We start from the raw sequence: 57671 nt of genomic DNA, 5'->3' as shown, positions 1-57671 counted from the left end.
CTTCCATGAAAAAAAGACCCTTCGATGAGGGCCCTGCAAAAATCTTGCTTTTGACACACGGACGGGACTAACGATTCGACCTGTATTGCTCAAGCAGCAGCTGCTTGATTTCCTGTACGTCTTTCTTCAGCTCCATATTTTCTTTCAACAGCTGATCCAGCCGCTCGTCCCGACTCTCTTCCTCTTCCTGTCCCAAGTAACTTAGAATAACAGCAACTACGAGGTTTAAGATGACAAGCGCCCCAACAATAATAAACGTTATAAAATAAATCCAAGCCCATGGCATTTCCGCGATGACCGGCCTGGCCACTTGGCTCGCCCACGACTCAAAGGTGACCACCTGCATCAATGTGAATAGAGAATTATGGAAGCTGCCAAAAAATTCGTACGGAAGCACATCCTTAAAAAATGTAGTGCCAATAATCGCATAAATCGTAAAAATAAGCAGCGTCAATCCGAGCACCCCGGTTAAAGCCGGCATCGACCGGATTAACGAGTCGATAATTTTGCGCAGTGCCGGAATCGCAGGGATCATTCGGAATAGGCGCAGAACCCGGACCAGACGCAGCGAGCTTACGAACGGTGTGGTCAGGAAGATCAGGCTGCAGGCAACGATCAAGAAATCAAACCAGTTCCACCCGCTCGAGAAATATCGCTTAAATCCGAGACCGGTAATCTTCAAAAGAATCTCCAATACAAAAATCCCGAGGATAATTTTGTCAAGGTAGACCAGAAACTGACTCGTGCTGTACGTTTCGGCGACAATGATCACGCCGTTCAAAAAGATGATTCCAATAATAATAGGTTGAAAATAACGGTGCTCCACCAATCGCTTGAACGATTCTCTCATGACTGTACCCCACTTCTCTTTGCATGACTATATTTCACAAAAAAAATACGCACGTGCCGTGCCTTCGGTTTCAACATATAGTTCCATTATGAATTTGTTTCACCATTTCGTCCATACTCCAATAAAGGTTTCATGCATATAACAGGGCTGTCCCCAAAGTAAGTCTGCTTACTTAATGAGACGGTTCAATTGATAAAAAAGACAGCAAAAAATAAAGAAATGGCGGTGCCAGGGAGGTCAACCCTGTACCGTCATTTCTTTATATCAGAATGTCATCGGCGCCAATATTGGCATGATGGTTCCCTCTCTGCCAACTGAAAGAAGAGAGCAATGGGCCTTAAATCCGGATCAGGACAGGATCTATAATGGCTTGGAAGTGGCGACGCTCTCCCTGGTCCAGAATGGACCGGCGCTTCTCGAGCTAAGAAACAAAGCTTACATCCCTTTTATTACCGGTGATCGACCGTTAGAGCAGTTCGTCGATTTGTGAAGGAATTTATGGAAGTTGGTACCTAACTGAGCTGCTAGATTTCTTTAAGGATCGGCAGTGTAAATTAGCGTCAATGACTGGTCCTCGCCAATTTCAATCTCTTCCGTGTTCCCTTCGTCAATTACGTTGTTAATAGAAAGCACCCAATGTTTGTTTTCGTCATTCACGATACCATCAACGCTTAATATTTGCCCTTCCTGGTCTTTTTCTATCAGCACCCCCTGTTCATCGTCGTCTGAAATGGCTTGCATGACCTTCCCCACGGTAGGATGGTCATCCATAATCTTAACTGTCTGCACAAACAAAGCCTCATCTTCATTGAAGATTGCTACATCAACTTCTGTTTCGAGCGTCCCTTCACCTGTGTACTTTACTCCGTTATATTCTGGATAAAAACCCTCCTCGCTGTTTTTACTGCACGCTGTTAAAAACAGTACAATGAAGAACAATACAGTAAAACTACGCCAACAATGGTTCCTGAACACTCCTCTATACCCATGCATATTAAGACACCTCCTTCATGAAGTAAGTCGATTTCCTCGTTTGTTCATATACTAAACCGAATTCGTTCGATCAGGCTTTCCTTTCTAAAGCGTCGATGCATATAGTAGGTCGTAAACAACTGAACCGCAATGTAGGCACCTATTATTATCAACATAGCACCAATCGGAAATTGATATTGGGCATAGGTGGCTTCGCGCTTAAAAATATCAACGATAATATATCCTGTGGGTATGCCCACAATAAAAGTCAACAACAGACTAACCAATATAACTACTAATCCTTCGCTACCAAGTTGTATTGCTAATTGGTTTTGTGACAACCCAATTGCCTCAATCACGCTGATCTCCCTTTTTCTAGCTATCATGCTTGTCAGATTTGAATTGACCAGATTACATATGCTAATGACGAGCAGCGTTGCAATAAAACCATAGGCGGATAACTCGATCAACCGTTTCGCCTCATGAAATTCCTGATAAATCTCTTGGAATGAAGTAAACCCAATTCTATGATCGGCCGCAGCAATTTCTTTTAAGCGTTGTTCTACATGCTCGAATTCCTTTTTAGGCACGGTCACACTGACTTGCTTGACACGCTGATCCAGCCCTAGGCGCTTAAACATATCCTGATGGACAATGAAAGTCCCTCCATAAGCAGAGTCTCCTTTATAAGTAATATAACTAGGAAGAACGCCGACGATTGTGAATTCAAGCTCTGCCCGCTGTTCTCCAAGCGGGGTCATTCTGATCTTATCACCGACCTTATAGGTCCCATCCTCGGCGATGGCAATAAGCACGTTCCCATTCTTCATCTCCTCTAATGCGTGTCTGTTATTCCCTAGTGCATGTAGTGTCTTTTGCATTAGAGCATCGTCATAGCCATAGATTTCTGAAGTAATCGCAGGATTTCGGATATCCTCTATGTTTTTAAGATGAACTGCCGCATCCTGCTTGTTATAGAGGAACTCATCATACATTTCCGTATACAAAGACTGAATCCCATTCATATCATGTATCTGCTTCACGATTCCTTCGTTCAACAAATCGAGATGCTCATCCACTCCTCGGTAAGAGTTAACACTCAGCTTGTAATCGCCTGGCACCATACTCGCGGCTACATTGCCCATATTCATACTGTTCAGGATACTGCTTGTAACGATAAAGATCAGCCCTGTCAAAGTGATTGAAGTGATAGTAATCCAAGTACGTTTGCGATGACGTATAACTTGCGCAGATACCAAGGTGAAGCTGCTAAGGGAATTGTTCAATTGATTTCTGGTTGTTTTTCTCTTCCTCCATGCGTCAGCAACCGGATTATAGCGGGTCGCTGCAATCTCCGAGATTCTCCCTACTCTTCTGGCTGGAAATTGGATTGAAAGAATGACGAAAAGCAGACCTGATAAGAATGCTACGCCAACATGAAATGGAGATATCTCTACATACAGAGAAAGATCGGTAGAGCCCGCATTTCCGAGAAACGGAATGAATGCCAAGCTGCAACCTATTCCCAGTAGAATTCCAACAATACTGCCGATGAAAGAAATAATCAGTCCCTCTATTAGAATCATGCGTCGTAATTGTCTTGGAGTCATGCCAATCGCTTTCATCATGCCAAACAAACGTATTTGTTGTGAAATGTAAATGTTGAAAATATTATAAATAACCATTCCAGAGCTTAAAACGATAACCAACACAGCTAATGCAGACTGCAGAATAGTTGTCGGATTCTGTTCATAAGCGCCTGTATAGCGTTCATTTATTTTAATTTGCTTATCTGACAAGCCTGCTTGTTTACCTATATCCTCCGCGACCGAGGCAGCGTTTAAGTTGGATTTCAGTAGTGCAAAAACCGTTACTTCCGGATCCGGACTATACTGCTCCGAGAAGCTTTTTGATACAAACATCAATCCGGCTCTTGCAGCCTTTCGAATAGCAATGTCTTCAGTAATACCTACCAGTTCAAGGGTTTTCGTTATTTCTTTAGTCTGATCATCACTTATAACCTGCAAATCTAACGCGATTCTTTGTCCTAACTCAGAAGAATAACCTAATTCATGAAGGAGCCATTCATCCAATACAATTTCATGATCAGCCTCTGGCGCACGGCCTCGCCTCAGTTCAATCAGTCCGTTATTTATTCCCTCCATGTAACCAATAGCCATATGGATATTCAGTTTCTCAAATGTAGTGGAGCTAATATTTCTGCTGTTATACGAAAGATAATACTCCTTGATCTTAGGGTTACTCACGATCTGCTGTTGTTGCTTCAATGACAATTCCTCATATTGCACATGAAAGGCACCAATTTCATTCATAGCTGCCCTCTTATTGCGGTTATCTTCAGAGTGAAAGTACGTGAACACGACAAATACTAAGGCAACGGATAGGGCTGTTGTAAATATAGTTAACAGGGTTCTGCCTTTGTAGTGGCTTATATTTTTCCATGCTATGTCTCGTACGGATACAGTATCTTTCATTGCGATGCCTCCACAACGATCGAACCATCAACTACCCGAACCGTTCGGTCGGACAATGATGCGATATCCTCATTATGCGTAACGATAATTAATGTCTGGTTATACCTCTGTATCGACAATCTCAGGAGATTCAGGACGTCTCTACTGGAACGACTGTCCAGATTCCCAGTAGGTTCATCGGCAAGGATGATCGACGGTTTAGCAGCAATCGCACGGGCGATGGCAACGCGCTGCTGCTGTCCCCCTGACAACGCCGTTGGTAGACTAGTTCGTTTCTCATAAATATCCAGCGTGTTTAAAATATCTTTGATGTATTCAACGTCAGCCTTTTTTCCGTCAAGTCCAATGGGTAATATGATATTTTCCCATACGTTAAGTGATGGCACGAGATTAAATGATTGGAAGACAAAACCGATTTCACGACGGCGGAACACGGCTAGTTGATTTGCCGGTAGTGTATAAATAGAAGTTCCATTCATGATGACTTCGCCGCTTGTCGGTGCATCCAAACCACCAATGATGTGCATTAAAGTACTTTTACCCGCACCTGACTGCCCGACAATGGAGATAAACTCTCCTTTCTCCACAGTGAAATCAATTTCATGTATGGCCTTTACTTGGCTTTCTCCTGTGCCATAATACTTGCACAATTTCTTTCCTTCCAGAATCAAATCCAACGCCCCCTCCGGGTAAACTCAAAGAATCCATTTCAGGAATGCTCCACTTAAAGCAAAAAAACATCCTTCCCTTAGCTGTCTGCTGAGAAAAGGATATCTAATAATTATCTATTTTTTATCAACGAATATCGATGTTAGGTGTATTGGTACTTTTACATTGGAACATGACAGTTACTCTCGCTCCGCATGTCTCATTGTTAGCTATTCTAAGTCCTCCACCATGCTTTTCAGATAAAATCTTGCATATATGTAGTCCCAAACCAAAACCGCCACTCCCGTTTATTGCTTTACGTTTGTAGAACGGTTTAGTCGCTTGTTCGAGATCCTCCTCCGAGAAACCTTCGCCATCATCACTAACTGTAATGCACAGCATGCCATTCATGGATTCCAAACCTATGGATATTGTCTTGTCAGCATAACGAATTGCATTGCTAAGCATATTTTCGAATATCCGTATAACCGTGTCAGCATCAAAGTGCAGTTCTGTTTGGGCAATATGGTTTTCAAATGTCATTTTAAGATGACGTCCCTCTACTAACACCTCGGCAATACTGTTAAGCTGTTTGATAAAATGATCTATATTTACGTTTGTTGTGTAAATGCTGCTGTCTTCCAATCTTTGAATCTCGCTCATCAATTGAACATAGTTCTCCAGCCGTAAAATATGTGCGGACATTGCAGATACGGTAGACATCACTTTGTCTGCACTGATCTTACCTTGGGGCAGATAGTTCACCAAGAAATCCGTAGATCCCCTAAGTACCGTGAGCGGTGTGCGCAGGTCATGGGAAAAAACAGCATTCAATTGTTTGCGCTCCTCCATAGAACGCCACATTTGCCGAGTGTTGTCATCCAATGCAGCTCGCATTTTCTCGAAGGAATCGCAGAGCTTCCCCATCTCGTCCTTGCTCTCATAATGGATATGAAAATTCAAGTCATGATTCGCTATTTTTTCAGAAGCCATGCCTAATAGTGCAATAGGTTTTTTCAGTTTATGGCGATAAAATACAAACGAGGACAACATGCTGCACAGTCCAAGAAATATCGGAATAGACCATGCTTCAACAATATCGCAAATTTGAAGAATAATTTCATCATTCGGCGTATAATGATTATTTATAGGCTCAGAACTATTCTTGTTCGGAGCGTTATATTTATGATAGAGATCGTTTCTAACTCCATTTGAAGCTCCAATTGCAACAGAGCTAAGCAGAGCCGCCATCATTAGAAATATGAACATATATAGCATAAAGCTCTTTCTAATCGAAAGGTTGCGGATTCCTGCTATTATCCTACCCATCTGTATCCCACACCCCATATGGTTGCAATATACGTATGACTGTTCACCGAAGCTAATTTGGCTCGAATTCTTCGAATATGCTCAACGACAACGGCGCTGTCTCCCTCGCTGTCATACCCCCATACTCGTTCATAAATCCGCTCTTTATCAAAAATCTGACCCTTGTTCATGGATAGCAATTCAATAATATCAAATTCTTTTTTGGCAAATGAAATTGGTCCGTTTTGATAATAAACAGCACGTGCAGAATAATCAACGACTAAATCATCAATGAATTTCGATTGGGTCTTATAACGCTGCCTCTGCTCGCGACGCAAGTGTGCAGATACTCTAGCCCCTACCTCCTCAATGCTGAATGGCTTGACAATATAGTCGTCCCCACCGACACGGAATCCATTGAGCTTATCGGCCTCTTCTACCTTTGCCGTTAAAAACAGAATAGGACAGGACACAAAATTGCGTATCCGTGTACAAACCTCAATGCCATCCAGATCTGGCATATGAATATCCAGTAAAATAAGATCTGGATCAAACTCAACTTGCTGCAATACTTCGGTCCCACTCCTTGCTGTGATAACCCGATAACCATTGATTTCGAAATAATTTTGGAGTAGATTCACGATATCTATTTCATCATCAGCAATCAAGATTAGATTTGACATACCTCATTCCTCTTTCGCAACAGCTCAGGATCGGATATATCTAAAAGTATATCTTGCTCACGATCCATTTTTGACATCAAGTAATCGTCGTGTGTTATAATTATACATAAGTTGTTTTTTAGCTTATTCAAGAGCTGTACAAATTTTTCTTTTTTTGTATATCTAAGTTCGAAGTCGGCTCATCAAAAATAAATAAACTCGGTCGTCTCAAAACTGCTCTTGAGAGTGCAATCTCTTGCATTTGACCACCTGATAAGTTCTTTCCTGACTCACCAATATGATGATAACTTTCATCTTTCAAAACACTTGATAATCCATACTCCTCCAAAACACGATAAACTTCCTCGTCTGTGATTCCCCCATCCCATTGTTTAATATTATCCATGATACTACCAGAAAATAAGTATATTTTCTGAGAAACAATTCCTATTTTTCTTCTCAAATCATTAATATTTATGTCCTTGAGATTGTATCCATTCACTAAAATTTCTCCGCCATAATTAGTATAAAACCCCAGTAATAATTTTACAATTGTTGACTTCCCGCTTCCATTAGGCCCATACACAAACAAATTTTTTCCTTCACTTAGTTCTATATTTATATCACGTAAGACTTCTCGCTCGTTGTCAGGGTAGGAGAAGTAAACCTTTTTGAACTGAATAGTATTAATATTGTTAATTAATACTGTCCCTTTGCTTCCTTCTTCAATTTCGTTGTCCATAAAAAAGCTCATTCTGGATAAGACTGCAATGGCAGGTTGAATGGAGAGACTAATGGATGAGAACATCTGTACAGGAGTAAACAAATTGGATATATACGATAACAATGAAAAGTATGATCCAACCGTCAGCTCCCCATTAATAATGTAATAGCTTATTAAAATGATAAACATCGACCTTGATATAAGGGCAAATAAGGAATTCGCCTCATTGCCAACAACTGTAAAAACATTCCTTCTCATTAACTTTTTCGCAATCACACTAAAATACTTCTTAATTTCAGATTCTTTATGTTCTTCAAGATTGAAATTTTTCATTTCAGATAAACCTGCAATATCTTCATGAATTTCACCTTGAACTTCTGCAGCTGATTCATTTAATTCCTTTGATGTGTTTAATACTTGTTTGGAAGTATATCTAGTGATAAAAAAGAGAACAGGTAAACAAACTAGTGCAAACAGGAGCAACTCCCAACGTATAGCCAGAATTACAAAAAATGCTCCGATAAATGAAATAACACTTTTTAAAAAAACCATCAAAACGGGAGAAAACAATGCATTAAGTGTATCAATTTCTTCTACTCTGGAAATGACATATCCTGTTTTATTCTTATCAAAAAACGAAACCGGAAACCTGAGCAACCTTGTAATTATGTCCTTTTTTAGATTAGTAATAACTTCTACACTTGCCTTTGCAAACATTAGATTAATGCAAGAATTCATTACGGATAACATAATATAAAGCACAATTATTAGACATGTTAATAGAACTACAAATTGAAAATCCTTATGCAATATTCCTAAATCGATAATCTTCTGAGTAAGGTATGGAATAGATAGCTCGATTATTGCGGCAATTATCGTTAAGAAAATAATCCCTATAATCTGCATCTTCAGTTTTTTTATTTGATCGATGATCATTCGCTTATGTTTGCTCATAGTTCCTCCTAAGAAAGATGAAAATAGAGCACTTTATTAATTTTGTTAGATAAATTTGAGATATAAGTAAAGTCATTAATGTTGAAATAGGTAAAAGGTATCTTTATCCCAAATTTTTTTTCTGTATCTACTAATATGTCTATACAGTCATTCATTTTTAAACCTTGAGCAAATGTTATTTTTTGTTCTTCAAACTGAGGAATATACCTTTGTGTGATTTCAAGTAGACTTCTGTAAAAATCAAAATCAGATGGGATCTCAAATTTTAATTCCTTAGTTTTAAGTTCAGCAATATTGGAACAATTTTTCTTAATTTCAGTCACAGTGCTATAGTTATTCAAGGAATTTCTCAATTTATAATCCAAAAACTTACGAATGAAATAAGGGGGAGCGAAACTATTTCGATTAATAAAAACGTACTTGCCATTTTTCCAAGGAACGATGTGCGGGATGCCTAAAGTATAAAATGTAGAATATTGATCTATATATAATTGTTCAGTATCAACGATTTGTTTACTCGATTTTATTCTTATAGTTTCATCTAATATAAAAGGTAGACTTCTTTCATTCTCATTCGTTGTCGTTATTAGAAGAATATCTTTAGTGATAGCTAGTTTGCATTTTGTTACAAATTCGCTTCTCAAAGACATGTCTTCAGTGCCCAAACTAAGATTTATAATATCCGGTTGCAAGTCAATGGCAATATCCATCGCTTTTATGAGTGTTTTTGATGAACCTCTGCAGTTATCGTCTAAAACTTTAATAATTATGAATTCTATCCTGTTGCCACAAAATTCACTTAACATACCTACCAAACCAGTACCATGTCCATGTCCATCTTCAATACTATCGTCCCCTAACAAGCTGCATGAAAATTTGATTTTAGTATTGACCTGCAAACTACTGAGTCCACTATCAATAACTGCTACCGTAATTTTCTTTTCATATAGAATTGGAGTAGTGCTATTCATTTCCATACAATCATATTGTAATAAGGCTTCATTTGATCACACATCTCACTTCTATATTTCTCATTCATAAAAATATTTCTATCATGTCCCGGACATGCTGTAGCGCAGAAATACCTCACATCACAATCTCGGCATTCGTCTATTGTATCTACAATCGGAACTATCTCAGCTTCTTTTAACTTACCGTCTAACAAATCATTGGTACTCCCTAATCTATTCTTCTCATTTTTAGTCAAAAAGCAGGGATATATGGACCCATCACAACATACGAATATTTTAGAGCTAAGATTACAGCTACATTTAAAATTTATAGCATTCTGAAGACTAGTTAGCTCTACTTCTGTAAGTTCATTCTTGTTCTTTATTTTGAATGGGGGACTCAGGGTCTCGTAATTACTATCTGCCCTACCTTCAGGAGTAAAAACTCTCATAATGGGGGTAACACCTAGAGATAAACATAATTCTCGGAACTTGTTTTGGTGTGTTATCATGTCCTTGGTCAAAACCATAGAAAGACTAATATTTTCAAGTCCCGATTGTTGCAAACTTTTTATGGTGCTCTTAACTTTGTTGAAAACCTTTGGACCACGAATCTTCAATACACTTTCTTCATCATAACCGTCAAGACTGATCGAAATGTAATCAACCAGGGCTTTAAGATCAGGAATCATCTTTTCCCTTAATAAAGTTCCATTAGTCATAATTTCAATTGAACCAGTGAAATTTGCTCTTACATAGTTTAAAATATCCCAAATGTCATGCCGAATGAATATTTCTCCACCAGTCAACGCAATACTCCGAATTTCATTTTTCTCACACCATTTAATTAATTGTTTTAACAGTTCAAAACTCATATCCTCTCGGGCAATTTCCCCACAACTTACACAACAATGGCTACATCTTAAATTACAACCAGTAGTTAACTCAAATGTTACATGTTTTATTGCTTTATTATCTGGTGTATGTTTGTCATAATAATCAATGATTTCAATACCAACCAATGTTTTGATCATATTACTTAGATATTCCTTTGTATCTACATCCATACATTCATCAAGCATATTGCTAACAGTATATTCTTTTTCAATCCAATTATTTAGAAACTCATATACATATGTTGGACATTTTATCCAAAGACCATTAAAAATGTTTCCTAAAATCATGTATTCGTTCTTTATTAATTTTCTATAGTTTTTATTAAATCTAACTCTAGGACTTGGCATCATTAATTTTCACCCCATTATAAATTAACAGATCATTGTTTCTCACTCATACTTCACTGACTGACAGGTTGAAAAATTATCAGGAATGGGCTGCTCATTAGATCTACAATACATTAAGTAAAAAGGTGCGTTGCAGTCACAACGCACCTTTTTACAAACTTACTATGAAAACCAACTATTATGAGGAGTTGGTTTCCACCCACATCCATAAGTACTTGTATCATTAGCGTAATAAACATTACAATCATTCCAACAACCAAAACCTTTAACATCTAACTTCAAATCTTCCTTTTTCTCAGGATTAATTTTCATCTTCTCACCTCCTTTCAAATCAGGCTCTATATCATATAGCTTTTCAAAATTATCAAGCTATAAGATAACTATTTTGTCTTAGCATAAGAGCATTCCAAACGCTCATAAGCGCAAAAGAATCCACTCGGTTTGCACATTTCGCCAGTCATTTTATAATTCACAAATATACATCTAGAGCTTGTACATGATTTAAAATAAGAACAACCTTCACACTCAAATCGTTCTGAATGATCAGTAGGAAAGGTATGCAATTCATACTTTTCACTATCTTTAATATTTCCTATGCAAAACTGTTCTTCACCTACAACATAGTTACAAGGATATATATCTCCATTGGCATTAACTGCGAAACTACTGACTCCTCCACTACAATCTCCTTGTATTTTTAAAGTTCTATCCAAAACGGAAAGATGGATATTTTTATTATTCTGTGAGAAGCTTTCAAGATACTTAAATTGTTCTCTAAGTATTAAAAAATGCTCCTCATCCCATTTTTCATCAAAAAAATCAGGTATGGGTTTAATTTCTTGAAAACCTAGTTCAGATACAAATACAACACTGGGATAAAGCTTAGAGACACTTTCAGTATTATAAGTTATTCGCGCAGTCACATGAGGGAGCTTCTCTAATAAATACTCTAAATTAGGTGCTATTTTCTCCCAAGAAGGTTCTCCATTAGAATAAGTTCTGTATCGATTGTGAACCTCTGGTGTACCATCAATGCTAACTGATAAAATAAAATTATGTTTTACAAGAAAATCTATGTTACTTTTCGTCAATAATGTTCCGTTTGTTGTCATCATAAAATATGTTTTTACTTTTATTTTGTTTGATGCTTTAATAATGTCTTCTATCACACGCTTATTAAGTAAAGGTTCTCCCCCAAAAAAATTCAGGGTTACACTCTCAGATTTATTAAGTTCTAACACGTTATTAATGAAAGTGATCAACGAATTAACAAGCTCTGAACCGAAATACAGTTTCTCTCTTAGTCCAGATACATAACAGTAATCGCAGCTCAAATTACAATCATTTGTAACAAAAATATGTACTTTCATAGCCATCAGCTCCGTTAACCATATTCAACCTTTAAATACATAATAATACATAATAATTCTATTTTATGTGTAATCTATCATTTACATTTACAATTTTTGGTGTTATATTTATTTTTTCTCTATAAATGCAGTGAATACGCTTTACAGCTAAACTAATAATCTATTTGATACTCAGCTCTCAACAAAAAAGGCTGTTCCAATTAGCCATTTCTTGACTAGTTAGGACAGCCCTATGATGATCATATCCCCTTTTACGAGAAACAGGGCTGCTCTTCCTACTTGGCCCCCCTCTTCTACCAATCCACAGACGAATGCAGTACCTGATTTTTTCCACTGATTGTTACTGATACCAGCAGAAGGATAAAACACCCCCTAGGTAGACTGTAGATTCTCCTGTCTTCCTAAGGGGTGCATATTCATCAAAATGAAATGAACCTAGTCCACCAATCTTACAAGGCTGTATTTCTTCTTCCCTTTACGGATGATGGCGAAGCGGCCGTCGAAGGAGGTATCTGCACTCACTTCTGTATTTAGATCGGTGACCTTTTAACCATTCATGGAGATCGCACCATTGTTGATGTCTTCTCTTGCCTGGCCCTTGGTTGGCTCGATACCCAGATCTATCAGCCAATCCACGATATTTTTAGCTTCCTTCGTTGATTCGAATGTAGGCATTTCTTTGAAGCCCTGCTCGATTTCATCCGCTGTTAGAGATTTAATATCTCCGCTGAACAAGGCTTGAGAGATTTTAAGCGCTTGTGCCAGCGCTTCTTCCTCATGGACGTACTTGGTCATTTCTTCAGCCAGTATCTTTTGCGCTTCGCGCTTGCCTGAATCTGTCTCTACCTTAACTGCCAGCTCTTCAATCTCTTCCTTGGACAAGAAGGTGAAATATTTCAGGTATTTGATAACGTCACGATCACCGGTATTCAGCCAGAACTGTTAGAACTCGTAAGGCGAGGTCTTGGCAGGGTCCAGCTAGATGGCACCGCCAGCTGTTTTAGAATGAGTCCTTTACCATTTTCAATTGAGCATCTTGATCGTAACGAACAGCTGCGCCCATCCGCTGTAAGCTTCCGTCTCTACCGGGCATGGGAAACTCCTACATTTTTACATCTTAAGTCGCCACTGCTTTAGCATCTTGCATTGATCTTATGCGCTTTCGAAATTCATGCTTACATCCCTTTTATTACCGGTGATCGACCGTTAGAGCAGTTCGTCGATTTGTGAAGGAATTTATGGAAGCTGGCGGGGCCGAAGTTTTGCGTTCGATCTCCATGTTCATAGCCCTTTCCTGTAATCGTCATTTTGTCGGCTATTCAGACACTTTTCCGCTCTCCACATGGTTTTGATGGTCGGCATGACGGAATCGTACACTTCCTGGACCGATTTCTCACCGAATAGGGCCTGATCGATGTTCTTCTCGTATTCCGTGTTCATTCGGAGATAAGCGGGAACATAATAGGCCGGCCATTGTACGATGGCATCCTTGGTCGTGGAGTAGCTCAATATCGTTTCTTTGGCGCTGACAGGCAGATCCGCCGTCCACTTGTCGATCAGCTCGGGATCGGTGTACCAATCCGCCTGATTGGGCAGCCAGGCGCCGGACTTCAGCAGGCTCAAGCTGTTCTCCGGGTTGACCATATAGGCATAGAATTTCTTGGCTTCTTCAATATGCTCGGATGTGTTGTACACAACGAGCGGTGCTCCGCAATTCATCGTCACGGCCTGCTTTATTTTCGGCAGCACTCCAACGCCGATATCTTCGTTCCCCTTGATATTGGCGAGGTCCCAAGAACCGCTGATCACCATGGCATAACCGCCGCTGAGCGCATCTACCGCCGAACCGATACCCGAGTTCCACGTATAGGAGAAGCTGGAGGTCACCTTGTCTTTATTGACCAGATCCGCTAGCTTCTGAATGCCCTCAATCGATTCCGGGGAATCCCATAAGAACTGCTGGCCGTCCGCAGAGACAACGCCGCTGCCGGCTGCGTTCGCCGCCCAGAAATGATGGAATTCGCGGCCTGCGGTAAAGCCAAGCCCGTAATCTTGCGTTTTGGCAGCTTCAAAGCCGGGATCTGCCGCCGTTTTGCCACTCGTATCGGTAGTCAATGCCTTGGCATAGTTCACGAAGGTATCCCAGTCCCAGGCATCTTCCACCTTGGTTGGAGGATAAGGAATGCCGGCGGCATCGAATTTGGACTTGCTGTAGAAGAGCAGCTCCATCTGGTTGGACAGCCCAACGCCGATCACCTTTTGATCTGGAGAATGGATCGTAATGGCATCAAGCTTCTGCGGGATGGCTCCGCTGTCGAGCAGATCCCCGATCTCGGCCAAAATGCCCATTTCGTAATATTTCTGAATGTCTCCTTCGCCCATGTAGCTGATGTCAGGCAGCTCCCCGGATGCCAGACGTGTCTGGATAAAGGTATCCAGCGATCCGTCCGCTGGCAGCACCTGGGCATTGACTTTGACGCCCGTATCTGCTGTATATTGGGCTATCGCAGCTTCTACCAGTTGCTTTTGGGCATCATCTCCCCAATACAGAAATTCCAGAGTGACCCCTCCGCTATCACCGCCGGCGCCCTCGCCTGCCGCAGACGGTTCCGTCCCAGCGCAATTTTAGAAATCTTAACCTCTTGTACAGATCGGTGAACACAAAAAAAAAGGCACGTAAGTGCCCGTCCTCGGATCTCTAAAATGAGAGCAATGGGATGGAGAGAAATTTGAGATATTCTCGTTGGCGTTCGAAGTGGAGAACATTGTTTCCGCCCAAATCTAGCTTAAGCATGCCGGATTCCGGCAAGAAATACTCTCCAGGCAATCGTCATCGTGCGCTCGTAAGATTGATGTGTCTCATAGACCAGCTGCACATCAAGTCCGTCCAATAGGGTAACATAGGCTACCGAACATTCCTCCGGTGATGTGTGTCCAGCCTCCTCAAATAAAGCGGTCAGCTCCCCTTTTAGCACGGCAAGATAATGTCTGTATTGAGATAAGACATAGTCATTCACTTCAAGCGGCGGGATAAATGAAAACACAAACATTAAGTTTACGTTAGGATGCATCAAGAAGCGGTTCTTATGCTCCACCAGGAAGTTATACAATCTGTCTTCCCAGGGCGATTCACCGACACGGTGAAAATAATGGCGTACAAATTCGATTTCACTTTGCACCGCTTCCTCATACAGTTCCAGCAGCAGCTCCTTTTTGCTCGAATAATGATAAGAAAGCGACTGCTTGCGGATCCCTGCCTCTTCGGCGATTTTTGCCATCCGGGTCCCCTCGTACCCATAACGATTAAAGTGTTGAATCGCAATTTCCTTAATTTTGTCTTTACTCAACTGCTTTTACCTCCGACACGATGCATTCACTTATCCGTTTCTCTTCTTCCTCGCATAACCAATATACAGCAGCAAGTATAAGACCATGATGACTATAGCTATATCATACACTACTTCATAGGAGAATGCTGAAGCAACCAAACCCAGAATCATCGCTCCTCCACCTATGCCAAGGTCAAAAAAGTTGAAGAAGGAAGCCATCGCATTCTCATGCTCATGTTCATCCACCAGATTGATGCACCAGGTCTGAATCGCTGGGAAAACAGCACCGAAGCCTAGTCCGTAGACGGCCGCCGACACGAGAAACCACGCTTCGCTTCCGGATTGTGTAAGCAACCAGATGCCTACACCCATAAATACAGCTGAGGGCACAAGCACGGAGCCTGGACCGAGACGGTCGAACATTTTTCCGGATACAAGACGAACCGCGAAGCTGGCCAAAGCAACGATAAAGAAGAACCAGGCTATCTTATCAAATCCTTTTTCGGCAGCGTATAGCGCGATGAACGACATGATTGAGCCTGCCGCAACCCCTATCAGCATGATGAGCAGTGAAGGAAAGAGTACTCTTTTTTCAATCAGCTTAAAAGGAACTTCCGGATGGTCTTCCACAGTGCCAGTATGTGGCTTCCGGGAGACGAACACAGCCATCAGCAGTGCCAGGAGCAAAATAAACATACCTCCGAAAAAGAGGCCGTGAAAATCATATTGAGTCAACACACTCATCCCGATTAAAGGTCCGACCGAGACCGCCACGGTCTCCCCTACCCCAAAATAGCCCATTCCTTCCCCGCGGCGTTCCACTGGAATGTTCTCTGTCGCTAAGGTAGCGAAGTACGTGGTCGCTATTCCAAACCCAAACCCATGGATAACCCGGAGGACCAAAATCATCGCTGTACCTGACGCAAGGTAGTATAGACCTGTCATTGCCGCACATATTGCGATGCCGATCAACAGCAGATACTTTTTATCCATACGCGCTGCCAGTTTCGCAGTAAATGGACGAATTAAGATCGCCGAGAACATGAACACCCCCGTTACCATCCCTATTTCCGAAGCCCCTCCGCCAAGATGCGAGACAAACAGTGGTAATGTCGGAAGCATCATTTCAAACACCATAAACAGAAGGGCATTGGCAGCCATAATAAAAATAAAGGATCTCCCCCATAAAGCAGCCCTTCTGACTTCTATCACTTTCGTTTCCATATGAACCTCCAAAATTATAGTATGGAAACATACTATCTGACCTCCGTCAGTTTGTAAAGAATGAAATTATACCTTTAATGACTATGCGAGTGCGAAAAAAGTATAGATATGCATCCATCAGAACTGCAGTTTTCCACTCTCCTGCTTGAATAATCCCCTTCCCGCATCCGCTTGCATACCTCTAAAACAACTAATTAACATTGCCTTAACTTTCCTCAAACAACCTGTTAATAGAATCATACTATAGTAAAACTATCCCAATTGTAGGAGGTTAGATTATGTCTTCAAAATTCTACAGCAGGACGGCAAAAGCGATTATCGCATTTATGCTCATTTGGAGCAGTTTAGTAAGCGTTGTCAGTGCGGAGGAGAAGGGCAGCGCCAAAAACGTCATTTTGCTGATTCCCGACGGCATGGGTATTAGCTATTTGACGGCAACACGGATTTACAAGGGCGAAGAACTGTCCTTTGAACGCTATGTGAAAGGATTAATGAAGACCGCCTCTGCTGATACCAATGTTACGGATTCCGCCGCCGCAGGTACAGCGATGGCAACCGGATACAAAACGGATAATGGTGTTATTTCGGTTACGCCGGACGGTGTGAAACCGGATTCGATTCTCGACGCAGCTCGAGAGAGCGGCAAGTCTACTGGATTGGTCGCTACATCTCGGATTACGCATGCAACTCCGGCGGTTTTCACTGCTCACGACCCAAGTCGCGGCAATGAAGTAGCACTGGCTACTGAATATATCAATAATGTCGATGTCATTCTCGGCGGTGGCCGTGATATGTTCTTGCCTGAGTCGGAAGGAGGCAAACAGCCGGAACGCAATCTGGTAGAGGAAGCAAAATCTGCGGGTTATGAGTACATTACGAATCGCAGCGAAATTGGACAAGTAGACGGGGATCAAATTCTTGGCCTGTTTGCCATGAGCGATCTGAAGTATGAAATCGATCGCGACAAACAAAATGTCCCAAGCTTGGCTGAAATGACCAAGCTGGCAGTGGATACACTTAGCAAGAACGACAAGGGATTCTTCCTTATGGTAGAGGGCAGCCAGATTGATTGGGCCGGCCATGCCCACGACCCTATCGCCATGATTTCGGATATGCTGGCGTTTGAAGAAGCGGTGGACGTCGCGCTTGAATATGCCAGAAACAACTCGGACACGCTGGTTGTTATCGTTGGAGACCACGAAACAGGCGGTATGAACATCGGCAATACACCCGGCGGCTATAAGGAGAACATCGCCGTCTTGAAAAATGCCACCGGCAGCTCGAACACCATCGGCGCCGAACTGAAATCCCGAGCAATCACTACAGATGTTGGAAGTTCCGCTCGCTCAGTCAACAACAACGTCTACCTGCCGCTCAGGGAAATCGCAGCCCAACTGGACGGAACCCTTGAGTACCATGCCGACGATCTCACGGTTGATGTTGATGTTGCAGGTTCGACATTCAAGGTACACTTGCCTCAGGGGATCGTAACAGCCTCCTCCCAGAAACAAAACGCCGACTTCTTTGTGGAGAACGGCACGGCGTATTTCAATCTGAAATCCATGGCTGAGCTGATTGGGATGCAGGTAGCCTATGGAAGTGGTGAAGATTCCAAGGTTACAACCGCGTATTGGGTCGATGTGAAAAAAGTTGCCGAGCCGATTGCCGGCATCAAGCTGACTGAAGAAGATGCTGCTGACTTGGCGAACGTCAACTGGAATAACGATACCACGCTCATCAACGAAATCGGTACGGTGTTATCCGGACACGCATTGATCAGTTGGGGCTCCCGGAACCATACCGGGGAAGAACTGCCGTTATACGCTTACGGCAAAGGTGCCAACGAATTCGTTGGCCTGATCGATAACACGGACTTACCGCGTATGATCTCCTATCTTATGGGCGTCGGATTGTTTGAGAATGAAGAAGCCTTCATGCAGAATTTAGAGAAAAGAAGAAATCAGTAATTCCCCCACCAGGAGTTGAATTTGGGCTGATCATTAAAGGACCTCTATCCCCCAATCGTGGGATTCGAGGTCCTTTACTAGGTGGTTCGTTATAAGCCGATTGGCGGGTAAACTATTGCGGATTATCGATGATTTGGTCGATATGAGTGGGCAGACAAAAACCTCTCCGTTATATCAAGCACCTGCGGACTCCATACACCTCCCCCATGGTCCCCGCCTACAACCTTGTAGAACAACACCTTCTGTCCGTGTTCCTTAAGCGCCTTATACATCTCTATGCTCTGGTTCACATGGACCACGTTATCGCTGTCACCATGGATGATGAGGAACGGCGGAAGCTTCTTATCCAAATCCTGATGGAGAGGGCTAGCCTTCTTCGCCTGCTCCACATGATCCGGTATCCTTCCTCCAATGAACAAACCTTCCGGAGAATCGGCTGCATCATGGTCAAGAATATCATTATATTTGCCTAACGTAAGCAGGTCGGATACCCCATAATAATCGATGACTGCGCTGACCTCATCCGACTGTTCGCTATAAAGGCCGTTATTATATTCGCCTATGGTAAGTCCTGTCATTAAGGCCAGATGCCCGCCCGATGAATCCCCCCATACCGCGACAAGGTTCGGATCAACACCATATTCTGCAGCATTCTTGCGCATAAACCGAATTGCACACTTCACATCTTCAAGCGCTGCCGGGAACGGTGCGATGTCGGATTCCCTGATCTCCACACTTGCGACCACATAACCCTTTGCTGCGATTTGACAGAGATTTGGAATCATCGCATAGGTGTCTTGTTTTCTCCAAGCCGAGCCTTGAACGAAAATCACTAAGGGAAATTGACTCCCAGCCCGATGCGGAACAATGATCTGGAGCCTTCTCTCTGCATCACCGTATTTCGCATAAACTACATCAGGACGATACGAACAGGAATAATAGCCCCCCGTTCAGCAAATTCGCCATAGATAATCTGGGTTCCTTCAGGCATTTCATTGGCAGCAATATCCGCTGCTTGTTTATCCATTCTTTATTCACCTCGTAGCTGTTGTTGGAATCGATACAGACTTAGCCGTGAACGCTGGGAACCTTTCCTGTGGTCTCCTCATTCACTACTCAAGCTCTCTCCCCTACTTATAATGATTCTTCGAACTTCTTTGATCTCCTTTTTTGTTGATTTGGAGGACGGGTTTGAAAAAAATATAGGTTTACTGCTTCGCTCGCTTATGACAATCCTGATTTCATCTGGTGGCGCGCCTTTGAGATCACACTCAATCCTGAGGTTACACTCCAATAGCATGAGATAGAAGAGGACAGCTCGGTTTTTATAGGAGCTGTCCTTTTTCTGCTGTCCTTATAAAGAACATTCCCCCCGCTCCCCTACCCTGATTTTAGCATCGTGCAGACAGGCTCATTTCATGCTAGATCCGATGATCGTATTTGGATTGGTCAATTATTGGATTCATTGCCCCCGCAAGGGAGAACCATTATATATAAACTCTTCATCGAAGACCTCACGGAAGTGGAAGTCGCCAAGCAGCTCCATATCTCTCAACAGGCGGTGAACCGATGGAAAAGAAAAATGATTCAAAAGTTATCTCAGATCGCGAATTCATAACCTTGCTGCAAGCTGCAAAGCGGAACGATGTTCAAGCCATCCTGCAGCTCATTGATTTATACAAAGACGATATCATGAGAATCAGTCAATATATCTACATGTCCCAAGAGGATGCCATGTCAACGATTGTCTTGGAGTTTATGGAAGTGATTCGAGAGAACAATGATACCTATGAAACAGAATAGACCTTGCTATTTTGCCCCAATGGAACGATGCGGTAAATTGTCTGGCTTGCTGAAGCAACACGACTCATCTCACTTTTTCTCCAATATAAACAAACCCAGCACCCTTCGCGGCACTGGATTGTGTTTTACAATAACTGTTTTCGTTTTGCAGTGCTCTCGCAATGAGGGCCTTTCTCTTCGCGTCAAAGTGCTTCGATGACATCCCCGGCGATGACCGAGGCGGGATGTCCCCGGTGCCGCGCGGCCCGCTCGCCGGCACGGCCGTGCAGCCACACGCCAAGCGCGGCTGCAGACGGACCGGCATATCCTTGCGCCAGCAGGCTGGCAATGATGCCGGTCAGCACGTCCCCGGTGCCTCCGGTCGCCATGCCGGAGGTGCCGGTTGTGTTGATGTAGGCTTGTCCGTCCGGCGAAGCCACGACGGTATGTGCCCCCTTGAGCACGAGGGTAACCCCGTGCCCGGTCGCGAACGATGCGGCAACACCGATCCGGTCCCGCTGCAGCTCGGCGGTCGGGATGCCCAGCAGCCGGGACATCTCCCCCGGATGCGGGGTCAGCACGGTTGCCGCACCGCGCGGCTTCCAAGTGCCGAAATCACCGGCCGCGGACAGCATATTCAGCGCATCGGCATCCACCACCAGCGGTCCTTCCCATTCTTCCCACAAACGGCGGAGCCATCTGGCATCTCCTTCAAAACGGCCAAGTCCCGGACCTACGGCCAGCACATCGCGGGTTTTGGCGAGCTCCAGCACCTGCTCCGCGGAGGCTTCATCCCAGTAGCCGCCGCTCTCCTCGCCTGTGGCGGGGGCAAGCATCACCTCGGGCGCGGCTCCGCTCAGCGGCAGCACCAGGCTTGCAGGGAGCGCCCAGGTCACCAGGCCGCAGCCCGCACGAAGTGCTGCCCGGGAAGCGAGCAGGCCTGCGCCGCTCATCGTGCGGCTGCCCCCTACGGTCAGCACGTGACCGTAGGTGCCCTTATGTCCATCTGGCGAGCGGTAGCAGGCCACGTCCACACCCAGCTCGGTCCGAAGGACATGCGGGGTGAGCAGATGCGTGCTGACGCCCTGCTCCCGGCACAGCGATGCCGGGATGCCGATGGCGCGGACCACCACCCGGCCGGCCGCCTCGGCGCCGGGGTACTGCACCAAGCCTCGCTTCAGGAATGCGAGGCATACCGTCACCGCGGCCGAGATGCACGGCTCGTGCCGCGCGCCGGTATCGGCGTCCAGTCCGCTCGGAATATCCGCGGACACAATCGGCAGGCCGCTGTCATTGGCGGCCTGGATCAGCGCGGCGTAAGTGCCGCGGGGCGCTCCCGCCGCGCCCGTGCCGAGCAGCGCGTCCACGATGCCGGTGTACGCGCCGTAGTCCACGGCATCACGGCCGTGGACCAGAGCCGGGATGCCAAGCGCTGCCGCGGCATCCCGCTGCACCGCCGCCTCGCCGGCTAACGCGGACGGCTCGGCGGCATAGAGCAGCGTGACGCGTATACCGGCGTCACGCAAATGCCGGGCGGCGACCGCCCCGTCGCCGCCGTTATTGCCCTTGCCCACCAGAATGAGCCAGTGCTCCTGCGCTGCAAGCGCGGTGGGCAATCGAGCGTCTCCGTCGATGACAGGCGACGGACGGCTCATCTCCAGAGCCAGGTCATCCCCGGCGGTAAGAGCCTCCGCCGCAGCCGAATGCTCCGGTAAGAATAGCCGCTGTTCACCCCGCCCGTCCTCGGACATGAAGGACCGAGCCTTTCCTGCTGTCCCAGTGCCTCCGTAATCAGAACGGCTCACTCTATCACGCTCCAGGCACAGCTTCAGGACTTCCTCGGCAATCGCCTTACCTGCATTTTCCATCAGGGCTATGGCCGGAATGCCGATTTGATAAATCGTATGGTTGTCGAGTGCCCTCATCTGTTCAGACGTCACAACATACATCCAAGCTCTCCCCTTTGCTTCGATATATCCTACGCAAACGCTTTGGCGACTCAGGATGCCTGTCTATTAATAAGCAACGGTAAAACGGGACTGAATAAACTGCGGATCATCCAGCTCATCGATCACCGCTACCGCGAAATCTTCAACCGAGATTCGGCTGCTTCCGCTCTCGTCAGTCACCAGGCGGTCCATGCCGATCCGGAACTGTCCGGTACGTTTCCCCGGCTCAATAATCGCTGCCGGACTGACATACGTCCATTCCAGATCGCTTTCCTTATACAGATCGTAAGCATCCGCATGCGCACGGGCAAGCGGCCTGATCTCCTCCGGAAATTCCGGGGTATCCATAAGCGGTACGCCGCTGTCGGCGATCAAGCTGCCAGCGCCGCCAACGATCAACAGTCGGGTTACGCCGCCACGTCTCGTCCCCTCCACAATCGTGCGTGCGGCTGCAACGAGTTCCTCTTCCCGGCCGAACTTCGGACCGAAAGCGCTAATAACAGCATCATGCCCTTGAATCGCCTCTTCTAATGATGAAGGATCCATTACATCCGCTTTAACTTTCTTTAATTGCTCATGCTCTGCATCCAATCGATCCGGATTACGCAAAATCGCAGTAACTTCGTGCCCCCGTCGCAGCGCTTCCTCCGTAATTCGTCTCCCGATCGTTCCGCTTGCTCCAATTAATGCTACCTTCATGTTCATCGCTCCTTCGCTTAGAAATTATACTACATCACCCCTGGTGATGAATGGCTCTTCTTGAATCTTAAGTAGTATTATAAACACCTGGTGCCGTCTATAGCCGTTTCGGGCTGTCACACCTTCTATTTACTTATCCCCATGAAGACATCTTCAAACTCCACTCGTTCATTTTTTCTCAAAACAATAGATCTTTAGACCTATGTAACACCATATTATTTTCGCCGATAGAATACACAAGTGCATATTTACGAACAAATATAACTCGAATAATGACTTACATCGCCATACTAATGTTGTGTGCTTGTTGGAATTTGCCGTTTTCCTATGAGCTAATCGTATGTAAAGGAGATTATCCATATAATGAAAAAAAAATACGTTCGCTTGCTGGCCCTCTGTCTCGCTGGCAGTCTGCTGCTGCTAAGCAGTTTGTCTCTTCACCCCGATACGGCTACGGCCGAACCCCGCCAAAAGGCGACCTGGTTCTGGGACACCCCGCAGATTCAAGATTCAGCTGACGACATTCTGAGTTTTGCCTCCAGTCAAGGGGTCAATGTGCTCTATCTGCAGATGAACCGCGATGTTCGGCCCGAGTATTACCGCAGCTTTATTCGCCACGCAGGCGATCAGGGGATCGAGGTTCATGTCCTCGGCGGCGCGCCTAACTGGGCGCTGGAATCGGAACGTCACCGATTGGAGACCTTCATTCAATGGACTGCTGAATATCAGGCATCGGCTGCTCCGAATGAGCGCTTCACCGGCATTCATGTCGATATCGAGCCGCATGTGCTGACTGAGTGGAAAACAAATCAAGCCTCCGTGGTAAAGCAATGGCAAGCGAGCGTCCGCTATCTGGTCCAGGAAGCGCACACACTGAATCTGCCCATCGGTTCCGACATGACATTCTGGCTGCACGGCTACCAGCTGCCGGACCAGTCGATGTCGATCAGTCGGTGGATGATCCAGCAGTTCGACCAGGTCGTCATTATGGCCTATCGTGATCAGGCAGATACCATTTATAAAGTCGCTGCTGCCGAGCTTAAGGAAGCCGATGAACTTGGCAAGGAAGCCTTAATTGCCGTAGAGACCAAATCGAGCAATGAGGGAGCTTACATTACCTTTTTTGAGGAAGGCACGTCCTATATGGAGGAACAGCTATCCAAGGTATGTATCAAAGCGGAGAAGCATCCTTCGTTCTCCGGGTTCGCCATTCATGACTATAGATACTGGAAAGCATTGCATGACTCCGATCGATAACATCGCGATTATTTCATAATGGGAATAAAAAAGATGGCGTTTCAAGAGGGTGTTTTCCTCTGGCGCCATCTTTATATTTTAGATGAAGGAACTCATCCTCTTCCATCGGTAAAAGGCCTGCTCGCTCTTAAACCGTCAACATGAGAAGCAGTACATAACCGACCGTCAATTTCGCGCGTTGTAGCGGCCCTTTTTTTACCTGCACTTCCATCCCCCGGCCCCTCCCTCTCTTACGATGCTACCGTCTTATTCATATACTATATGCGGCTCGGTCCCTTATGTTGCCTTGGGGAAAAATTGTTTGCCAACAAAAAAATATTAGCCTTGTAAACAGTAGAGTACGATTTAAGCTTCCTGCATAGGAAGCAGAACCTGGGCTGCAATGCAGCTCATTCACGATCAGGATAGCGCTTCAAGACGTCCTGCAAATATTGTTCTGCTTCCATTACAAGCTGACGCTCTCCCTTGTTCCATTGATCCCGATTTCTATCGACTGCTAAGAAGGCAGGATGAATCCGTTCGTCGCCATGTGTCACACGTTGAACCATCCGTTGCCATTCTTCGGCTAAGGTTCTGGCTAAACGGGACTCGATGGGAACGTTTGAGGCCTTATAAGCTGCAGCTTGCAGCGATATTTTTCTGAACGTATTGTAAAAACCCAATGCCGCCTGCTCAGAGTTAAATACTGTTCGAAATAGTCGAGAGTCTTCCTCCGAAAATTCGTATTCTTTCCAAGCCGACATATCAACCTCATTCAATGAACGCATGAGATGGGCTAACAGCTCCCAGGGTACGGTGTAACCTTCTTTCATCATTTCCTTTGCGACATGCAATCCGTCAAGCTTGGCTTGGATACTCTCTTTCTGTGAATAGAGGACCGATGCCTGGTAATCTAGAATGTTCTCGATATCCTGCTCCTCGGTGCCCACGATCAATTGTTCTTTGATCTTTTTTAAAGAGAAACCGATGGCTCTATAGAACATAATCTGTTCAAGTACATACAGCTGTTTATCATAATATACTCTATGCCCCAGCTCATCCCGCTCCGCCTTAAGAATCCCTTCATTATCGTAATACTGAATGGTTCGCGGAGTTATTCCCGACAATTGACTGAGTTCTTTTACGGAATATTTTTTTTCCATGAACCCATCCCTTCTTTGTCCCTTACTCGATTTTCGCTAAAAAAGCTTCTATTGTTTCCAGTAACTCTTCAGGGTATTCCCCGTTAATTGCGTGCGAAGCATCTTCAAATACGACCATCTCGCTATTAGGGTCTTTCAGAGAATCCTTCCCCGTTTGATACGACTTTTCAGCATGGTGCATCGTCGATTGTCCAGCTAAAATACCGAGCACCGGCATCGTCAGCTCAGCTAATCGTTCCGGCTTGATGGCTTCCGGCATAGGCAACTTGCTCTTGAATGTCCGCATACCGGTTTCGATTAATTTGGCGGTCGGGTCGCTGTCATCAACTTCAGCCCCGCCGGATATATAGCTGAGCATTTTCTCCCGGATCGGTTTGGGCACCATGGGCACAGACGCCGGAATGGATACCAGTATCATTTTCAGTGGAATGGGGCCAAACACATAGACAGGGTCCAGCAATATGAGCGAGTGAATCTTCTCAGGATGCTTGAGCGCCACATTCGCCGCACTCCACCCGCCGAACGACAGCCCTAATAGGTGGATCTCTGATTCCGGCAGCTGATCCAGCACTTGCCCTAACCATGCTGCTTGGTCCGCTGCGGTTTCAATCCGTCTGGTTTCTGTGCTTAAACCCGGCTCTCCTATCAAATCAAGTGTGTATACAGGCCTGTGTTCTAGAAAGCCGCTTAGATTGGCCTCCCACATGGGTGTAGCAGATCCCTTACCGGGAAGCAGCAGCAAGGGTGTTTTATGCGGTGTATCGCTCCCCTGGAACTTGTAGAGCTGTACCACGCCAAAATCGGTATGAACCTTAATCGATTCAACCGGTTCTGGTAAGTGACTCATCGCCTCACCATAAGCTGCCGCATATTCCTTCTGCCCATCCTCTGTAACAAAACCGCTTAACGACCCGTCATCTCTAAATAGGAAGCCTATTACCGTCAGTATAGCTAGTATCGCAATGAGAATACTACCCAAGAGTACCCATCTTTTTTTTCGTTTCACTTCAATCCCCTCCTAAGGTGACTATAGGATATGACGTAACGTTATACGCAACCCCCTATGCTCTCCATAGCTGCCTGTTACCGAATCAGCTTGAAATCCCTCCCTTGTTGTGCAATAGTGAAAGATAGAATATTGAAGGAGGGATCCGCTTGTCCCTTACGGAATGGATGAATGATATCTTTGGCTCACTCGACACGCTTGTGGCTGTGCTTCTTGCCACTGCGGTATTTACGGGCCTGTACATATACAGTGCATCCCGGCTACTGGGTGCACGCAAGGATTCACTCGCCCGCATTCGTCAGTCCTTGACGATTTACACCAGACTGGCCGGGCCTCTGGGAACCCTTATCAATCGACCGACCCGAACGGCTGTCCCCGAGGATCTGCTTATCCGGCTTCTGCAGGAATGCAAATCCGCTGACCTGTTGACTCGGGAGCTCCACGAACAGATTGATACCTTTCTAAGTGATCGTGATGAATCCAGATTGACAACACTTCACAAGCTGCTGGACCGCGAGATCAACAGGCTTATGAAGGAGCGCGACGAGCTGGTTGGACGGCTCGAGAAACCAGGTTGGGGTATGGGGTTATGGCTGCTCTTGAAACCTGCAATACCTGCCCTTTCACTAGGTGCTGCAATCCTATGGACGACGATTCTCGTTCAAGAACTAAGGCAATCCTCTGTCTGGACAAACCCCGAGGTATGGTGTCTATGGCTCTCCAACATGATTGCCACGATCTCTTTCTATCGATTGTTGATGGACTCCAGAAGAAGAACGCATGGCGTTATCTATACCGTGCTGCATCTGCTGATTGTAGCTTCAGCCCTGTTTAATCTGATCTGGAACGAGGCCTCACCTTACGTTTTGGCTACCCAATGCTTGCTGTATCTGGCGGGTTTCCGAGTTACGGCCACTCGCCAGCGGCGTGAGCGGCCCTATGCCGGGCACCCGGAGCTAATGGAACAATTTCTTCATCCTGCGGGAGATCACGACCCTCTTAGTGAGACGGCACATTCCAGTGAACCGGAGATTAGCAGCAGTCCTCTGCGGTCCAGATAAGACAACAGCGACATGAGTATTACGAAAAACAACCCGCACCGAAATTCATCGGCCGGGCTGTTTTTTTATTTTCGCAATCCTTTGGGGCAGGCAGATATTATCGGATATCACGCTCTTCCATACCGCATTCCTTCTACAAAAAAGAAAAGAACTCCCGCATAAATGCTGAAGCGCACTCCCTTAGACTACATCGGCTGACACTCCAGGGTGTTTTTCCAAAGTCTATTGGATAAGGTGCACTTCATGGCATCGATGGAAGTTCTTATCTCGATACTCGACAACCTTGCGGGGTCATCTTGCGCTCGTTCTTCGTTGTTGGCCGGATGCCCGGGACGTCTTGACCGCTCCGGAGGCCGTATTCTCGAAACGCTTGCGCTCCGTTCGTTCCATCTGAACGATCTGACCCTCATGCACTACGATTTGCAGCGAACCGAATTCCATGTCGTTCAGCAGGCTTGCTATGCGTTCGAGCCACATTTCATCCACTTTTAAAGGTTTAGCCATGGATACGCCTCCTCACCGGGCAAAGCCCCAATCTATTTACTCATCCCACAAGTCGAAGTGGCAACCTACCTGCACGCGTTCATTATTCATCCTTTTCCAACCTACATAGTATGAATTAACATTAGCATGGGTTGGAAACGACTGTCAATGGTCATTTTTTCGCGTAAACCAATTTTTCAGCAGCAGGGTTACGACCGCTAATAACAACAATAATGAGGCCACCGCAAACGATGCCGAAAACTGATACTCGTTGTACAAAATTTCCACGTGAAGGGGCAGCGTATTCGTCTCACCGCGGATATGACCGGATACAACGGACACGGCCCCAAACTCGCCCATGGCTCTGGCGTTGCACAGAATGATGCCGTACAATAGCCCCCACTTGATATTGGGCAGGGTAACCCTCCAGAATATTTGCCAGCCCTTGGCGCCCAGCGTTACTGCCGCTTCCTCTTCCTTCGTCCCTTGGTCTTCCATCAGCGGGATCAGTTCCTTTGCCACAAAGGGAAACGTGACAAACAATGTAGCCAGAACAATGCCGGGCACGGCAAAAATAATCTTGATATCCTGACTTTCAAGCCAAGGGCCGAACCAGCCCTGCCGACCGAAGATCAGCACGAAGATTAACCCGCCGATCACCGGCGATACCGCAAACGGCAGATCCAGCAGCGTAATCAACAGATTTTTCCCTTTAAAACGGAACTTCGTTATGGTCCATGCCGCGATGACACCGAACATCGAATTCAGCGGTACCGCAATGGCCGCTACCAGTAAAGTCAGCTGAAGCGCGGATAGTGCATCTGGATCGGATAAGGCTGCTATATAGACGTCCCATCCCTTCTTAAGCGCTTCGGACATCACCGTAATGAGAGGCAGCACAATAAGCCACAACAGCACAAGCCCAGCCAAACTTATGAATGTCCATTTCACCCACGGCTTCTCCGCTGCAGCCGGAGAGGACGGCGAATTTCGTTTCGCTGCGGGAACGGCAGCGGGTACAGTTCCAGCCATGGTATCCCCTCCTTAACGCGCGGTTTTCCGCGTCCAATGTTGTAAAATATTGATGCCGAGCAGCAGCGCAAAAGAGATGAGCAGCAAGATCAAGGCAACCGCCGTCGCGCCGGCATAATCAAATTGCTCCAGCTTTGTCATGATCAGCAGCGGCGCAATCTCCGTCTTCATCGGCATATTCCCCGATATGAAAACCACGGAGCCGTATTCTCCGATCCCCCGGGCAAAAGCAAGCGCAAATCCGGTCAACAGCGGCGGAATCAGGGTTGGCAGAATGATGGTGCTAAACGTTCGCCATCGGCCTGCCCCCAGCGTAGCAGCCGCCTCTTCCGTATCCCGCTCCGCATCCTCCAGCACCGGCTGGACCGTCCGCACAACAAACGGTATGCCGATGAACATAAGAGCCAGCGTAATGCCCAAAGGAGAGAATGCCGCCTTGATCCCTAGCGGCTCCAGCAGCGATCCGATCCAGCCATTAGCGGAATAGATCGCGGTTAGAGCCACCCCCGCCACGGCCGTTGGCAGGGCGAATGGCAAATCGATCAGCGCATCCCACAATTTTTTACCGGGGAAATCATACCGCACCAGCACCCAAGCCAGCAGCAACCCCAATATCGTATCCGCGAATGCGGCCAGCGCCGCTGTCGTCAGACTAACCCGGTAGGAGGTCAGCACCCTCGGATCGGTTGCAACCGACCAAAACTTCTCCCAGGTTAGTCCGGTTTGATTGAGCAGCAGCGCGGACAGCGGGACGAGCACAACCAAACTCATATAAAGAACGGTCAGTCCCATGCCGATTCCAAAACCAGGGAGCACCCTGCGATGATTTCTGCCTTGCTTCTGTACGCGGAGTACAGCCATGTCCACTCATCCTTTCCTGCCTTCGGCGGTTATGCCGATCAGCTTCCTGGCACGTAAATCTGATTAAAGATGCCGCCGTCATTGAAATGCTTCGTTTGCGTCTCTTCCCATGTTCCAAACACATCCTTGAGCGTAAACAATTCGATGGCCGGGAATTTCTCCTTGTACTTGTCAGCCACGCTGGCAAGCGTCGGACGGTAGTAATTCTCCGCCGCAATCGTCTGTCCCTCTTCACTGTATAGATATTGCAGGTACGCTTCCGCTACCTCGCGGGTCCCTCGCTTGTCGACGTTCTTATCCACGACGGCAACCGGCGGTTCCGCCAAAATGCTGACCGACGGGTTCACGATTTCGAATTTGTCCGGTCCCAGTTCGTTAATCGAGAGATACGCTTCATTCTCCCAAGCCAGCAGCACATCCCCGATCCCACGTTCTACAAAAGTGGTTGTTGCACCACGTGCGCCGCTGTCCAGCACCGGCACGTGGGTGAACAGCTCTTTCACGAATTCCTGTGCCTTCGCTTCATCGTTATGGTTAACCTTGAGTGCATAGCCCCATGCCGCCAGGTAGTTCCACCGTGCGCCGCCGGAGGTCTGCGGGTTCGGTGTGATAACCTCTACCCCCTCCTTGATCAGATCCGGCCAATCCTTAATGCCTTTCGGGTTGCCTTTGCGGACGAGAAAAACGATCGTCGAGGTGTAAGGCGCACTGTTATGCTCGAACTTGCTCTCCCAGCCCTCATTGATCAATCCGGCCTGACGGATTGCATCGATATCGTATCCGAGGGCCAGTGTCACCACATCCGCCTCCAAACCGTCGATTACCGAGCGGCTTTGCTTGCCTGAACCCCCGTGCGATTGCTTAAATGTTACCTTCTGGCCTTGTTCTTTCTCCCAATGCGCCGCGAATGCTTTATTGTACTGGTCATATAACTCGCGGGTCGGATCGTAAGAAACATTGAGAAGTTCCACGCTCGGCTTGCTTGAACCCGAAGCAGGCGCTTCTCCATTGGCGGTTGCGACTGTCTCTGTTTTCTCTGCACCGCAAGCCGTAAGCGCCGCCGTAAACATCATGGTCAATCCGATGAGAACCCCTTGCTTCAACACCTTTTTCATATGGATCACTCCCCCTGGTATTCTCTACTAAACAGGCCGTATGGCAAAAAAAGACGGAGGAAGGCTCATCAGAACAGAGTCAAGCCGGTTTGCTACCGTGCCTGCTCTTGATCCTTGAGCGTTCCTCCGTCGATACGGTGAGAACAAAATATTATAATTCCTACCTGTTTAGTATGTTATGAAGCTATTGTAATAAGTCCATCCTCTGCTGTCAAACCTTTTTTTCAAATAATTACAAGTTTGGGCCCCCCCGGTCCATAGAACCATTTTTGGCCCGCGAACGCAGTCACAGCGTGGTTTTCCATTTACTGAGGGTTGTATGAACTCGCTTCCATCCTTATAATTCAACCCCAAAGGAGATGATCACCATAAGAAAGCCAACTAGGAAAATAATTTCTGCTCTTTTCCTAAGTATTCTTCTGTTCATGCCTGCATTCGCCCAAACGACGGAGGCAGCTCCGCTGTTAAAGCCGGGCAGTGAAAACGGGGATGTCTGGGAACTTCAATATCGCCTGAAAACGCTGGACTTCTACACGCAGCCGTTGGATGGCAAATATGGCGCAAACACGAAAACAGCTGTTACCCTTTTCCAAAAAGAATACGGTGTGCCAGCCGATGGAGTTACCGGCGCACAAACCTGGAGACAGCTGAAAAAATATACGTTAAATCAATCCGAAATGGATGTCATGGCCAGAGTCATTTACAGTGAAGCCCGCGGTGAGCCTTACAAAGGACAAGTTGCCGTCGGGGCCGTTGTCATGAACCGCATTCAATCCAGCGAATTTCCGATTGATATTCGGGGCGTTGTCTTTCAAAAAGGGGCCTTTACAGCCGTAGACGATGGACAATACTGGCTCCCCCCGAACCGGACCGCCTATTTGGCCGCATTGGATGCCGTTCGCGGCTGGGATCCGACTTTTGAATCCCTTTACTATTTTAATCCCAAAACAGCGACCAGCAAATGGATCTGGTCCAGACCGCAAGTGCTGCAAATCGGCAATCATATCTTTGCGCATTAATTATTCATCGAATGAATCTTTAAACCCATGAATTCCTATGATTTCCTATGACCTTGCTTAGCCTGTTTCCTCTCTTTGCGGAGGTTGAACACCGTGTTCCTTGTTCATTGCTACGGGCGAAGAACACCAAAAAAAGAAGCAGCTCAAGTCCCATTTCCGGATCTTCGGGCTGCTTCTTCTTTATATAAGTTAACGTTTATTCGCCTTTGCCTTCTCTACAGGACAGATACATACCGGGCGCGTAACTTCTAGTGTATAACCCGTAGAGACGAGGTTACCCGTGTCCGGATCGATCCGATAACTTGCGATCAAACCATTGTCCTGATTCGCCGTCAGCAGAAAGCCCTCTGGCAGTATATTGAAGTGGCGCGGCGTTTTACCGCCGGAAGACACCCAGTTGACTGCGCGGAGCGTACCGGTCTCCTGGTCGATCACATATTGAACGATGCTGTCATGGCCCCGGTTGGAGGCGTACAGATAACGGCCGCAAGGAGATACCAGCAGGTGGGCCGATGTGTTGTTATCCAACACTACATCCTCTGGCAGCGTCGATATATGCTGTAATATTTTCAAATCCCCAAATGTCCCATCGTTTGCGTATGCCGTTACCGTGCTGTTCAGTTCGTTCGTGCCATACACCCACTTGCCTGATGGATGAAAGGACACATGCCTTGGGCCCGAGCCTGGCGGAAGACTGATCTCGCGGTGGGTGACCAGCTTGCCTTCCTCCAGCCGATACAGGTTCACATCATCCATGCCCAGGTCACTGACCACGATATACTTGTTGACGGGGTCTTCAAATATCGAATGCGGATGCGCTTCCGATTGACGGTCATCGCGAAGACCGCGTCCGCTGTGCTTGATCTTGGAGACCAGCTCTCCGATCTGACCGTCTTCTTCTAATGCCAGCACCGATATATGTCCATCGCTGTACCCTGTCGTAAGCAGGTAGTTCCCGTCCGATGTCCGGGATACATGACACGCACCGGATGAGCCGGTAGACTGAACATTCAGCAGCGTTAATTCACCGGTTACCAGATTGGCTGAATAAGCCGACACATCGCTTTCGCCCTTCTCACTGGCTGCATACAGTACGGAGATGGAATCATCGAAATCCAGATAGGTAGGGTTTTCAATACCCGCCGTACCGCCTAAGAGACGGAGCTCTCCTGTACCCCGATCCATCGCCCCCCAATGAATGCGATTCTCTTCATCCGAACCGTAGGTTCCTATGTAAAATATCAGTTCCTGTCCTGCTGTCATGTGATCCACTCCTTTGTCTAATGAATGTTCCGGTGACCCGGTCTGATCCTTATTATGTATTACCCATAAGGGCTTCGTGCTTACCGCCTTTTTTCAATTCGAACCGGCAAGCCGCCGCCACGTTGCTCTACCCCTTATTACTCACGAAGAAATCTATTGCTAGCATTGGTTTTATCATGTACGATTACCACAATTACCCCTCTATTCTATCATTCGTTGAAGGAGATGACAGCCAATTGAAGAAAAAAATAAGCCTACTGGCATTCGCTCTTCTGTTCCTGTTCGCCAGCGCGACGCAAGCCGCTCCGGCAAAGATTCAAGGGAATATCCGAGTCTACCTCGATAACCAGGAAATCAAATTTCAGGCAGCCCCTATTATGAAAAATGGAGTTACCTTCGTGCAATTCCGCCCTCTGTTTCAGGCCCTGGATTATAAAGTCAATTGGAACAGCGGAAAGAAACAGGTAACGGGTACATACCTCGATCAGAAGCTGCAGATGACCATCGGGCAGAAGACCGCTTATGTCAATGGCGCAAAAACCACGCTTCAGATCGCCCCATTCACGCAAGGCGGCAACACGCTGGTTCCCCTTCGTTTCGTAGCGGAAGCCACCGGACTGCCCGTGAAGTGGGACTCCAAGTCACGTACCATCAAGATCGACCGGGAGGGTGCAATCGACAACGCCACCGACGAGGTGAAGAAGCTTTATCATACGATTGAAGAAGCTGGTAATGCCAAGAAACTGGATGCTGTCATGAGCGCCTTCCATCCAAAATCTCCTGTTTTTACAGAAATCCAAGAAAATTATCAGAACCAATTCAAGAACGATCTGCATGTATCCGCTGACGTATGGGAAGTAACGGTAGCCGGAACATCGATCCATGCCTACACCAGTGTGACCCTCGACCGCACCAGCGGGCCTTTTGCTTGGGATGCTACGCTCCATTACGAGAATCTCTTGAAGAAGGACGCGTCGGGAGCATGGAAAATCTATGATCTGAGCCATTACGAGACGGAATATCTAGTCGGAGATGAACTGCTGGAAGCTCATCCGGAAGTGCCGGAAGCGGAACAAAAAGCCATAGTTGCGACCATTGACACCCAGTCCAAGGGCTTCAATGATGAGAATGGTCCGCTGCTCATGTCGGTTATTCATCCGGAATCGGCCTTCCACGAGATGTTCCGAACCAGCATTGCGGAAGGCATCTTCGATGAGGTGAATTTCAACCTTAAATCAGTTGAGCTCCGAACGGTCTTCTTCCAAGGGGAAGACGCCGTCGTCTACGCTGAAGAAACCGATGATGCCGACGGTGAAATCATCCATTCGACCTCCCTTTACTGGCTCAAGAAAACCGAAGGCAAATGGCTGATCTATGATGTACTGGAGCTGGAATAGGTCATTGGCATAATGAACTTGTTCGATTTAACCGTGAATTCCCCGGCGAGGGGAGCTCACGGTTTTCTTTTTGTACCCACCGTGTAAAGCCATACGATTGATATTCTTCCTTCCCACCAGCGTCACGATAGACTTTATCGGCAAAGGTTTTACCAAGACGATGGGTCATAGTTACCGACTATTGGGTATAAGTAGATACCTTTCTCTTCGAAGGAGGCATCATCGATATGGAAACGAACTCAGCAATTGAAGTCCAATTTCACTGCCGTCAGTGTCAAGCGGATATCCGGGTTACGTTCAAATCAGAACAGTTCACCACGGTACTCTGCCCGCAGTGCGATTACAGCTATTCACTCATGAGACCAACCATTGGTGAAGAGATCCTGCTGGATTGGGAGAAAGAAGCCGTATTCCAAAAAATCCGCGCAGACCAAACCGAGCATGACAAAATGGAGCTCATGCTCCTCGTCATCAAGGTCGTCGAGCTGCTGACCTGGCGGGATGAGGGGAATGGCCATATCCGGGCCATCGAAACACTTCGTGAGTGGCTGCTGCTCAACGGAGTGCCCAAAGCTCTAATTGAACTCCTGGATGCCAAGGGACACGAAGGCAGCTCCCCTACCACGCACAAGGAATAGCGTCATCAAGCCCTTGTTTCAAGATATAAATACATGAGAAAGGAACCGTTCTCCGGCCTTTATGGTCGGGGGCGGTTCCTTTTTCTAATCCTCATTTCTGGCGCATCACTTTAAATGGAGATGCTCTCCTATTTACACATGTTGGAACTTCATTATTTAACCTTGCGTATTATCGTTAAAGAAAGGAGCTGATTGACCTCTGTTCATCAACTTTATATTAACAGTGTTAATGGGCATCGCATTCATCGCGATTGGGCTATACGCCATCCGAAATCCGCATTCATGGTGGTTTAGAAGAACCAGGGATGATATTGAACTCAGCGATTTGAGAATATGGTATCTAAAATTCGCCGGCAAAGTGGCCATCGCATTCGGCGTTGTGGTTATCCTGATGAGCTTTCAGCATCTTTAAGTTTATTGAATCGGCACCTCGAATGCCTGCTCCATGACACCAGGATAACTGCTTAACGTAAATGTCAGCGGCTGAGGGTAAACCCCGGGCTTAAGGTGAATATACTGCGTAATGAGGCTTACCTCAGAATCCGATGAGGATTGGGACGAGGCACTGAGCCCCCCTGCATCCTCGTTGATCCTATGCTTTTTCCCTTCTCCATCCACAAACTCCGGTTCAATCGACACGCTGCCCATATGCCGGTCAGCCTGTTCTTCGTATTCAACTGTCAGCGTATGCCCCGTGTACTCTCCGAACCGAAGATCGCCGTCCGGTGAACGAATGACCTCCTTCTTATCCGTATCCACCACGAGTTTCATCTTCGAGGGGTCCACTGCCTGGAATCCGCTCGCTTTCAGCGTGATCGATTCCGGCTTCTCCAATATATTGCTGTCGAAGAAGTAAGTCATGTCTCCACCGCCTGCACCGGGCAAAAAGGCGGAATCGCTGTTCAATCTGATCTTCTCGCCGTTAACCACGGCTTCCAAATACACATCCCATAAACCGGATACCTTCATCGTATTGCCGGATGGGATGTTTGCTTTCACGACGATACCGGCAGGAGACAACACGGCTTCTTTCAAATAGAACCGCTGACTCTCAATCTGCAGCATTTTGTTGAGCGGAATCGTGCTAATATACTTCCGGACTGTCTCCATATCAACGGATACGTTAATATCGAGCACCTGCTGGTTCTCTGCCGAGGATTCATAAGCCGTATTTGTCGAATAGGGGGCAATCTTAAAAGATAACGTCAGTTCCTCAGGTATAGCGTGATTCTCAGCCATAAGAATGTACGATCGGGAATGGAACAGCTTGTCGGCGCCGGGCTTAATCTCGTTTCCACCCGACGACCCAATACTATAAGGCAGCGGTTCGCTGGATCCCCGGCGCTTCATCTCCAGCCCCTTTAAATCTGCGGGATTCCTCGCACGGTTTTGGATCGTATAGAACACCTCCATCTGCTGGGAGCCTACAAGTATCCCGTTGACCGTTACCGTATAATCCCCCTTGGTCGCCGATTGATCCACCTGTTGAATCATGCCGTGTTTGTTAGCTGAATTCAGCGTAATATCTTCTCCAAAATCAAACCCGGTCAATGGCGGATACGGCCCTTGAGCCGCCATTTGCTCCTTGGGATTTACCAGCCCTTCGTTCCCGCTCCAGACGACGAACAGCAGCGCAGCCGCAACGGTTACAGCCACGGCAGAGACGGTAGCCATTCGGGCCCGGCTCCGGTGCGTGCGCCGTCCTCTTCGCATCCCGCTTCGCACCGCCGCGTCCAATGCTTCATCGGATACAACCGCTTCGCTGATCTCCGCGTCCCTGTTCATCTCCTTGAGCATTCGCTCTTCCTTCTCAAACATGGAATATGGCACCTCCTGGCTCGATTTTTTGCCGCAGCAGCTTTAATCCTTGATGCAGCCGGGTTTTGACCGTACCCTCCGGAACATCGAGAATATTGGCGATATCGCTGATCGTCATGTCCTGATAGTATTTCAAAATCAGCACATGGCGGTATTTGGGCTTCATCCGGCTGAGCGCACGCTCCAGATCCAGCTTGCTGTCACTGACCATCTCGGCAGCCGTCTCCTGGCTGCGCACTTCTTCAACCGGAACCATGCGTTTTTTTCGTTTCTGCTCATCCACGCAGCAATTAATCAGGATCCGAATGAGCCAAGGGACAAATGCCTCCGGATGCCTCAGCTTCCGGCACTTCACCCAAGCCCTGCACACCGTCTCCTGCAATACCTCCAGTGCGTCACTCTCGTTATGCAAATAACTGTACGCAATTCCATATAGGCGCCTTCGGTGCTCCGTCACGAGTGCATAGAACGCTTCCTCGTCTCCTCTGCATGCAGCAGCCGCAAGCTCATTATGATCTATCATCCGATTACCCTTCCCCTTGTCCGACCTGCCTCGCTTGTTTACATCACTGTATATAAGACTGCAAAGTGATTCAAACGGTTTTTTTATTTTTCGCACAAAAAAAGCCCGCCCGGTTAGGCAGACTTGTACGTATCTTCGATTAACTTCGTTTTCTGCGTCCTTTAAAGAAATAATGGTATCCAAGATAGCCGATGCCGCATAACAGCAGCATAAGCGCAGAAATCCAGATGACAGGAAGCAGATATGGCGTGTGCTGACTGGCTACATACAGAAGTACCGCGGAGAAGGCATACATCACCATCAGAAGTACGATGCGTTTGAAAATATCCATGTCGTCCGCCCCTCACCCTTCATCTCAATAATCTACATTTTTTTCCGTATATCTATCTTTATGGTAACGCAAAACATTGAAAATTGCACTCAAAATTTGGTAAATATATAAAAATTTTAGGGGTGAAATGAGCCTATTCATGAAAATGTTAAAATTTAGGCTTGATAAAACTAATGATATTAGTTATTATACTAATATCATTAGTTTTGAGCGAAAGGGGAATCATATTATGTTACAAACAACGATTGAGCACGTGACTCAAATTTCATTTCTTCCTCGCCTATTCCCGATAAACGTCTATCTTGTAGAAGAGAGCGACGGCATTACGCTGATTGATGCTGGTATGTCATTTTCCCAAAAGGGAATCCTGCAAGCGGCAGCCGCTATAGGTAAGCCCATCACCCGGATCGTGCTGACCCATGCCCACGGCGACCATGTCGGGGCGCTCGACGGGTTAAAGAAAGAGCTTTCGAATGCGTCGGTCTACATCTCGAAGCGTGATGCGCTGCTGTTGAAAGGAAACGCGGAGCTCCAGCCTGGGGAGTTGCAAGCTCCGATTCGCGGAGATATCCCCAAGAACATAACCACCGTTCCGGACGTGCTTCTGGGTGACGGGGATTCCGTTGGTTCGCTCAAGGCGATCGCTACTCCCGGACACACGCCGGGGCATATGGCATTTCTCGATGAGCGCAGCGGTATATTGATTGCCGGCGATGCTTGGCAGACACGGGGCGGATTAGCCGTATCCGGTGTGCTCAAACCCTGGTTTCCCTTCCCTGCCATGGCGACCTGGAGCAAGGAGCTTGCCTTGGAAAGCGCCAAAGTGCTAACCGCACGAAAGCCCTCCGTTCTAGCCGTCGGCCACGGACGGATGCTAAAGAATCCTGTCGCTGCCATGCAGAAGGCCGTTACGCATGCGGAATCTACAATTAGGAGGAATGCAAAATGAGTCCAAGACCCGGAATCGACCGGCTTCAACTGCTTCAAACCGCTGCCGATCTGGCGGATCAGGATGGACTTCATGCCGTGACCTTAGCCGCGCTTGCAGGCAAGCTGGGCGTTCGGTCCCCTTCCCTGTATAACCATGTAGACGGACTGCCGGGTCTTCATGCCGCCCTGATGCTGTATGGCCTCCAGACATTGCATGATCGGCTGCTGAAGGCTGTCGCCGGCCGGTCTGGTGAAGACGCGCTGCGTTATGTATGCCTTACCTATGTCGACTTTGCCAGATCTCACCCCGGATTATACGAAGCCGCATTGCAGCCTCTCCATCCGGAACAACAGGAGGCGCAGCAGGTAGGCAATCAGATTGTCGAGCTTTTGCTCCAAATTTTGGCTCCATACCAGCTCAGTGAGCAGGAGGCGCTGCATGCCGTGCGGACACTTCGCAGCCTGTGCCATGGCTTCTCATCTCTGGAACGCGGGGGTCAATTCGCTATGGATCTGAATGTAGATGAAAGCCTGGATTTCATGATCCGGATTTTCATCGATGGACTCCAACCTTAAAGACGACCGCCGCCAAACCGCGCTGATCCTCCCGCTCCTGCCTGATTTTGCCTGGCATCAGAATGTGCTATAATCAAAAGGCAGCACATTTCATGTCATTTTATTTATGGAAAGAGGTTCTGAATTGTGGTTAATTTCGATTCCCCAATTCTTCAGATAGGCTCTACGATTGCGATGCTGGTTATGGCACTGACCGTTATTTTCATTCGGATGAAAGCGAGCAACCGCCCCGTCACCGTCAAGAAGATCATCATCCCTCCCGTCGCGATGAGCACAGGGTTTCTGATGTTCGTTGAGCCGCAGGTACGCATCCCTATATGGTGGGCGGGAATTGCCTTTCTGGTAGGCTGGTTCATCTTCTCCTATCCACTGATTCGAAGCACCAAATTCGAAAAGGTCGATGGCCAGATCTTCATGCAGAAATCGAAAAGCTTTGTTTACATTCTGCTCGGCCTGCTGGCTGTCCGGCTCCTGCTCCACGGATACATTGAGCAGCATATTTCCATCCCGCAGACCGCGGCGCTGTTCTTCATGCTGGCTTACGGCATGATTGTCCACTGGCGCATCTCGATGTATCGCCAGTATCAGCAATTTACGACACCAGGAGCGGCTATATAGCGGACGTGTTCCATCGTTAACTATATAAGTTGAACTAAACACTCTTAGCCTAAGCATCACTACGAATGCGGATTATTCTTCCGATCGCTGTGGCCCCCAGATTTCTTCGATACATTCATATCATGGTTAAAATCCGGGGGCAACGGCGACCACTTCGTTTCTACACAATAATTCCTCCTTCTCCGTTGAAGTTCTTCTTTTCTTTAGTTCAATCTATATAGTCATTAAACTTAATAAACGCAAAAAAAGAGTGCCGATATTCACGCAAACCGGACGGATTGTACCCGTTCGGCCGTGAAGCTCCCGTGTTGAGGAGTTTCACGAAGTCGTGAATCCGACACTCTTTTGTTATCTATATCAAAAGACTAACTCTGCTCCTCGCTTACCTTCACCAGCTGTTTCCCCAGATTCTGCCCGGAGAAGAGCCCCAGAAACGCCTCAATGGTCTTCTCGAAACCATCGACGATATGTTCGGCGTACTGAATGTTACCATCCCTCAGCCATTCGGCCAGCTCATGCAATGCCTCATTGTACCGACTGGCATAGTCGCCGACCAGGAAGCCCTTCATCAGTGCCGTATTGGTCAACAGCAGGCTCTGAATTCTCGGGCCCGTATCGGGTTTTTCCAGGTTATAGAGTGCGATTTGGCCGCAAATCGGGATCCTTGCATTTTTGTTGATCAGACGCAGCACCGCATCCGAAACCTCACCGCCGACATTGTCAAAATAAACGTCCACCCCATTCGGGCAAGCTTCCGCTAAAGACGATGCCAGATCTTCGGTCTGGTAATTGATCGCTGCATCAAACCCCAGCTTCTCGGTCAGGTACTTGGTTTTCTCGTCAGAACCGGCAATACCGATCACCCGGGTCCCTTTGATCTTGGCAATCTGCCCGACAATCATGCCAACGGCGCCTGCGGCACCCGATATCACGACCGTCTCGCCTTCCTTCGGCTGACCGATATCCAGCAGTCCGAAATAGGCCGTCAAACCGGTCATCCCCAGCACGCCCAAGGCGGTCGATACAGGCGCCAGATCCGGGTTGACCTTACGCAGCGTTCCTGTCCGCACGGCGGCAAAGCGCTGCCAGCCCCATGTTCCTGCAACATAATCGCCTGCCCGATAGGTCGGATCCGTCGATTCCATGACCTGCCCTACTGCGCCTCCAGCGATAACCTGTCCTACTTCGTAGGGTTTCGCATAACTCTTGGCATCGCTCATTCTGCCCCGCATATACGGATCCACCGACAAGTATACGGTCCGTACCAGGACTTCTCCGGCTTGCGGAACGGGCAAAGGCTGCTCCTCCAATATAAAATCCGACTCCTCCGGCATGCCTTGCGGCCTTTTGGCTAGTATAATTTGTTCGTTTACAGACATCTGAGTACCCTCCTTTAAAAAAAACGTCATCCTATCTTTACCCATTTTGTCCGTTTACAAATTTCCTAGCCCTAAGGCTAGCCCCTTAACAAGCGGCGCTCTCGCGTTCGGTGCCTAATCCTTTATCTGCTCTTAACGAGCAAATTAACGGCATCCTGCACAAGCTTCTCCGTATCCTCACCATTCTCTTCGGCCTTCCGTACACAATCCACCAGGTTGGAGCTGACGACAACGCCAATGGTTCGGTCGATCGCCGTACGCGAAGCGGATAGTTGGGTGATGACCTCCCTGCAGTCCTTGTTCTCCTCCATCATCTTCAAGATGCCGCGAAGCTGTCCTTCAATCCGCTTGATCCGGTTTTTCATCTGATCGTCGTATTGCATATGACCGTCCTCCTATAATACGTATCTGTCACTGTCAGGCTTGTCCTTATCCCTATATTATACAACAAATGCCCGCTCTTTCCTTGCGACCTGCACCGCCCGGCGGTATCCGCACGAAAATCCGCACCCTGTCTCCCTCGTTGCAGGCCAGGATCAGCGACTTCGACTTGGGGCTTGAATACGCTCAGAGCGCGTGGTATATTTTTAATCAGCTAATGAATTCATAAGCAACCAGATCCAAACCTCATAATTTAAAGGCAATGTTATCTTACAAAGGTACAACCTCGGCTATTCATAGTCCTGGCTGTGCCTTTTTTAATTTACCTATTTAAGGAGGAATTATCGATGTTCTTGGAAGCCATCTATCACCGTCCGCGCAAAAACTGGTCCTACGCTTATAACGGCACGACCATCCATCTCAGAATCCGCACCAAAAAAGACGACCTTACCGAAGTGTACGCCCTCGCAGGCGACAAGTACCTGTGGGATCAAACGATGGAATATATTCCGATGACCAAGCTGTCCTCGGATGAAATGTTCGATTATTGGGAGTGCGAGGCAACTCCTCCGTACCGCCGTTTGAAATACGGCTTCCTGCTCCAGCAGGGCGACGAGAAGCGCTGGGTGACCGAATATGATTTCCTGACAGAGCCGCCGGCCAATCCGGACCGCCTGTTCGAGTACCCGTTCATCAATCCGGATGACGTTTTCCACCCGCCTGCATGGGTCAAGGACGCGATCTTCTATCAAATCTTCCCGGAACGCTTCGCGAATGGGGATACAAGCAATGACCCGGATGGCACTTTGCCTTGGGGCAGTGCCGAACCGACGCCGAAGAACTTCTTCGGCGGTGACCTTCAGGGGGTTATCGACCATCTTGACCATTTAAGCGAGCTCGGCGTCAACGCGATTTACTTTACGCCGCTGTTTACGGCAACAACAAACCATAAATACGATACTGAAGACTATATGGAAATCGATCCGCAGTTCGGCGACAAGGACACGCTGAAGAAACTGGTCGATCTATGCCACGCGCGCGGAATCCGCGTCTTGCTGGATGCGGTCTTCAATCATTCCGGCAGAACGTTTGCCCCATTCGTTGACGTGCAGAAGAACGGTTTGAACTCCAAATATAAGGATTGGTTCTACGTTCGCTCCCTGCCGCTGGAAGTGGTGGATGGCATTCCGACTTACGATACCTTTGCTTTCGAGCCGCTGATGCCAAAGCTGAACACGGAGAATCCGGAAGTCCGAGCTTACCTGCTCAAGGCTGCCGAGTACTGGATCAAGGAAACGGGCATCGACGGCTGGCGCTTGGATGTAGCCAACGAGGTGGGACACAGCTTCTGGCGCGAATTCCGTCAAGTCGTGAAAAAAGCCAACCCGGATGCTTACATCCTTGGCGAAGTGTGGCATGAATCCTCCATCTGGCTGGAAGGCGACCAGTTTGACGCCGTCATGAACTACCCGTTCACGAATGCCGTACTGGATTTCTTCATCAACCGTACCGCCGATGCCGAGAAGTTCTCGTTCATGCTCGGCAAGCAGCTTGCCGGCTATCCGAGACAAGCCAGCGAAGTGATGTTCAATCTGCTGGACAGCCATGACACCGCAAGACTGTTAACGCAGGCGAACGGCGACAAACGCCTGATGAAACTGGCCGCGATGTTCCAGTTCACGTACTTCGGCACGCCTTGCATCTATTACGGCGACGAAATCGGCATGGACGGCGGACACGATCCGGGCTGCCGCAAATGCATGGAATGGGACGAGTCCAAGCATGACAAGGACCTGTTCCATTTCTACCAAACGCTCATTAAGCTCCGCAAAGAGCATTCCGCTCTCCGCACGGGAACCTTCAAATTTTTGAAGGCCGAGAAGAACGGCGGCAAAATCGCTTACCTGCGCGAGGACGACAACGAAACGATCCTCATTGCCGTCAACAACGACAAGGCGGGCAACACGATAACCGTCCCTGTGCAGGACCAGCAATGGACGAACCTGTGGAACGGCGAAGGCCTCAGCGCGAAGCAAGGCCAGCTGACCGTGAAGCTGCCTGCTTACGGCTTTGCGATCTTGAAAGCCGGGCAATAAAATCAAACTCCCTTTGAATGCCATATGGCCCGAGTAGTGGGCCGGCAGTCGAAGGGAGTTTTTTTATCCGAGCACAAATTGGTCGGCCAAGGTAAAGAGCAGAATCGTCAAGCTAATGACCTGATTCAGGTTGTAGGAGGCAAGGTGCATCCGCCTGCGGCTGGAAGGCTTGATGATGCGATGCTCCACGGCAAGCAGTATCACCGAAACGGCAATTCCCGCCAAGTAGAGCCAGCCTAAGCCTTGGATAAAGTAAAGGGAAACCAGCAGGATGATCATAATCCCGTGCAGCATTCTGGAAATGAGCAGTCCGCCCTCTAACCCAAACGCGCGGGGAATGCTCCACAAGCCGGTGCTCCGGTCGAATTCGATATCCTGCGTGGCATAGATGATATCAAAGCCTGCAATCCACAGCATGACGACGGTACCGATGATAAACGGAATGAATGCGAATTGCCCCGTTACGGCAAACCATGCCCCGATCGGAGCCGAAGCGATCGTAAAGCCCAGATACAGATGGCACAGCCAGGTGAAGCGCTTCGTGTACGAGTACGTGCAAATCAGCACGATCGCTGCCGGAGAGAGTCCCAGGCAGAGCGGGTTCAGCATCCCCGCCGCGAGAATAAAGATGGCGAAGTTAACGGCCACAAATACGTACACCTCGCGAGGCAGCAGGAGTTTTCTTGGCATATGGCGAGTCGCCGTCCGCGGGTTAGCGGCATCAAACTTCAAATCGGCGATGCGGTTGAAGGCATTGGCTCCATTGCGTGCGGCTACCAGCGCAATCAACGACCACAGCATGACATGCCATGACGGTACGCCGTCCGCGGCCCAGATCATGGAAATGATGGCGAAGGGCAGCGAGAACAGCGTGTGGGAGAACATCACCAGTTCTCCGAACATTTTGGTCTTATGAACGACTTTATACATCATCTGCATCCGAATCCAACCTCATTCGTTTACGAATTGGGATAACCCAGCCAGCACCTTGTCCAGCGCACTGAGCATGGCCTCGATATCTTCCTCCGGAATCATCATGGCCGGCTGGAAAGCCAGCACGTTTCGGCCCACCCCATTTTTGCCGATAATAAATCCTTCTTCCTTCATGCGCTCCAGAATGATATCCGTCCATGCTGCGCTTTCCTCTTCGGTCGCTCCACGGATTTCGGCCCCCGCCATAAAGCCCTTGCCTCGGACATCGGCGATTATCTTATATCGGCCTTGCAGCTCCCCCAAACCTTCGATGAGCCGCCCGCCAACGCGCCGGGAACGCTCAACCAGGCCCTGCTGTTCGATGTAATCCAAGACGGCAAGCGCCGTGACGGATGATACCGGGTTGCCGCCAAAGGTCGAGGCGGAAGGCCGATCCAGACTGGCGGCAATCTCGTCCGTCGTGGAAAAGGCGCCGATCGGCACGCCATTGCCTAGTGCCTTGGCCATGGTAAGAATATCAGGCACGATGCCGTAATGCTCGATCGCGAACATGCGTCCCGTGCGGCCGCAGCCCGTCTGAACTTCGTCGGCAATCAGGAGAATGCCATGCTCCTCCAGTATCGTCTTCAGCTCACGGAAATACCAATCCGGCGGCACGATCATTCCCCCGTTGCCTTGGATCGGCTCCACGATCATGGCGGCGAAGGTGTCTCCCTTCGCAGCGAGCACACTCGCCAACGCATCCAGGGAACGGCGAGCGGCAGCATCCTGATCCATGGCAGGATCATAGGGACGAGGAATAAACGTAGCCACCTCCTGGTCCAGGAAATCATCGGCACGCCACATCGGGATGCCGGTCACATTCATGGTCAGGAAGGTGCGGCCATGAAGGCCGTAATCCAGCGCCAGAAAGTGGCGGCGTTTCGTGTGCAGACGGGCGACAAGCAGCGCGCCTTCATTCGCTTCGGAGCCGCTGTTTACGAAGAACGTTCGCTTTAAGTTGCCAGGCAAAACGCCGTTTGCCAACCGCTCCGCCAGATCTGCCATCGGCTGGGTAAGGTAAATGGTTGACGTATGCTGCAGCGTCTGCAGCTGTTCGATCGTTCTTGCCGTAATGGCTTCATTGCAGTGGCCGCAGGCGACAACCGACACTCCCGTAAAGAAGTCGACATACGCTTTGCCATCATGCCCGTAAAGTTTATGCATCTTGCCGCTGATGATCTGGGGCGGCTCTTTATAGAAATTGGCCGTGCAAGGGTAGCCGTATTCCCGACGCTTTGTCACGATAGCTTCCGGACCCATATACGTCTGATCTGCATGCGTCATGGATATTCACCTCTTTGAATTGTTCTCTTGTTCCCCATGTTCCGGGAAAATACGTCAAACGAATGACTTATGTCGGGTTAATCCTCATACTCCGTCTCGAAGCTCAACTCATACTTCCGTCAGCTCAAGCTGCATGGCATGGCCGAATTGGAGCGAACCCAGTGTATAACCGGCATAGATCGGTGTCATGTCTTGATACAGCCTGCCGCAGGAGTCCAGGTTCAGGGCAGCTTGACGATATATCCGCACCAGGCCGCGAAGCTGCTCCGTCGTATACGTCTTCCCTTCAATGCGGAAGTGATTCACGCCCGCTTCGTGCAGCTCCTTCAAGAACGGCATGAAGCAAAGCTCTTTTGCCAGTGCCAAGTGGTTACGCCCTGCGGCATCCCGGTATACAGGGTTCTCCCCTTTATCCGTAAGCAGTACGAGATGTCGGTTATCCACGAACCGGTTATCCTCTTCAGCTATGGGCTCAAACTCTGCCGCATTGGCGTACAGGTCATGCTCCAGATACATGACGATGGGCGATCCGTGGACGATGACCTCGAGGGGAATCTCCGGATGACGCAGCAATTTCGTCAAATCATGGAGCTGAAGCTCAAGGGACGGAATGACTCTGGATATGCCAAAATGCTTCTGATAAAACGAAGCCGCCATATGGTTGTATATATTCAGGCTGAAATCGGCAATCATCGGCAGCCCTAGAGATTGAAACTTGTGCATGGCACCGATGTTGGAGGCAAGCAGGCCATCCAGGCCATAAAACTTATGCTGTTTCCCCTCGGCGAGGAAATGATGGTACTGCTCCATATGCAGCTCATTCATCATGCGCGGCATGCCAAGAATCATTTCGGCATTCCCTTTATCCGCCGTCAAAGCTTCGATATCCTCACGACCGAAAGGGCGATCCGGCTGGAACACGTCGCCTGTCAGATAGATGACGTCCGCGCCTTCTTCTATTGCCGCTCGGGCCTGCTCCACCGAGTTGACATGCACCGTAATTTGCGGAATCGACGTGCAAGGCTGCTCCCGCTTCGCATGACGAAGCGACTCCTTCACCTGAAGCACCCGCTCCTCCTTCATCTCGCGTTCCGCGGTAGGCGTGCTGAACACCTTCCCCGAACTGTAAAACTTGCCTGTTCCTTCATAACGGCGATTGATGAACGCTAGTCCCGGCTTGCCAAAGGCATAAGCGGTCGTGAAATCGCGCTTCCGGTTTTTATGCAGCGTATCCGCCCCGTCTTCGCGGTTAAAGCCCAGCGGATCCGTAATGTAACGATCTATGGCATCTCCGTAAGAATTAACGACCATCAGCAGAAATTCGATGTCTCTCATGCGTCCTTCTATTTTAAAGCTGGTAATCCCAGACTTGACCAGCTCCGGAATATGCTCGTACATATACATATCTTTCGCCGCAAGCGGGTACTCGGTAGGATAGAGGTAGCCGTCTTTTTTCACCCGATAATCCCAGCGGCAGGGCTTCATGCATCGTCCCCGGTTGGAGCTGTTGCCGAACAGCATGGAGCTGTACAGGCAGTTAGCGCCGTGAACGGTGCACATATCACCGTGCACAAAATACTCGAACTCCATTCCGCTCCTAGTGTGCAGCACCTCCGCCGTCTTCAGGTCCATCTCCCGGGAAGCCACGATGCGGGAAACGCCCAATGCTTTGACGGCTTCAATCATCTCCAGATTGTGCACATTCATCATGACCGAGGAGTGAACCGGAATATTGGTATAGTTCATCTCCTGAATCAGAGGAAATACGGCCAGATCCTGCGCGATAATGGCATCCGGGCCAATCTCGTTCAAAAAGGCGAAATAACGCTTCGCTTCCTCCAGATCCTCCTCATCCATCAGATTGTTCACTGTAATGTAAGCACGTTTACCGCGCTCATGGGCCAAATGGACGGCTTCTTTGACTTCCTCATAACTTAAGTTATAGCCCTTGCGCATCATGCGCATGTTCAAGGATGGTCCCCCGAAATATACGGCATCGCAGTTTGCGTCAATGACGGTTTTGAATATCTCGAATGTTCCGGCAGGAGCTAACAGTTCCACTTCTTTACCGTTAAAATAACGAGCCATCGTCCGTTCCTCCTCATCCGCAAAGTTGTTTTTTTCGATTGTAACATAATTCACAATCATTATTAGTGAATTAATTCACAGAAAAAAACACAATGCTCTTCATTCTCCGAGAAGCAACTTAAGATCCGCTTCTGTTTTAATATTGACCCATCATTCATTCAATACTAAAATAAATCTCATCAAGTTCTGTAAATGATTGAAGATTGATTAGGTATTCTTTCGTGAAGGAATGAAGATTTTATGCCACGCTCACCCAGCGAGAACGAACGCATACGCCAGATGGCGAAAGAGAAAATTTTAGAAGCCGCCATGGATTTGTTTATCCATCAGGGCTACCATGCCACTTCCATTAGTGATGTAGCCAAGCAAGCCGGCATTTCCAAAGGGCTGCTCTATAACTATTTTCCAGGCAAGGAAGGACTGCTTGCCGCTATGGTCGAGGAGCGAATCGCAGGCGTTGCCGAAGTCATAGAGAATGCAGCTTCGCTCCAAGCACCCGCAGATCAGCTGAAATATATTTTGGAGCAAGCCATCGACAACGTCGATCGGCAGCCGGAAGTATTCCGTTTTTACTTGCATCTTCAAACCCAGCCCGAAGCGGATCAAGAGCTGTTTCCCTACAGCAAGCGTCTTGTGGAAGAGGCTGCACGGCAATTTGAGATTCAGTGCCGCATATTCGAAAGCCTCGGGGTTCCCGAGCCTCGCAAGCGCTCCTTGTACTTTTCTTCTACCCTGCAGGGCATCATGCTGATGATATCCACCTATCCCCAGCACTTCCCCATTGAAGAAGTGAAGGAGCAGATGCTGAAGGAGTTTTGCCCGTAACGAAAAAAGAGCCGAGGTTTACCTGTGTTTCAGGTTTCCTCGGCTCTTTGCTGTACGAAAATTGATCTTCGCACGCTTAAAGGGGATTTGATCTTTAGTTATTTTGAATTACGCCTTCAACGGGAACCAGCACATGGAAGGTCCCACTTTCTAGATCATGACCCTCGCCGAGCCAAAAAAATACACTTGTTTACCTCTTCATAAAGGGCATCCTCATCACATTGATCATTGGACATAATGCGCATGAACAGCTAACTTTTTCAACTTTTTCTCTTCCTTCATGTCCTTAATCAGTTATGCTATGAATAACAGGATCGAAACGTACGTGAGGAGGAAAAAAACGATGGCTATTCACTGGCTGGAACCGGATATCGCCGAATGCACCCGAAGAGGAATCGCCTACTTTACGTCGGAGCTGGAGATGGCGAATGGCCTGCCCTGCAAAATGTACCGCATTACCGAAAAGTTCGGGAGCTTATCCGATCATATGCATGACTATCTTCAAATCTGGTATGTCAGCAAAGGCGAATTCATCCATACGCTCTATGGTCAAAAATACCGGATGGTCCAAGGCAATATATTCGTGCTCCCTCCTTACAGCGTCCATCGCGTGGAGATGGTCCCCGGGAAAGAACTGGAGGTGCTGGGGTGCGAATTCATGCCGGCCTTCATTAACGAGCGATTGGAGGGAATGCCGGCTAAGCCGCAGCTGTTCGACCTTTCCTTTATCAAGCCTTTTGTCACGACCGAAGACCGTGTCCCGCTCAAAATCACCTTAACCGGCGGCAGCGACCTCGCCGTAAAGGAGCTCCTGACCGAAATGCTGAACGAGTTCGGAGGCCGCGGCCCATTCTTCGATATTCTGCTGAAGGCCAATCTGCTGAAGCTGCTGGCCATCGTGAACCGCGAGCATGCCGAGCAAGGCAAGCATACAGCGGTAACCGCCGGCAGCGCCCCGTACCGTGAGCCCATTATGGAATCCGTACAATATATTCACGACCATTACGACCAGCCTCTATGGCTGGAGGATCTCTGTGCGCGGACGATGATGTCCCGAACGAACTTTTGCCGACGGTTCAAGGAAGTGACCGGCTGGACCTTCAGCCAGTACTTGGCCAACTATCGGATACGGATGGCCATGCGGCTGCTGACGGAGCCCGAGCTCACGGTAACCGATGTATGCTTCAAGGTCGGGTTTAACGAGCTTCCCTACTTCTGCCGCACTTTCAAGAAATATACGGGAACGACTCCTGCCTACTACAAAAAGAACGCTTTTAAAACCGTGGACTAACACCCCCGGTACGATAATCCAATAAATAAACACGATAGTGAAATCGATCGGTTCGTTCACATGCTATACTCGTGGCAAGCAATAACGAAGAATCAAGCGACAGGCTTATGTTTTCACAGCATCATCAATCCACGATTTTGGAGGAGAACCGATGAACAAAATTACAATTGCCGTGATTGGCTGCGGCACGATTGCAAACAGCGCCCATATTCCCGCCTACATGGCCAACGAAGATGCCGAGATCAAATATTTCTGCGATATCGTGAAGGATCGGGCCGATGCCGCCGTCGCCAAATACGAATGCGGCCAAGCCATCGAAGATTACAACCAGATCCTGAACGACCCTGAGGTCGACGCGGTATCGATCTGTACGCCAAATGACGTTCATGCTTCCATCGCCATCGATTGCTTGCGGGCAGGTAAGCATGTATTATGCGAAAAACCGGCAGCCCGCACCTACGCGGAAGCGCTGGAAATGCAGAAGGTTCAGCACGAAACGGGCAAAACGCTCAATATCGGGGTGGTCAACCGTTACAATGAAAGCGTAAACAGAATCAGAAAAATGATCCAAAACGGCGATCTCGGCGAGCTGTATCACGTATATGCCAGCTTCCGTTCCCACCGCTCGATCCCGGGACTCGGCGGCGCCTTCACGACCAAAGCCATTGCCGGCGGCGGCGCGCTGATCGATTGGGGCGTTCACTTCCTTGATGTCGTGATGTACTGTACGGGCGATCCCAAGCCGAAGACCGTCTCCGGCCAGGCTTACTGCAAGCTGGGCAAAGACATGGAGAATTACACCTTCCTCAAAATGTGGGCAGGTCCGCCGAAATATGACGGCACGTATGACGTCGACGATTTTGTCACGGCTCTCGTCCGCACCGAAGGTCCGACCATTTCCTTGAACGGCGCATGGGCGCAAAATATCGGCGCCGAAGAAATGTTCATCGACTTCCTCGGCGACAAAGGCGGCATCCGGCTGAAATACGGCGCGGACTTCACCTTCTACACAACGGAGGACGGCGCATTGATTGAAACCACGCCGAAATTCAATCTTGGCAGCATGTTCCAAAATGAGATCGACGGGTTCATCCGCTGCATTCAAACCGGGGAGAAGCAGCCTTCGCATATCGATACGGTCATCCTCTCCTCCCAGATCATCCAGGCGATTTACGACTCGTCCGACCAAGGCGCGGAGGTTTCGCTGCAGCCCGTTGCCCAGAACAGCCTATAACCTATAGTTCGAACGCCAGGGAGGCCCTTTTATCATGAAAAAAATCGGATTCATCGACCTGCATCTGGACCAATTCCACGCGAATAAATATCCCGGTTGGATTGAACAGGCATCGGAACATGCCATGAAGGTCGTATACGCCTACGGCAAGAGAGACAAAGAGAACGGGCTCACGAACGCTGCCTGGAGCCAGGAGTTTGGCATTGAGCTGCTGCCCACAATCGAAGAGGTGGTGGAGCGCAGTGATTACCTGATCGTGCTGTCCCCGGATAACCCGGAATTCCATGAGGAGCTGTCCCAGCTGCCGCTGCAATCCGGTAAGCCGACCTATATCGATAAAACGTTCGCGCCTGACCGCGAAACGGCTATCCGCCTGTTCGACCTGGCGGCAAAGCATGGAACGCCGATGTATTCGACGTCCGCCCTGCGTTTTGCCAGCGAATACCGTGAGCTGGACCGAAGCGATATCCAAACGATCAGCAGCTGGGGGCCGGGTGCCTTCGCCAATTATTCGATCCATCAAATCGAGCCGATCGTCAGCCTGATGGGGGCCAGCCCGAAGCGGGTGATGTATATCGGCACGCCTGACTCCCCTGCCCTGCTGATCGATTTCGGGAACGGACGGCAGGCCACCGTAAATCATCTTGGCGATAATTGTCCATTTACCTTAGGCCTTAAGAATGGCGACGGGGGCTTCAAGCAGGTCACCGCCCATTCGAATTTTTTCAACTTGTTCATCGAGAATCTGGTGAATTTCTTCGAAACGGGCAAGCCTGCCGTCAACCCGGCAGAAACGGTCGCCGTCATCACGATTATCGAGTATGGATTGAAGGCCGCTGACACCCCTTATGTGTGGTTGGATTTGCCTCAATAGCGAAACCAAGGGTTCGTTACACATTAGCAAAATAAAAAAGAGCTGCTCCGTAGGCCAAAAAGACCCGGGGCAGCTCTTTGTCATGATTCAACCGATTTTTTCCGGTTCTGAATGCTTACACTTCTTTCCGCTGAAAATAGATAAAGCCTGCAAGAAAGAACAGTAGAAACCCGCCAACCACGACGGTCATGAGGCTTTCGAACGGCAGGTTGAATGCGCCGAAATCGGCTTGACCCTCCGGCATCATCGCCAGAAACGGCTGCGTCCAAGGATAGTAAGGGGCATACGTCTGCGAGTTGGCCACCAGCATGTTCGGTATGGTAAAAACGACGTTCAATGCCAGCGGAGCGGCAAAGCTGCTCCAGGCTGTGGAGACTCCAAGCTGCAGCGCGGCCAGCGGCAAGCAAGCAACCCAACCGCCAAGCAGGCTGCGCAGCAGCATTTCCCACGGTATCGGGGCATCCACCTTGTGGATCAAACCGGCTCCCAGCAGAGCTCCCATGAACAGTAACTGGACGACGGCCAGCAGCATGGCTACCACCGAGAACTTCGCAAAATAGACGGTGCCGCGTGAAACCGGCAGGACAAGCAGCTGCTTCCATCCCCCGCCCGAATGCTCATACCGACACACCATGGCACTAAAAATCCCCGTCAGAATCGGGAGCAGCAGCATCGCATGCAGAATGATCATAATGCTGATCAAGTACTCCCATGGCGCAAGCTCCTCAGGCTTTCCATTTAATATGCCCAGCAGCATGACCAGGATCGCACACAAGAAGATTTGCGGCCATAGCTTCGATTTCGACAGTTTTAGCCACTCTGCGGACACCGCTCTTCTATAGGATGTCATCTTAGTCCACATCCTTTCGGTTAAAATGAATCAGGCCAACGCACGTTATGACCGCGCCCAGCAGCAAACCCGCTCCGATGACCTTGACTTCTCCCGGCCCCATATAAGCCAGCAGCGGCCACTTTAGCGGCATCCAATCGGGGAATTGCAGGGCAAACATCGACACCACAGAGGCGGTAATCCCGATCCCAACCGCAATCCCCTGGTTCTTAAGCGTCAAAGACATCCACAGCTGAAAAGCCAGCATGGGAAGCGCCGCAAATAGCTGTACAAAGCCAATGCGCAGCAGATCCATATAAGGCATTTGCTCCGCCCCCATCCCCAGTATGATGCCGAGCACGGCGGTACTGATCGACAGAAGGAGACAGGATACGCAGAGAATGAGGAAGGCCTGTACGAACTTGGCACTGAATACCGCTGTTCTGGAAATAGGCAATGCCAGCAGCTGTTTCCACGAGCTCAGCTGATGCTCCACGTTGGCCATCAGCGAGCAGACCAGCGTGATCCCAAGAAAGAGGGCAATCGGTACATAAAACAGCACGTTCTCGAGCAGCCCGCCCCAAGGATCTGCCGCGTAGGATTTCATCAGGTAATCATAGCGAAGTCCGAAGTTCAGCCCTTGCATCGCTGCCAGCCCGATGGGACCGAGCGCAGCGAGAAACCAAATGCCCTTGCCCCGGATCTTCAGCCAATCGGCGGAAAGCGCACGGAACATCATACCCGGCTTCCCTCCCCTACGATCTGCATGAAAATATCCTCGAGCGACCTCCGCTGCTCTTCCACCCGGTACACCGCGTGCTGATTCTCCACGAGCCGCTTCACGAGCAGCGCAATCTTCGCGTCCTGCATGCTTTCCAGCTCCAGCATCTGATTACGCAGGACTCCTTCGCAGCCCAGGTCCAGCGCCAAGCCGAGTGCTAACTCCGGCTCGGACACCGACAGACGGAAACCGCTGGAAGCCGTGGATACCAGATTGTCGATCGTATCCTGGAACACCATCCTTCCTTCACGGATAATGCCGACTTTGTCCGCCATCTGCTCGACCTCGCCCAGCAGGTGACTGGATACCAGCACGGTAATGCCGTATTGGCGCGGCATATTCTTGATCAGCTCCCGGATTTCATGTATGCCGGACGGATCCAGGCCGTTGGTCGGCTCATCCAGAATGAGCAGCTCCGGATTGTTCAGCAGGGCAGCTGCGATGCCAAGACGCTGCTTCATCCCAAGCGAGTATCCCTTGACCGGGCGCTTGGCCTCCTTCGTCAAGGAGACGATCTCCAGCACTTCCGCGATGCGGGACTTCGGCCCGCCGGTGATCCGGCGAATCGCTTCCAGATTCTCAACGGCCGTCAAATGGCCGTAATACGAAGGATACTCCACGAGTGATCCGGTCCGGCGCAAAATGTCCATTTTTTCACTTTTCAAATCCTTGCCGAACAAATGAATCGCGCCGCGCGTCGGTTGAATGAGTCCGAGCAGCATGCGGATGGTCGTTGTTTTCCCGGCGCCGTTCGGTCCAAGGAAGCCATAAATGTCGCCGCGTGCGATCTCCAGGTTCAAATCTACGACTGCTGCGCGCTTTTTGTATATTTTATATAAGCCTTTCGTTTGAATGACGAGTTCCGTCACGTTCATCACCTCAGGTAATATCCTACCTGTCCAAGGTTAAATGCCGGTCGGCCCCAAGTTTAAATTTTCTTTAAAAAAGCTGGCAGCCTATCCAAACGGTTTCGAAGTGTCTGCCACCATCGTGGGAATTTTCGTGGATCTCTGTCGCTGGAGCTTCTGTGCAGATAGGAATGACTTCGTGAAAAGAGCTAGAGCAGCTTCGCGCAGCTAAGGCCGCTCCGGTGCCGGATCGTTCTTCCGATCGCTGTTAAATCCAGGAAACTGTAATTTGCCCAAGGGTGGTTTCCCGGATTTAAAGGCGACCGCTTCGCTTCTCCAGCAACGATTCCGTCCCCTCCGCTGGTGTACACGTGGAAAGTTCATAGTAAAAACCAGACGCACCGTAACCAAAAATGCCTACCCCGTCACTTTTTAAATCACATAGGTTGACTGCCATTCCAAGAACACCCCGAAACACGCACGCTTATGTATATTCCGCAACCAAAAAAGGAACCGGCAATTTCCGGTTCCTTCTCGTATCCGACGGTTCGAAATAACTTTCTAAAAACTACTTGGGTGGTTTAAATCCTTCACATACTAGCCTTACTGCTCGTAACTGAGGTAGGTTACTTGAATTGCATATAACTCCCGCTAGAAACGATCTCGCTCTTCGCCAGCATGCACTCCCTGATTCCTCACCGCTTCCAGATGCTGATCCTCGTTCCCTCATCCGAGCTTACCACATGGCATCCAAGCCCCATTTCCCTTGTCAGGTGATCCACGATGGCCAGGCCGATGCCTGTGCCCTTGTTGCCGGAGTCGCTTTCGATTCCAGGTCCGTGATCCGAAATGACAAGCACGCCCTCAAGCCCTTCTCTCTCCTCGGTGTGTATTCCGATGTACTGCCCGGATTTGGCGTGGCGGACGACATTTTGAAACAGATTATCAAGAAGTCGTCGGAACCACAGCACGTCCACGTTCCAACTGAGCGGCTCGTCGCGCACCTGGATATCGGGTTCGATTCCCTCCTTCTCCCACACGGGATACCAGGCCGCCGCGCTTTCCTTGACGATTCGCAGAACGTCGGTTGGCCCCATGCTCAGCTGCACTCTGCCGCTGGTGAGCAGGTTGTAGGACAACAGGTTGTCGATCAGACCGCCTAAATCCGCGATTTTCGATTCAATGAGTGACAGCGATTCTTTCCCCTTCGGGCTCAGCGGCTCCCGTTCCATGGAGAAAATATGGCTTCGAATCACCGTCAGGGGGGTTCTCAGATCATGAGACAGATTGGCGATCAGGGATTTGCGCAGCTCTTCTTCCTCGCGCTGGCGGTGCTGCCCCTCTTCCAACTGGATGACCATATCGTTATAGCCCTCTTCCAGCTGCCCAATCTCGTCATACTTGGTTAACGTAACCGGCTGCGGTATGCCCGTTACCGTATGGGACGACTTCATAGCCGTACGAAGCCGCAGCAGCCGCTTGCGAATACGCACGAAGAACAGCCAGGAGATCAGAATGAACAGGCCGGACATCGAAGCTGTGAACACCCCGTACAATGCTGTTTCGCTCGCAATGGGCTGCTGGACATTCAAGTATTTTCTCGGCAGCTGCATGACCATGAATCCTTCTCCCGATCCCTCTCCCCCGATAAAAGCCACGGAAGTGAACGGATCGCTATCCCTAGAGTTTTTCATAAATTGCACGGTATAGAGCGCGCTCCATACCTCGGGCAGGTTAGGCTGCACCGGCAGCTGCAGCCTGGTCTCATTGCCGCCATCCACCCAGAACATGGAGATCTCCGGATACTCCTGCCGTATCGAATTCAGCTTCTGCTCAATGGCCTCCGGCGAAGCTCCGCTTAATCCGGCTGCTTCCTCGTGCCACATTCTCTCTAACGCGGCACCGCTGGTATATTTCCCTGCAGGGGTCGGCGGACGGTTCGAGAAGGTATCGTTCACGAACCAGTAAAAAATCGACGCTAACGGAAACATGATCGGCATGAAGATCATGGCCATCAAAATCAACAGCAAATACCGGTTGGTCAGCGAATTGCGGAACCTTCCCTGCTTCTTTCTCCATCTCATGCTCTCACCCGATAACCAAGCCCGCGAACCGTCTCAATAATCTCCGGGTTGGCGGGATCCCGCTCCAGCTTCTCGCGCAGATACCGGATGTGGACCATCAGCGTCTTGTCCCCTTCGATATATGACTCTCCCCAGACCGACTCATATATTTGCTCCTTGGTCATGACACGCCCCTGATGCTGGAGCAGGTACATAAAAATTTGATGCTGTTTACCGGTCAGCAGCGTCTCCTCGCCGGTATCCTCGTTCACGATCCGATTCTCGGCTTCGTATACCGATAAGTGCTTCACTCTCATGGGCTCCGCGGATTTGACGACGGATCGACGCAGAAGCACCTCGAGACGGGCAGCCAGCTCGTCCGGGTGGAAGGGCTTCGTCAAGTAATCATCGGCGAACTCAAGCCCCTGCAGCTTATCGTCAATGGAGGTTCGAGCCGACAGCATCAGGATGGGCAATCCGGGATAAGCCTTTTTGAGACGCTGCCCGACTGTAAAGCCGTCAAGTC

At 48.7% G+C, this 57671-nt stretch carries 57 protein-coding genes and 1 pseudogene (1 of these 58 running past the window's edge); 19 read left to right on the top strand and 39 right to left on the bottom strand.

Going from position 1 to position 57671, the window contains the following annotated elements; translation table 11 throughout:
* Positions 1-67 precede the first annotated feature (67 nt).
* Positions 68-850: an ion transporter gene (locus BJP58_RS23265; RefSeq protein WP_194540761.1), complete on the bottom strand. Its 783-nt coding sequence runs from the start codon at positions 848-850 to the stop codon at positions 68-70.
* A gap of 292 nt (positions 851-1142) precedes the next feature.
* Here BJP58_RS23265 and BJP58_RS23260 point away from each other — a divergent pair, with 292 nt between their 5' ends.
* Positions 1143-1340, top strand: a complete 198-nt coding sequence (locus BJP58_RS23260) for a hypothetical protein (protein ID WP_194540760.1) — start codon at positions 1143-1145, stop codon at positions 1338-1340.
* Between the two features lie 44 nt (positions 1341-1384).
* On the opposite strand, the gene BJP58_RS23255 is transcribed toward BJP58_RS23260, so the two are convergent.
* The 14 genes and pseudogenes from BJP58_RS23255 to BJP58_RS23190 all read right to left on the bottom strand — a co-directional run bounded on the left by BJP58_RS23255 (position 1385) and on the right by BJP58_RS23190 (position 16730).
* Entirely contained in the window at positions 1385-1843 is a 459-nt protein-coding gene (locus tag BJP58_RS23255; protein ID WP_194540759.1) for a hypothetical protein, read from the bottom strand.
* A 44-nt stretch (positions 1844-1887) separates the two neighbouring features.
* Positions 1888-4317 carry an ABC transporter permease gene (locus tag BJP58_RS23250; protein WP_194540758.1) on the bottom strand — a complete coding sequence of 810 codons (2430 nt, stop codon included), beginning with the start codon at positions 4315-4317 and terminating at the stop codon, positions 1888-1890.
* Complete coding sequence (locus BJP58_RS23245) at positions 4314-4988, bottom strand: ABC transporter ATP-binding protein (RefSeq protein ID WP_442953937.1); 675 nt, start codon at positions 4986-4988, stop codon at positions 4314-4316. Before BJP58_RS23245 ends, BJP58_RS23250 begins: the two co-directional genes overlap by 4 nt.
* 124 nt (positions 4989-5112) lie before the next feature.
* A complete protein-coding gene (locus BJP58_RS23240; protein ID WP_194540756.1) occupies positions 5113-6219 on the bottom strand; it encodes a HAMP domain-containing sensor histidine kinase in 1107 nt (368 codons plus the stop codon).
* 62 nt (positions 6220-6281) lie between these two features.
* Positions 6282-6956 (bottom strand): response regulator transcription factor, encoded by a 675-nt coding sequence (locus BJP58_RS23235; RefSeq protein WP_194540755.1) that lies wholly within the window; start codon positions 6954-6956, stop codon positions 6282-6284.
* A 127-nt stretch (positions 6957-7083) separates the two neighbouring features.
* Entirely contained in the window at positions 7084-8613 is a 1530-nt protein-coding gene (locus tag BJP58_RS23230; protein WP_194540754.1) for an ABC transporter ATP-binding protein, read from the bottom strand.
* A gap of 8 nt (positions 8614-8621) precedes the next feature.
* Positions 8622-9590: a S8 family serine peptidase gene (locus tag BJP58_RS23225; RefSeq protein WP_194540753.1), complete on the bottom strand. Its 969-nt coding sequence runs from the start codon at positions 9588-9590 to the stop codon at positions 8622-8624.
* Complete coding sequence (locus BJP58_RS23220) at positions 9581-10810, bottom strand: radical SAM protein (RefSeq protein ID WP_194540752.1); 1230 nt, start codon at positions 10808-10810, stop codon at positions 9581-9583. Before BJP58_RS23220 ends, BJP58_RS23225 begins: the two co-directional genes overlap by 10 nt.
* 159 nt (positions 10811-10969) lie before the next feature.
* Positions 10970-11119 carry a hypothetical protein gene (locus tag BJP58_RS23215; protein WP_194540751.1) on the bottom strand — a complete coding sequence of 50 codons (150 nt, stop codon included), beginning with the start codon at positions 11117-11119 and terminating at the stop codon, positions 10970-10972.
* A 68-nt stretch (positions 11120-11187) separates the two neighbouring features.
* Entirely contained in the window at positions 11188-12177 is a 990-nt protein-coding gene (locus BJP58_RS23210; protein ID WP_194540750.1) for a radical SAM/SPASM domain-containing protein, read from the bottom strand.
* Positions 12178-12612: 435 nt separating this feature from the next.
* A pseudogene (gene tyrS, locus BJP58_RS23205) lies at positions 12613-13179 on the bottom strand (tyrosine--tRNA ligase); the annotation flags it as partial.
* 279 nt (positions 13180-13458) lie between these two features.
* The gene (locus tag BJP58_RS23200) at positions 13459-14697 is read right to left on the bottom strand and encodes an extracellular solute-binding protein (RefSeq protein WP_267907913.1); all 1239 of its coding nucleotides are present in this window, start codon (positions 14695-14697) and stop codon (positions 13459-13461) included.
* 266 nt (positions 14698-14963) lie between these two features.
* Positions 14964-15524: a TetR/AcrR family transcriptional regulator gene (locus BJP58_RS23195; protein ID WP_194540749.1), complete on the bottom strand. Its 561-nt coding sequence runs from the start codon at positions 15522-15524 to the stop codon at positions 14964-14966.
* Between the two features lie 30 nt (positions 15525-15554).
* Positions 15555-16730: an MFS transporter gene (locus tag BJP58_RS23190; RefSeq protein WP_194540748.1), complete on the bottom strand. Its 1176-nt coding sequence runs from the start codon at positions 16728-16730 to the stop codon at positions 15555-15557.
* A 278-nt stretch (positions 16731-17008) separates the two neighbouring features.
* On the opposite strand from BJP58_RS23190, the gene BJP58_RS23185 reads away from it, so the two are divergent.
* Positions 17009-18697, top strand: coding sequence for an alkaline phosphatase (locus BJP58_RS23185; protein ID WP_194540747.1), 1689 nt, complete (start codon positions 17009-17011; stop codon positions 18695-18697).
* Positions 18698-18819: 122 nt separating this feature from the next.
* On the opposite strand, the gene BJP58_RS23180 is transcribed toward BJP58_RS23185, so the two are convergent.
* Positions 18820-19530 carry an alpha/beta hydrolase gene (locus BJP58_RS23180; protein ID WP_199341188.1) on the bottom strand — a complete coding sequence of 237 codons (711 nt, stop codon included), beginning with the start codon at positions 19528-19530 and terminating at the stop codon, positions 18820-18822.
* A 566-nt stretch (positions 19531-20096) separates the two neighbouring features.
* Between BJP58_RS23180 and BJP58_RS23175 the strand changes: the two genes are divergently transcribed.
* Both BJP58_RS23175 and BJP58_RS23170 read left to right on the top strand, forming a co-directional pair.
* Entirely contained in the window at positions 20097-20315 is a 219-nt protein-coding gene (locus BJP58_RS23175; protein ID WP_233354736.1) for a sigma-70 family RNA polymerase sigma factor, read from the top strand.
* Positions 20267-20500, top strand: a complete 234-nt coding sequence (locus BJP58_RS23170) for a helix-turn-helix domain-containing protein (protein ID WP_194540746.1) — start codon at positions 20267-20269, stop codon at positions 20498-20500. Before BJP58_RS23175 ends, BJP58_RS23170 begins: the two co-directional genes overlap by 49 nt.
* Before the next feature lie 182 nt (positions 20501-20682).
* Here the strand turns inward: BJP58_RS23170 and BJP58_RS23165 are convergent, their stop codons facing one another.
* Positions 20683-22428 (bottom strand): NAD(P)H-hydrate dehydratase, encoded by a 1746-nt coding sequence (locus tag BJP58_RS23165; RefSeq protein ID WP_194540745.1) that lies wholly within the window; start codon positions 22426-22428, stop codon positions 20683-20685.
* A 66-nt stretch (positions 22429-22494) separates the two neighbouring features.
* Entirely contained in the window at positions 22495-23127 is a 633-nt protein-coding gene (locus BJP58_RS23160) for an NAD(P)-dependent oxidoreductase (RefSeq protein WP_194540744.1), read from the bottom strand.
* Between the two features lie 363 nt (positions 23128-23490).
* Between BJP58_RS23160 and BJP58_RS23155 the strand changes: the two genes are divergently transcribed.
* Positions 23491-24384, top strand: coding sequence for a hypothetical protein (locus tag BJP58_RS23155; protein WP_194540743.1), 894 nt, complete (start codon positions 23491-23493; stop codon positions 24382-24384).
* A gap of 389 nt (positions 24385-24773) precedes the next feature.
* Here the strand turns inward: BJP58_RS23155 and BJP58_RS23150 are convergent, their stop codons facing one another.
* On the bottom strand, positions 24774-25526 hold the full coding sequence (locus tag BJP58_RS23150; RefSeq protein WP_194540742.1) for a MerR family transcriptional regulator: 753 nt from the start codon (positions 25524-25526) through the stop codon (positions 24774-24776).
* A gap of 22 nt (positions 25527-25548) precedes the next feature.
* Positions 25549-26532, bottom strand: coding sequence for an alpha/beta fold hydrolase (locus BJP58_RS23145; RefSeq protein ID WP_194540741.1), 984 nt, complete (start codon positions 26530-26532; stop codon positions 25549-25551).
* Between the two features lie 167 nt (positions 26533-26699).
* Here BJP58_RS23145 and BJP58_RS23140 point away from each other — a divergent pair, with 167 nt between their 5' ends.
* Positions 26700-27593, top strand: coding sequence for a hypothetical protein (locus tag BJP58_RS23140; protein ID WP_233354735.1), 894 nt, complete (start codon positions 26700-26702; stop codon positions 27591-27593).
* 12 nt (positions 27594-27605) lie between these two features.
* Entirely contained in the window at positions 27606-27755 is a 150-nt protein-coding gene (locus tag BJP58_RS23135; protein ID WP_194540739.1) for a hypothetical protein, read from the top strand.
* Between the two features lie 129 nt (positions 27756-27884).
* Here BJP58_RS23135 and BJP58_RS23130 read toward each other — a convergent pair whose 3' ends face one another.
* The 4 genes from BJP58_RS23130 to BJP58_RS23115 form a co-directional block, all read right to left on the bottom strand.
* Positions 27885-28097 (bottom strand): YezD family protein, encoded by a 213-nt coding sequence (locus tag BJP58_RS23130; protein ID WP_071222142.1) that lies wholly within the window; start codon positions 28095-28097, stop codon positions 27885-27887.
* 144 nt (positions 28098-28241) lie between these two features.
* Positions 28242-29108: a sulfate ABC transporter permease subunit CysW gene (gene cysW, locus BJP58_RS23125; RefSeq protein WP_194540738.1), complete on the bottom strand. Its 867-nt coding sequence runs from the start codon at positions 29106-29108 to the stop codon at positions 28242-28244.
* A gap of 12 nt (positions 29109-29120) precedes the next feature.
* A complete protein-coding gene (gene cysT / locus BJP58_RS23120) occupies positions 29121-29969 on the bottom strand; it encodes a sulfate ABC transporter permease subunit CysT (protein WP_194540737.1) in 849 nt (282 codons plus the stop codon).
* Positions 29970-30007: 38 nt separating this feature from the next.
* On the bottom strand, positions 30008-31084 hold the full coding sequence (locus BJP58_RS23115; protein WP_194540736.1) for a sulfate ABC transporter substrate-binding protein: 1077 nt from the start codon (positions 31082-31084) through the stop codon (positions 30008-30010).
* 359 nt (positions 31085-31443) lie between these two features.
* Here BJP58_RS23115 and sleB point away from each other — a divergent pair, with 359 nt between their 5' ends.
* A complete protein-coding gene (sleB, locus tag BJP58_RS23110) occupies positions 31444-32103 on the top strand; it encodes a spore cortex-lytic enzyme (protein WP_194540735.1) in 660 nt (219 codons plus the stop codon).
* A gap of 189 nt (positions 32104-32292) precedes the next feature.
* On the opposite strand, the gene BJP58_RS23105 is transcribed toward sleB, so the two are convergent.
* On the bottom strand, positions 32293-33366 hold the full coding sequence (locus BJP58_RS23105) for a lactonase family protein (RefSeq protein ID WP_194540734.1): 1074 nt from the start codon (positions 33364-33366) through the stop codon (positions 32293-32295).
* A 236-nt stretch (positions 33367-33602) separates the two neighbouring features.
* Between BJP58_RS23105 and BJP58_RS23100 the strand changes: the two genes are divergently transcribed.
* The 3 genes from BJP58_RS23100 to BJP58_RS23090 all read left to right on the top strand — a co-directional run bounded on the left by BJP58_RS23100 (position 33603) and on the right by BJP58_RS23090 (position 35813).
* Complete coding sequence (locus BJP58_RS23100) at positions 33603-34763, top strand: copper amine oxidase N-terminal domain-containing protein (protein ID WP_194540733.1); 1161 nt, start codon at positions 33603-33605, stop codon at positions 34761-34763.
* 227 nt (positions 34764-34990) lie between these two features.
* Entirely contained in the window at positions 34991-35401 is a 411-nt protein-coding gene (locus tag BJP58_RS23095; RefSeq protein WP_194540732.1) for a hypothetical protein, read from the top strand.
* 229 nt (positions 35402-35630) lie between these two features.
* A complete protein-coding gene (locus BJP58_RS23090; RefSeq protein ID WP_113060880.1) occupies positions 35631-35813 on the top strand; it encodes a DUF6199 family natural product biosynthesis protein in 183 nt (60 codons plus the stop codon).
* Between the two features lie 2 nt (positions 35814-35815).
* On the opposite strand, the gene BJP58_RS23085 is transcribed toward BJP58_RS23090, so the two are convergent.
* From BJP58_RS23085 to BJP58_RS23075, 3 genes are all read right to left on the bottom strand, one after another.
* Positions 35816-37219 (bottom strand): DUF4179 domain-containing protein, encoded by a 1404-nt coding sequence (locus tag BJP58_RS23085; protein ID WP_194540731.1) that lies wholly within the window; start codon positions 37217-37219, stop codon positions 35816-35818.
* A complete protein-coding gene (locus tag BJP58_RS23080; RefSeq protein ID WP_194540730.1) occupies positions 37212-37742 on the bottom strand; it encodes a sigma-70 family RNA polymerase sigma factor in 531 nt (176 codons plus the stop codon). The genes BJP58_RS23085 and BJP58_RS23080 overlap by 8 nt, the downstream gene beginning before the upstream one ends.
* Positions 37743-37881: 139 nt before the next feature.
* On the bottom strand, positions 37882-38073 hold the full coding sequence (locus BJP58_RS23075; protein ID WP_071222164.1) for a hypothetical protein: 192 nt from the start codon (positions 38071-38073) through the stop codon (positions 37882-37884).
* Between the two features lie 229 nt (positions 38074-38302).
* Between BJP58_RS23075 and BJP58_RS23070 the strand changes: the two genes are divergently transcribed.
* The 3 genes from BJP58_RS23070 (at position 38303) to BJP58_RS23060 (ending at position 40197) form a co-directional block, all read left to right on the top strand.
* Positions 38303-39022, top strand: coding sequence for an MBL fold metallo-hydrolase (locus tag BJP58_RS23070; protein ID WP_194540729.1), 720 nt, complete (start codon positions 38303-38305; stop codon positions 39020-39022).
* On the top strand, positions 39019-39579 hold the full coding sequence (locus BJP58_RS23065; RefSeq protein ID WP_194540728.1) for a TetR/AcrR family transcriptional regulator: 561 nt from the start codon (positions 39019-39021) through the stop codon (positions 39577-39579). Before BJP58_RS23070 ends, BJP58_RS23065 begins: the two co-directional genes overlap by 4 nt.
* 126 nt (positions 39580-39705) lie before the next feature.
* Positions 39706-40197 carry a cytochrome c biogenesis protein CcdC gene (locus tag BJP58_RS23060; RefSeq protein ID WP_071222169.1) on the top strand — a complete coding sequence of 164 codons (492 nt, stop codon included), beginning with the start codon at positions 39706-39708 and terminating at the stop codon, positions 40195-40197.
* A gap of 365 nt (positions 40198-40562) precedes the next feature.
* On the opposite strand, the gene BJP58_RS23055 is transcribed toward BJP58_RS23060, so the two are convergent.
* Both BJP58_RS23055 and BJP58_RS23050 read right to left on the bottom strand, forming a co-directional pair.
* Complete coding sequence (locus BJP58_RS23055) at positions 40563-41576, bottom strand: NADP-dependent oxidoreductase (RefSeq protein ID WP_194540727.1); 1014 nt, start codon at positions 41574-41576, stop codon at positions 40563-40565.
* Between the two features lie 122 nt (positions 41577-41698).
* Entirely contained in the window at positions 41699-41959 is a 261-nt protein-coding gene (locus tag BJP58_RS23050; protein ID WP_071222173.1) for a metal-sensitive transcriptional regulator, read from the bottom strand.
* Between the two features lie 345 nt (positions 41960-42304).
* Here BJP58_RS23050 and BJP58_RS23045 point away from each other — a divergent pair, with 345 nt between their 5' ends.
* A complete protein-coding gene (locus BJP58_RS23045) occupies positions 42305-44053 on the top strand; it encodes an alpha-glycosidase (RefSeq protein WP_194540726.1) in 1749 nt (582 codons plus the stop codon).
* 63 nt (positions 44054-44116) lie between these two features.
* On the opposite strand, the gene BJP58_RS23040 is transcribed toward BJP58_RS23045, so the two are convergent.
* The 3 genes from BJP58_RS23040 to BJP58_RS23030 form a co-directional block, all read right to left on the bottom strand.
* A complete protein-coding gene (locus BJP58_RS23040; RefSeq protein ID WP_194540725.1) occupies positions 44117-44992 on the bottom strand; it encodes a UbiA-like polyprenyltransferase in 876 nt (291 codons plus the stop codon).
* 12 nt (positions 44993-45004) lie between these two features.
* Positions 45005-46312, bottom strand: coding sequence for an aspartate aminotransferase family protein (locus tag BJP58_RS23035; RefSeq protein WP_194540724.1), 1308 nt, complete (start codon positions 46310-46312; stop codon positions 45005-45007).
* Between the two features lie 108 nt (positions 46313-46420).
* Complete coding sequence (locus BJP58_RS23030) at positions 46421-48400, bottom strand: peptidase U32 family protein (RefSeq protein WP_194540723.1); 1980 nt, start codon at positions 48398-48400, stop codon at positions 46421-46423.
* Between the two features lie 240 nt (positions 48401-48640).
* Between BJP58_RS23030 and BJP58_RS23025 the strand changes: the two genes are divergently transcribed.
* The 4 genes from BJP58_RS23025 to BJP58_RS23010 all read left to right on the top strand — a co-directional run bounded on the left by BJP58_RS23025 (position 48641) and on the right by BJP58_RS23010 (position 52624).
* Complete coding sequence (locus tag BJP58_RS23025; protein ID WP_194540722.1) at positions 48641-49225, top strand: TetR/AcrR family transcriptional regulator; 585 nt, start codon at positions 48641-48643, stop codon at positions 49223-49225.
* Positions 49226-49568: 343 nt separating this feature from the next.
* Positions 49569-50516, top strand: coding sequence for a helix-turn-helix domain-containing protein (locus BJP58_RS23020; RefSeq protein ID WP_194540721.1), 948 nt, complete (start codon positions 49569-49571; stop codon positions 50514-50516).
* A gap of 151 nt (positions 50517-50667) precedes the next feature.
* Positions 50668-51750 carry a Gfo/Idh/MocA family protein gene (locus BJP58_RS23015; protein WP_071222181.1) on the top strand — a complete coding sequence of 361 codons (1083 nt, stop codon included), beginning with the start codon at positions 50668-50670 and terminating at the stop codon, positions 51748-51750.
* A 34-nt stretch (positions 51751-51784) separates the two neighbouring features.
* Positions 51785-52624, top strand: coding sequence for a Gfo/Idh/MocA family protein (locus BJP58_RS23010; RefSeq protein ID WP_194540720.1), 840 nt, complete (start codon positions 51785-51787; stop codon positions 52622-52624).
* Between the two features lie 115 nt (positions 52625-52739).
* On the opposite strand, the gene BJP58_RS23005 is transcribed toward BJP58_RS23010, so the two are convergent.
* From BJP58_RS23005 to BJP58_RS22980, 6 genes are all read right to left on the bottom strand, one after another.
* Positions 52740-53474 carry an ABC transporter permease gene (locus tag BJP58_RS23005; RefSeq protein ID WP_194540719.1) on the bottom strand — a complete coding sequence of 245 codons (735 nt, stop codon included), beginning with the start codon at positions 53472-53474 and terminating at the stop codon, positions 52740-52742.
* A 1-nt stretch (position 53475) separates the two neighbouring features.
* A complete protein-coding gene (locus BJP58_RS23000; protein ID WP_194540718.1) occupies positions 53476-54192 on the bottom strand; it encodes an ABC transporter permease in 717 nt (238 codons plus the stop codon).
* A complete protein-coding gene (locus BJP58_RS22995; protein WP_374198254.1) occupies positions 54189-55109 on the bottom strand; it encodes an ABC transporter ATP-binding protein in 921 nt (306 codons plus the stop codon). The genes BJP58_RS23000 and BJP58_RS22995 overlap by 4 nt, the downstream gene beginning before the upstream one ends.
* 182 nt (positions 55110-55291) lie before the next feature.
* The gene (locus BJP58_RS22990; RefSeq protein ID WP_194540717.1) at positions 55292-55453 is read right to left on the bottom strand and encodes a hypothetical protein; all 162 of its coding nucleotides are present in this window, start codon (positions 55451-55453) and stop codon (positions 55292-55294) included.
* Between the two features lie 324 nt (positions 55454-55777).
* A complete protein-coding gene (locus BJP58_RS22985) occupies positions 55778-57166 on the bottom strand; it encodes a sensor histidine kinase (RefSeq protein ID WP_194540716.1) in 1389 nt (462 codons plus the stop codon).
* Positions 57163-57671, bottom strand: the 3' portion of a protein-coding gene (locus BJP58_RS22980; protein WP_071222186.1) for a response regulator transcription factor. It continues 166 nt past the right edge of the window; the window shows 509 of its 675 coding nt (coding positions 167-675); its start codon lies beyond the right edge, outside the window — the gene reads right to left on this strand; its stop codon occupies positions 57163-57165. The genes BJP58_RS22985 and BJP58_RS22980 overlap by 4 nt, the downstream gene beginning before the upstream one ends.

Source organism: Paenibacillus sp. JZ16, assembly GCF_015326965.1.
Lineage (GTDB): Bacteria > Bacillota > Bacilli > Paenibacillales > Paenibacillaceae > Paenibacillus_AQ.
The sequence above is the reverse complement of the archived record's forward strand: the minus strand, read 5'-3'. Positions and strand labels throughout refer to the sequence as shown.

Coding starts and splice junctions, on each gene's coding strand:
- BJP58_RS23265 (WP_194540761.1), bottom strand. CDS start 850: ATGAGAGAATCGTTCAAGCGATTGGTGGAGCACCGTTATTTTCAACCT.
- BJP58_RS23260 (WP_194540760.1), top strand. CDS start 1,143: ATGATGGTTCCCTCTCTGCCAACTGAAAGAAGAGAGCAATGGGCCTTA.
- BJP58_RS23255 (WP_194540759.1), bottom strand. CDS start 1,843: ATGCATGGGTATAGAGGAGTGTTCAGGAACCATTGTTGGCGTAGTTTT.
- BJP58_RS23250 (WP_194540758.1), bottom strand. CDS start 4,317: ATGAAAGATACTGTATCCGTACGAGACATAGCATGGAAAAATATAAGC.
- BJP58_RS23240 (WP_194540756.1), bottom strand. CDS start 6,219: ATGATGGCGGCTCTGCTTAGCTCTGTTGCAATTGGAGCTTCAAATGGA.
- BJP58_RS23235 (WP_194540755.1), bottom strand. CDS start 6,956: ATGTCAAATCTAATCTTGATTGCTGATGATGAAATAGATATCGTGAAT.
- BJP58_RS23230 (WP_194540754.1), bottom strand. CDS start 8,613: ATGAGCAAACATAAGCGAATGATCATCGATCAAATAAAAAAACTGAAG.
- BJP58_RS23225 (WP_194540753.1), bottom strand. CDS start 9,590: ATGGAAATGAATAGCACTACTCCAATTCTATATGAAAAGAAAATTACG.
- BJP58_RS23220 (WP_194540752.1), bottom strand. CDS start 10,810: ATGATGCCAAGTCCTAGAGTTAGATTTAATAAAAACTATAGAAAATTA.
- BJP58_RS23215 (WP_194540751.1), bottom strand. CDS start 11,119: ATGAAAATTAATCCTGAGAAAAAGGAAGATTTGAAGTTAGATGTTAAA.
- BJP58_RS23210 (WP_194540750.1), bottom strand. CDS start 12,177: ATGAAAGTACATATTTTTGTTACAAATGATTGTAATTTGAGCTGCGAT.
- BJP58_RS23190 (WP_194540748.1), bottom strand. CDS start 16,730: ATGGAAACGAAAGTGATAGAAGTCAGAAGGGCTGCTTTATGGGGGAGA.
- BJP58_RS23185 (WP_194540747.1), top strand. CDS start 17,009: ATGTCTTCAAAATTCTACAGCAGGACGGCAAAAGCGATTATCGCATTT.
- BJP58_RS23170 (WP_194540746.1), top strand. CDS start 20,267: ATGGAAAAGAAAAATGATTCAAAAGTTATCTCAGATCGCGAATTCATA.
- BJP58_RS23165 (WP_194540745.1), bottom strand. CDS start 22,428: ATGTATGTTGTGACGTCTGAACAGATGAGGGCACTCGACAACCATACG.
- BJP58_RS23160 (WP_194540744.1), bottom strand. CDS start 23,127: ATGAAGGTAGCATTAATTGGAGCAAGCGGAACGATCGGGAGACGAATT.
- BJP58_RS23155 (WP_194540743.1), top strand. CDS start 23,491: ATGAAAAAAAAATACGTTCGCTTGCTGGCCCTCTGTCTCGCTGGCAGT.
- BJP58_RS23150 (WP_194540742.1), bottom strand. CDS start 25,526: ATGGAAAAAAAATATTCCGTAAAAGAACTCAGTCAATTGTCGGGAATA.
- BJP58_RS23140 (WP_233354735.1), top strand. CDS start 26,700: ATGAATGATATCTTTGGCTCACTCGACACGCTTGTGGCTGTGCTTCTT.
- BJP58_RS23135 (WP_194540739.1), top strand. CDS start 27,606: ATGAGTATTACGAAAAACAACCCGCACCGAAATTCATCGGCCGGGCTG.
- BJP58_RS23130 (WP_071222142.1), bottom strand. CDS start 28,097: ATGGCTAAACCTTTAAAAGTGGATGAAATGTGGCTCGAACGCATAGCA.
- cysW (WP_194540738.1), bottom strand. CDS start 29,108: ATGGCTGGAACTGTACCCGCTGCCGTTCCCGCAGCGAAACGAAATTCG.
- cysT (WP_194540737.1), bottom strand. CDS start 29,969: ATGGCTGTACTCCGCGTACAGAAGCAAGGCAGAAATCATCGCAGGGTG.
- BJP58_RS23115 (WP_194540736.1), bottom strand. CDS start 31,084: ATGAAAAAGGTGTTGAAGCAAGGGGTTCTCATCGGATTGACCATGATG.
- sleB (WP_194540735.1), top strand. CDS start 31,444: ATGATCACCATAAGAAAGCCAACTAGGAAAATAATTTCTGCTCTTTTC.
- BJP58_RS23105 (WP_194540734.1), bottom strand. CDS start 33,366: ATGACAGCAGGACAGGAACTGATATTTTACATAGGAACCTACGGTTCG.
- BJP58_RS23095 (WP_194540732.1), top strand. CDS start 34,991: ATGGAAACGAACTCAGCAATTGAAGTCCAATTTCACTGCCGTCAGTGT.
- BJP58_RS23090 (WP_113060880.1), top strand. CDS start 35,631: ATGGGCATCGCATTCATCGCGATTGGGCTATACGCCATCCGAAATCCG.
- BJP58_RS23085 (WP_194540731.1), bottom strand. CDS start 37,219: ATGTTTGAGAAGGAAGAGCGAATGCTCAAGGAGATGAACAGGGACGCG.
- BJP58_RS23080 (WP_194540730.1), bottom strand. CDS start 37,742: ATGATAGATCATAATGAGCTTGCGGCTGCTGCATGCAGAGGAGACGAG.
- BJP58_RS23075 (WP_071222164.1), bottom strand. CDS start 38,073: ATGGATATTTTCAAACGCATCGTACTTCTGATGGTGATGTATGCCTTC.
- BJP58_RS23070 (WP_194540729.1), top strand. CDS start 38,303: ATGTTACAAACAACGATTGAGCACGTGACTCAAATTTCATTTCTTCCT.
- BJP58_RS23065 (WP_194540728.1), top strand. CDS start 39,019: ATGAGTCCAAGACCCGGAATCGACCGGCTTCAACTGCTTCAAACCGCT.
- BJP58_RS23055 (WP_194540727.1), bottom strand. CDS start 41,576: ATGTCTGTAAACGAACAAATTATACTAGCCAAAAGGCCGCAAGGCATG.
- BJP58_RS23050 (WP_071222173.1), bottom strand. CDS start 41,959: ATGCAATACGACGATCAGATGAAAAACCGGATCAAGCGGATTGAAGGA.
- BJP58_RS23045 (WP_194540726.1), top strand. CDS start 42,305: ATGTTCTTGGAAGCCATCTATCACCGTCCGCGCAAAAACTGGTCCTAC.
- BJP58_RS23040 (WP_194540725.1), bottom strand. CDS start 44,992: ATGCAGATGATGTATAAAGTCGTTCATAAGACCAAAATGTTCGGAGAA.
- BJP58_RS23035 (WP_194540724.1), bottom strand. CDS start 46,312: ATGACGCATGCAGATCAGACGTATATGGGTCCGGAAGCTATCGTGACA.
- BJP58_RS23030 (WP_194540723.1), bottom strand. CDS start 48,400: ATGGCTCGTTATTTTAACGGTAAAGAAGTGGAACTGTTAGCTCCTGCC.
- BJP58_RS23025 (WP_194540722.1), top strand. CDS start 48,641: ATGCCACGCTCACCCAGCGAGAACGAACGCATACGCCAGATGGCGAAA.
- BJP58_RS23020 (WP_194540721.1), top strand. CDS start 49,569: ATGGCTATTCACTGGCTGGAACCGGATATCGCCGAATGCACCCGAAGA.
- BJP58_RS23015 (WP_071222181.1), top strand. CDS start 50,668: ATGAACAAAATTACAATTGCCGTGATTGGCTGCGGCACGATTGCAAAC.
- BJP58_RS23010 (WP_194540720.1), top strand. CDS start 51,785: ATGAAAAAAATCGGATTCATCGACCTGCATCTGGACCAATTCCACGCG.
- BJP58_RS23005 (WP_194540719.1), bottom strand. CDS start 53,474: ATGACATCCTATAGAAGAGCGGTGTCCGCAGAGTGGCTAAAACTGTCG.
- BJP58_RS23000 (WP_194540718.1), bottom strand. CDS start 54,192: ATGATGTTCCGTGCGCTTTCCGCCGATTGGCTGAAGATCCGGGGCAAG.
- BJP58_RS22995 (WP_374198254.1), bottom strand. CDS start 55,109: ATGAACGTGACGGAACTCGTCATTCAAACGAAAGGCTTATATAAAATA.
- BJP58_RS22985 (WP_194540716.1), bottom strand. CDS start 57,166: ATGAGATGGAGAAAGAAGCAGGGAAGGTTCCGCAATTCGCTGACCAAC.